The sequence below is a fragment of the Microseira wollei NIES-4236 genome, assembly GCF_020521235.1.
In the GTDB taxonomy this organism is placed as follows: Bacteria; Cyanobacteriota; Cyanobacteriia; order Cyanobacteriales; family Aerosakkonemataceae; genus Microseira; species Microseira wollei.
Map to the genome: position 1 here is coordinate 1 of NZ_BLAY01000091.1, position 41395 is coordinate 41395.

Consider the following 41395-nt stretch of genomic DNA (forward strand, 5'->3'; position numbering starts at 1 on the left):
GCTCAAATCTGACCAACTTGATGATGACACCCGTAGGCAAGTGGCAGGAAGCTTAGGAGAAATTGGTCAAGGCAATCAAAATGCGATCGATGCTTTGGTGCAACTGCTCAAATCTGACCAACTTGATCATCGCGCCCGTAGTCTAGTGGCAGTAAGCTTAGGAGAAATTGGTCAAGGCAATCAAAATGCGATCGATGCTTTGGTGCAACTGCTCAGTTCTCCCCAACTTGATGATTACGACCGTGGACAAGTGGTAGCAAGCTTGAAGGAAATCGAGACAGATAAGCAGTTTGCCGTCATTAAAGCCTTAAAAGCCAACTTCAACGACTCTCAGCAAATTAATAATGCATACTACGTAATCTGGCACTACGCCCAAAATATGCCCTACCCCGATTTCTATCAAGCTTGGCACCAAGACACTCCTACCAACACCGCAACAGCAAGCCGCAACTTAGCAAACTTACCCCAATACCTCGCCGAAGCTATTCACAATCAACGCAATTTATGCAGCAAAGTAAAGCTAATTTGCATCGACAATCACCAATTCATCGACCCCGAAAACCCCGCCGCAGAAATTTACGATGAGATGCTAAATCAAAATTGTCCAGAGTGGCAGAATGGGTATCCAGATACAATGCAAAAACTCAAACTTTATTGGAATTACCTGCGCCGCATTAGCGAAATTCCCCTGTTTTTCATCTGCTATGATTCCACAGCACTCTCTACACCCACAGGATTTAGCGATCCATTTCTGAAAGCTTTAAGCAAATTTGATGGCGCGATTTGTGTGGTGTGCGAACCAGGGGATATTCCCTTGCGATATTTCTCACCCAGTCAACCGAATTTAATTGCAGAGATTGTCGAGTGGATTAAAGAGAAAATGAGCGAAAAATAGAGAATATGTTAAGATTAAACTAAACTCCCAATCTGGAGGCTTTATGGCTGAAATTACCATAGACGAAAGTAAACTGAAAGAACTGCTAAAAACTGCGATTGTTGAACTTCTCCAAGAGCGAAAAGAAGTTGTTTATGATTTATTAGCAGAAATTATCGAAGATATTGCTTTAGAAAAAGCAATCGAAGAAGGTGAAAATACCGATACAGTTAGCCGCGAAGCAATTTTCAATATTCTAGGGCGAAAAGAATGAATGTTGAATTTAGAAAGAGTTTTGAAAAAGATTTAAACAATCTCCGCGATCAATCCCTACTGCAAAGAATTCAGGTGGTTATTGAAGAAGTAGAGGCGGCTGAAAATCTCGGAGACGTAAGCAATTTGAAAAAGCTTAAGGCTGACGGGAGCTACTATCGAATCAGGGTGGGAGACTACAGAATAGGTATGGCAGTCAATGAAAATATCGTCATTTTTGTGAGAGTGTTGCACCGGAAAGAAGTTTACAGATATTTTCCTTAACTTAGATGAATCTTCCAGAGTGGCAGGATGGGTATCCAGATACAATGAAAAAACTCAAACTTTATTGGAATTACCTGCGCCGCCAAAGCGAGATTAACCTGTTTTTCATCTGCTACGATTCCACAGCACTCTCTACACCCACAGGATTTAGCGATCCATTTCTGAAAGCTTTAAGCAAATTTGATGGCGCGATTTGTGTAGTGTGCGAACAAGGGGAAATTCTCTTGCCAACTTTTTCACCCGCACAAAAAGACTTAGTAGCAGCTATTGTACAATGGATTGAAAAGGTGATAACCAAAAATTGATGTGAAACAAATAGAAGAAATTCGCCATCAACTCCAAGCTGGTCAATTTGAATTTAGCCGCCATGGGTTTAGGCGTGCTGTAGAACGAAATATCAGCGAACAGGAAATTAGAGAAGTTGGTGAAAATGTTATAATCATTGAAGATTACCCAGAGGATAAATATTCGCCAAGTTGCTTACTCTTAGGATTCACTCGTTCCGGCAAAGTCCTGCACATCCAAGTTTCACGTCAAGAATCAGAAATTGCTAAAATTATTACTATTTATGAACCCGATCCCAATCAATGGATTGACTATTCACAACGGAGGTAACAATGTTTCAATGTCATGTTTGCGGGGCAACAGAATCTCACACAGAACAAGTCAATGAGGTTTTCCAAATCAATGGAAAATTCTATGTTGTCGAACAAATTCCCGCGCAGGTATGTTCAAGGTGCGGTGAAGTTACATTTAGCCGCGAAACAACGGAGCGAATCAGAAAAATGTTACATGGAGAATCACAACCTCTCAAATCTATTAATGTTGATGTATTTGCCTACCAATAGGATTGCATTATCGGGTATTCCCTCGCTCCACGCCTATTACTGACGGTTTATGTAGAACGAGGTCAGCGAACCCGAATCATTTCTGCCCGTCTCGCCACTAAAGCTGAAAGGAGATTATATGAAAACCCCTGAAGAAGAACTGGAATTTAAACCCCGCCCCCGTGCGAAAGAAACAGTTTCTCTAGATCTGCCAAAAGACGTATTAGAATCACTCAAATAGCTGCCAGTCGAGATATGTCTTTGGAAGCTTTGCTGAGATTTTATATAGGGCAAGGTTTAAGGCAGGATTTAACTAACATATTTGCCAATCGCGTGCTAGAAGTAACCGCTAAAGTTCTGGCGGAACACATTGAATCAGAAGAAGAAAATTAAACTATTATTCAAACTATTCCTTCAGAAGCAAATTGGTAGAGTTGGCTGGAATGAATGGAGAAAATATTCAATGAAAGTTGGCAGCATATTAGACGCATCTAGTTGGAAATGAGAAGGATGGGAAAGCGATCGCATCCCAAACCACCGCTCAAAAATCACCTGTAGTTGCGAGCGTTCGCCAGCCAAAACCTGTAAAATAAAAGTGGTAACCAACAGGTAAAAAATATGACACTTACAGCCACAGAATATAAATACATAGAACTCGACGATCGCAATGTTCCAATTATTGCAGGAACTACAATGAAAGTGATTGAATTAATTGAAGCTCATCTCGCTTACGGTTGGAACGCTGAAGAAATCCACCGCCAACATCCCTATCTGACCATGAGCCAAATTTATTCGACTTTAGCTTATTACTGGGATCATAAACAAGAACTTGATGCAGATATGGAACGACGTTATCAATATGCTGAAAAAATGCGTCTAGAAGCTGGGGAATCTCCCCTAGTTAAAAAACTCCGCGCCAAAGGGCTAATTAAATGACAATAGCTCTTTACATGGATGAACACGTACATAAAGGAATTACAGATGGATTGCGCGAGGGGGAGGTAGATGTTTTAACCGTTCAAGAAGATAATCGAACTAGCACGCCAGACCCGATTATACTTGACCGCGCTACCGAACTTCAGCGCGTGATGTTTACCCAAGATCAAGATTTTTTAATTGAAGCAAACCGCCGTCAAGTTGAGGAGGTGAACTTTGCTGGTGTCATTTACGCTCATCGGAAAAATGTCACAATTGGCGATTGCGTGCGCGATTTAGAAATTATTGCTAAAGCTAGCGAACCTGAAGATTTAGCGAACCAGGTTTTATATCTACCTTTGTAGTTTTACCAGAAATGCGCTCGCTCACCAAACCCAGTAAAATAAAAGTGGTAACCAATAGGTAAAAACTATGACACTTACAGCCACAGAATATAAATACATAGAACTCGACGAACGCAATATCGCCATCATCGCTGGAACTACGATGAAAGTGCTGGAATTAGTAACCTCTCAATTTACCCACGGTTGGAGTCCAGAAGAATTGCACTTTCAGTATCCCCATTTGAGCATGAGTCAAATTCATTCCGCACTCGCTTATTACTGGGATAACCAAGCAGAGGTAGATGCAGAAATAGAGCGACGTTTCGAGTATGCTGAAAGGATGCGTCTAGAAGCCGGGGAATCTCCTTTAGTTGCCAAACTGAGAGCGCAAGGACTCCTCAAACGCAGAGGCTATAAATAATGAGTGTAGCCTTCTACATGGATGAAAATGTCCCTCGCGCTGTTACAAATGGCTTGCGGTTGAAAGGTGTGGATGTTTTAACAGCCCAAGAAGATAACCGCGAGGGTACACCCGATCCAATTTTACTTGACCGAGCCACGGAACTTCAGCGGGTCATGTTTACCCAAGATGAAGATTTTTTAGTAATAGCTCAACTGCGGCAGGAAGAAGGGATAAACTTTGGGGGTGTTATTTACATTCACAACCAACGTCTCTTTATTGGTAGTTGTGTAGAAGACTTGGAAATTATTGCTAAAGTTTACGAACCTGAAGATTTAGCGAACCAGGTTTTATATCTACCTTTGTAGTAGTATCGCTTCCCAAACACCCAGAAACCCGGTAACTTCTGCGAAACCGGGTTTCTCAGTTTTTAACGACAATAAGTCAGATAACGGGAAGATACATAACCCCGCATAGGACGGGAAATCGGCACCCAGCCATTTGCACCGCGATTTACAATCGTAACGCGGGTTCCGTTGCGTAACTTGCCGATAATTCGACCGCCTGGTCTTGAACGCACATTCAAAGGAGTACCGTTAGTTACAACTCGCCGACACATGGAATTATTGGCGACTGTAACCAATTCCTCTTCAGCGGCATTTTGCTCAAATGAACGCCCCGTCGTAGTAGCATTGGCAGGAGAAATCAATGTTAAACTAGGCACGGCGAGGGATAAAAATGCAATTGCTGCTAAAAAGTTTTTCCCGTAATTGATAGTTTTCATAAGGTTAAATCCTTAGTTGGTTTACTCTTTCATTCTCAGCAAGCTAACTAGGGTTTGACAGTACCATTATGGGGTACTTTTAATAGAGATAGGTAACGCAGAGAGGAAAGCGGGATGGGTAACGCCGAATATGGAGCGCATTCAAGGGAAAATAGTATTACAACTGTTCGCCTGCTCAAGCCATGAACAATTCATCGATTAAACAGTTACTCGAAGACCTGAAAAACCCTGATGACACCGTGCGCCAGGAGGCGTCATCGGAACTTTGGCGTCTCTGGTTTCGCCAAAAGGGTGTACTGGGACTGGAACTGCTACAGCAATCTCAAGCTTTCCTGGAAGTGGGAGAGTTGAACAAGGCGGAAACCGTCCTGAATCAACTGATTGCAGATATGCCAGACTTTGCGGAAGCTTGGAATCGACGCGCCATCCTCTACTATATTCTCAGCCAGTACCGGAAAGCGATCGCTGACTGTCAAAGGACTATCCAAATCGTCCCCTATCACTTCGGCGCACTCCACGGGATGGGGTTGTGTCACGTCGCACTGGGTGAGTATCGTCAAGCAATTCAAGCTTTCCACAAAGCACTGCAAGTTCAACCTTATGCGATCGAAAATCAGCGGTGGATTTTAGAATGTACTGCTAAGTTAAGTTAGGTAATTGCTAATGGCTAACGGCTAATGGCTAATGAGTAATAACCAAGACTGTTGTGGTTAACTAACAATTAGCAATTAGCAATTAGCAATTAGCAATTAGCAATTACCCAACTGCAACTGCTTCCTGCACTTGTTCGCGTTTTGCTTGCTTGATGTTTTCTAGCTGTTGCAGCAGTTGCGCTTTCACTTCATAGCGATAATTAAAGAAGTGTTCGCCTACGCCTAAAGTCGTCATATAGTCATAGAATAGACGAGGTTTGAGCAGAGCGATCGCAAACATTTGCCACCAGAAGCGCCACCGGGTTGAACGCACTACACCCTGACGCCAACAAACTGCCAAAAATAAGCGCAACTCCTTCGAGGTAATTTTGGGCATCCATCGACCGCGCCAACCATTCATCATCATAAAATGACGGAAAGTGCGCTTCAAATATGGCATCGGTTCGTAAATATTCCAGAAGGCATCTATGTATTCTGCCACAATTTCTTCCACTGGGCGCGTCGGGGTAAAATTCATAATTGCACCTTGATGAAACGTTCCCAAACCATCCACCAAACGCCCTTCTTGCTTCAAGCGCGTCCACATTTGCGTATTCTGTAATGCCTGAAGCAAGCTAAACTGACCTTGGGGAATTCCCGTCGCTTCAATAAATTCTTGAATCCGCTTACCCGCACCCGGACGTTCGCCATCGAAGCCTATGATAAAACCAGACATAATTTGCAGTCCGGCTTTGGTAATTTTCTGACAAGATTCAACCAAAGGATGGCGCGTATTTTGATTTTTGTGGATCCCCAGCAGGCTAGTTGTATCTGGCGTTTCGATCCCCATAAATACGATGTTAAAACCTGCTTTCACCATTAGCTCGATCATTTCGTCATCTTCGGCTAAATTCAACGATGCTTCGGTGAGCAAAATAAATGGATAATTCCGTTCCTGCATCCAAGGAATTAGCTCCCTCAAAAACACCTTGGCGTTGCGTTTATTGCCAATAAAATTATCATCCACAACAAACACATACCTATGCCAACCCATCTTGTAGAGGACTTCTAATTCCCCTAACATCTGTTCAGGCGTCTTCGTGCGCGGTTTGCGTCCGTATAGGTTAATAATGTCGCAAAATTCGCACTGGAACGGACATCCCCGCGAAAACTGTACCGTAATTGCCAAATAAGCATCTAAATCGAGTAAATCAAACCGGGGAATCGGCGTTTGAGTCACATCGGGTTTTTCCGGCGAACGGAAAATGCCCCGTTCCTCCCCGCGTTCCAATGCTTCTAGGAACATCGGGATTGTGCATTCACCTTCATCTAGTATCAAATAATCTGCGCCAGATTCTAATGCAAACTCCGGTACGGAAGTGGGGAATGGCCCACCCACGGCTACTTTTTTACCCAAGGCGACGCCTTTTTGAATTAATGCTCGAAAATCGGCTTTTTGGACGATCATGGCGGATATAATTACAATCTCGCACCATTCCCAGTCGGCTGCGGTTTCCTGCCGCACATTGCGGTCTGCAAATCGGATTTCCCAGTCTTTGGGCAGCATAGCGGCGACGGTAATCAATCCTAGCGGCGGATTGGTCGAGCGTAAACGGGCTAAATTCAGCGTTTCTTGGTATGACCAGAAAGAATTGCGAAAATGAGGCCAGATTAGTAAAGCTTTCATTACAAAAAAACCCGCTAGTTAGGATTTTGGATTTTGGATTGGGAATAGTTGCCCTGTTGACAAGGCTTTCCCTGCACATTGGCTCTCAAATCGGCAGGAAAGCGGGGCGGGGATTACCGCTTTCCCAGGAACCGATTGGGCGAAAAAGAAGCAGAAAAACCGCGAATCGCACCCGTCAAAACATAAAATATAAAGAAATAATTTAGTTCCCCGCTGCCTTGACTCATATCATCCAAAAGGAAGATTTTTAGGTAAATTTTTGTGAAAAACTAGATGAGAACGGTATAATTTATAGCATGCCATTGAGAAAGGCTGCGGTTGTGGCGCCAAACAATGTCAAACTAGATAGGGAATGGGTAATGGGTAATGGGTAATGGGTAATGGGTAATAGACCTCTGCAAAAAACAAACTCCAAGACAGGCGAGACGCCTATCCCACAAGAGTTATGGGAGAAGTCTAATGCGATCGCACACCCAATCACCAATGACCAATTACCCATTAGCAATTAGCAATTAGCAATTAGCAAAAATGACAAAACAGCGAGTTCTCTCTGGAGTTCAACCAACCGGGAATCTTCATTTGGGAAACTACCTGGGAGCGATTCGCAACTGGGTAGAAGGGCAGAGTCAGTACGATAATTACTTCTGCGTGGTCGATTTGCACGCAATTACCGTCCCCCACAACGTGGAAACCTTGGCATCCGATACTTACACTATCGCAGCCCTGTACCTGGCATGCGGCATCGATTTGCAATATTCCACCATTTTCGTGCAATCCCACGTCTGCGCTCACAGCGAATTAGCTTGGTTGCTCAACTGCGTTACGCCGCTCAACTGGCTGCAAGATATGATTCAGTTCAAGGAAAAAGCGGTCAAGCAAGGGGAAAATGTCAATACCGGCTTGCTGGATTACCCGGTTTTGATGGCGGCGGATATCTTGCTGTATCAAGCGGATAAAGTCCCCGTGGGGGAAGATCAAAAGCAGCATTTGGAACTCACCCGCGATATTGCCAACCGATTTAACCACCAATTCTGTAAAGGGGAAAAAGTGTTAAAGTCGCCAGAACCCCTAATTCGGTCTGATGGCGCGCGGGTGATGAGTCTGACGGATGGGACGAAAAAAATGTCTAAATCCGATCCTTCCGAGTTGAGTCGGATTAGTCTGCTAGACTCTCCAGATGAGATTACCAAAAAGATTAAGCGCTGCAAAACCGACCCGATTAAGGGTTTAGAGTTTGGCAATCCAGAACGTCCAGAGTGCAATAACTTGCTGACGCTTTACATGATACTTTCTGGGAAAACTAAGGAAGCCGTAGCCGCCGAATGTGCGGATATGGGTTGGGGTCAGTTTAAGCCGCTCTTGACAGAAACGATAATTTCTGCATTAAACCCGATTCAAGAAAAATATCGTGCGGTGATGGACGAGAAAGGTTATTTGGAGTCGGTGTTGCGGCAAGGTAGGGAAAAGGCAGAAGCAATCGCTAACGTTACTCTATCCCAAGTTAAAGACGCCCTGGGTTATACAAAGCCCTTGTAAACATTCTCTCCTTCTCTCGTTCCCAGGCTCCGGCCTGGGAACGCCATTTGGGAGGCTCTGCCTGCCAAATGGAGGCAGCAGCCCAGTGTAAAGTTTCTATAAAGCGATTAGGCATTGGCTGGACAGAGCAATCAAGCATAACGCATAACAGATCAAAGCTTAATTTTAGAATTTCTTCAAACCTGACACCCGATGCACGCTACCCTATACCCAACACCCTTAAATTCTTTCCGCGCTGCCGTCAATGCGGGAGAATTTTTAATTACCGCCGAAGTTATGCCACCCAAGGGAGGTAACCCCGCCCACATGGTAAAAATGGCGCAACTGCTAAAAAATAGAGTTCATGCAGTTAATATTACCGATGGCAGTCGGGCGGTGCTGCGGATGTGTCCGTTGGCGGCATCGATGATTTTATTACAGCAGGGAGTAGAGCCAATTTGTCAAGTTGCGTGTCGCGATCGCAACCGCATCGGACTGCAAGCCGACCTCATGGGCGCTCATGCACTCGGTATCCGGAATATTTTAGCTCTCACAGGCGACCCGGTGAAAGCGGGCGACCATCCAGATTGTAAAGGCGTTTTCGATTTGGAAGCGGTACGCTTGCTCAAAGTAATAGATAAAATGAATCGCGGTTTTGACTGTAACGACCAACCCCTCACCGATGGCGCGACCGATTTATTTGTCGGTGCTGCTGTTGACCCGCAGTGTGCCAGTTGGTCGGGATTGCAGCAACGATTTGAGCGTAAATTAGAAGCAGGGGCGCAATTTTTCCAAAGTCAGTTGGTTACCGACTTCGACCGACTAGAAAAATTTATGGATCAAATTGCTGCTGGTACGAATAAGCCAATTTTAGTCGGAATTTTTCTGCTAAAATCCGCAAAAAATGCCCAATTTATCAATCGTTGCGTGCCTGGAGTTAACATTCCCCAACATATTATCGACCGACTAGCAGCCGCAAAAGATCCTTTAGAAGAAGGGATGAAAATAGCCGCCGAACAAGTTCAACATGCGCGTCAACTTTGTCACGGCGTCCACATGATGGCGGTGAAGCGAGAAGATTTAATTCCCCAAATTTTGGATATTGCTGGAATTGCTCCCCTATCTGCTTCCCATGCGGTGACAGTAGGGGTGTAAGCTGTAGGGGCACGGCATTTACAACCTTTTAGTACAAATCAAAAGTTATCTACGCCGTGCCCCTACAAAACCTGTTAAAACAAAAGCACGGCGTTCTACAATCTTTGGGTAGAAATCAAAACAGGACTTACGTAACGCCGACCGATTTAGGGGCAACCACGGGGGGATTGCCCCTACAAAACGCTATATATGGATGTTCTGCGTAACTCTTGAAAAGTTATCTACCTGCGCTACAAAACCTCATCTTAACGTCGCCATCTCTCAAATTGATCTTCAGAACAGCCGTCAATATAAGTATTTTGTACCCAACCTCTAAGGGGTCGAACAACTTCCGGGGAAGTTCCAGGGGGTGATGTGACTCTTCCAGAGATTTGAACCCAGTTACCCGATCTTCGCACCGCCCTAACAATGTCTCCCCTGTTTAGTTTGGTGACCACTTGAGACTGGGTATTGGGGGCGCTGCGGACATTAACACCATTTGCGTTAATAAACGAACAGATGCCATTATTTTGTACAATAATTTGAGGTTGATTGTGTGAATTTGGCGTTTGAGGATTTGCCAGCGCACCAGACGCAAGCGACAGACCAGTAATAGAGGCAGATCAAATAGCGATCGCACCTAAAAATTTTCTTGATTATCTCATGTAAAATTGGTGGGAAACAACGATCTAGTTTAACTTACTTCCACAGCTTTACCATTGATATTGAGAGATTTTTTAATACTAACGCAAGTGGCAAGCTTGCTAATTGCTAATTGCGCTCAAAGCGTAATATACCATTTTTCCCTATCGAGCCATTAGCCATTAGCGATTAGCCGCTCTTCGAGAGATAACTAGCAACTTGAGTTACTAAGTTAATTGTCGCAATTTATAACACACAGCTTTACCAAATTGTACTGGCTCGAAGGCATCGTCAAGATTAATAGTTGTTTCCCCCCCGCCTAGAAATAGGTAACCGTCGGGTTTTAAAACCCGCCGCACCCTCGATAAAATACATCGTTTAGTTTCAATATCAAAATAAATTAGAACGTTACGCATAAAAATAATATCCATTGGCGACAAAGGTGGAAAAGTCGAAGTCAAATTAATTTGACGAAACTCTACTATCCGGCGAATCTCTTCTTTTAGCTGCCACTCATTGCCAAAAGGCTGAAAGTATTTTTGCAGCAATGTTGCAGGTAGTCCCCGATTAATTTCATGCTGTCCGTAGCGTCCAGCGCGTGCTTTTTCTAACATGGCGGTAGAAATATCGCTGGCAATTATTTGCACGTTCCAAGAAGAAAGATTTGAAAAATGCTCGCGCATCAACATAGCAATGCTGTAAGGTTCTTGTCCCCTGGAACAGGCGGCGCACCAGATATTTAGATTTCCTTCTATTTGTCGCTGCTTTAGTAATTCTGGCAGGATATGTATTTTTAGTGCTTGAAAGGGGTGTTCGTCGCGGAATAAAAATGTTTCGTTGGTCATCATTGCTTCCACAATTAGATTGTAGAGCGGGTTAAAAGGCGCCTACCGCAGTTGCGTTACTAAAGCGCCAATCGAATTAACTCCAGCATTCTTGGCTAATATTGACAAACGCGACTCGATGAGGTAATGCTTATCTTCGGATAGGACTACACCCGTGCGATCGCGTACCAGTTTGCGTATATAATCAAAGTCAGCAGCGTTGATTGGCATGGTAATTGGTAGTTGGTAATTGGTAATTGGGAATGGCTAATTGTTAATTGCTAATTGCTGATTGCTAGTTAACCTCAACAACCTTTGTTATTACCGATTAGCCATTAGCCATTAGCCATTAAAACAATTGAGCGATCTTAGTTGTTTTCCTAAAGGTTTAACAACAATTTCTTGGGTGTCGTTAATCGGATCTACCACCAATCCAAACGGTTTGTCAGTTGCTTGGACAACAACTATATTGAGAACCTCGTCATTTGCGATTTTAGATTGATTTGAATTCTCCGCGTCCGGTGTGTCTCCCCGTCCCCGCGTCCTGTTCTGAGTCCAGCTTTAATTCCCGATTTAAATAAACTAACGGTAGCAGTCGTCCCCGCAGGCGATAAACGGGGGTGTCGTGAAACATTTCGATGCTTTTGAGTGCTTGTTCGCCTTCGAGGCGGACGAGTTCGACTAAATTAACTTGGGGAATAGCAAAGCGATCGCCTCCACTGGTAATAATCAAAGTGGGAATAATCGCCAGCGTCAGGGGAATCTTGAGCTTAAACGTCGTTCCTTGTCCGATGCGACTGTGGACATCGATGCTACCGTTGATTTTTTCCACATTCGCCTGCACCACGTCCATCCCCACGCCTCGTCCGGAAATATTGGTAATTTGTTCTGCAGTGGAAAAACCGGGTAGAAAAATCAAATTGAGCGCTTCTTGATCGCTCATTTGCATAGCTCGATCTAAGGTAATTATCCCCCGTTGGATCGCTTTCTGTTTAATGCGTTCTGAATTGATTCCCTTACCATCATCGGACACTTCAATTGTCACTTGACCGCTTTCGCGATCCGCTCGCAAACAAACTCGTCCGACGGGGGGTTTACCCGCACCTCTGGGGTTTCGAGTCCGCGATCTAAACAGTTGCGGATCAGGTGGGTGAGGGGATTTGCGATCGCTTCAATTATCTTGTCTAATTCAGTTTCTTCCCCTTCCATTTCCAAGCGCACCTGCTTACCCAAACTGAGCGCAATATCCCGCACCACGCGGGGGAATTTGTTCCACAGCGTGCGAATAGGTTGCATCCGAGTTTTCATCACCCCTTCTTGCAATTCTGAGGTGACTAAGTTTAACCGTCCGGATACGGATTTAAAAGCATCGTCTTTAATTTCGCTATGAGAAAACTCCAGAATTTGGTTGCGACATATAACCAGTTCCCCCACCAAATTCATTAATTTATCTAAAACCGCAACATCAACTCGGATCGCCGTATCCGCAACGCTAAATTTATCAGTATCAGTTTCAGAAACAACTGCCAATTTTGGACGTTCCACCCCCCCTTGTGCAAGGGGGGGCAGGGGGGGATCCGATGGTGAATTTGGCACCCCCCCTTGGTGAAGGGGGAGCAGGGGGGGATCGGAAGCTGGTTGTTTCTAACGCTTGGAAATGGTGTTTTATTGCATCTACCACTTGTAGTAAAGCGTCGGTGATAGAGGGAGTGAGAGTGATAGTGCGATCGCGCAAGCGACTGAGCAGATTTTCTGCCGCATGAGTCACCCCTTCCAGCTTGTCTAAACCCAAAAATCCGCTATTTCCTTTAATCGTGTGCAGACTGCGGTAAATGCGGTTCATCACCTCTGGAGCGGAATTACTTTGCTCCAGCACCAGCAGATCCCCTTCGATCTGGTTCAGGTGTTCGTAACCTTCGATGAGGAATTCCTTGACATCTTCATCGATTTGCATTGACTAAGTTCCTTCTTTTCTAACTGCCAGATTCATCAACAAGAGTCAGAAAAATCCCCGACTCCAACCGACCCAATCTTTGTTTTCTGCAGAAATATCTAAGTATCCGGAAAGTTAACGATAAAAATTTTAGATTTTAGACTTTGGATTGAGCGATCGCCTAGGGCGATTACCTAAAACTGTGCCAAAATCCCTAACCCAAAACTTTCCTCGACCGCTGTATGCCTTGCGAGCGCGCGCGCTGCTGACTAACTATGCACCCACATCTAGCGACGAATACTTGGAAACAGTAGTGCTACCCCAGCAAAATTACACCCTAGCTCTAATACTTAGAAATTAAGGGTTGATTGCTTGACACTGTAATTATACCTTACTCATTATTTTGATCAGAACTTATTATAATCGCCAAAGAGATTCGCTTGACTTACTTTGACCAGCCAACCATAAAGTTCAGGGATTACCGAAACTAATTCAGTTTTTAGGGTGAAGATAAATCAAGACCCGCGCCATCACACTTACGTGGGAATACCGATGAATTTTTCATAGGGTGCAGATAAATTAAGGATCGAGGGAGCGCATCTACGTAAGAATACTGATTTGTTGTTTTTCCAGCTAAAGCCATGACCCAGGCAATTGAAAAAGCCCCCCAAAATTTCACCATTTTAGACCGCGTCCCAGTGGGTTTATGCGTCATCCAGCAAGATATGGTGGTTCTTTATTGGAACCGCATCCTAGAAGACTGGACGAAAATCCCTCAAACCGAAATCATCGGCAAGAAACTAGATACCTATTTTCCCCATAACGACTAGATAGCCCAAAAACGGAATAATATGTAATGATTCTTAATTTATCCGAAATTATGTTTCTCACTCCAAAACAAGTCCAAAAACAATATGGTTATCATCCCAAAACTCTAGCAAACTGGGCAGATGAAGGGAAGATCGTTTGTACTAAATCCCCCGGTGGTCATCGTCGTTATCTGGCATCTAGTTTAGAGGCGATGAAATCACAGGAAGGTGAAACAATCCTCTACGCAAGGATCTCAACGCCTGCCCAGAAGCCAGAACTAGAGAACCAAGTCACCTATTTAGGGCAGAATTATCCGGGTTGTCAGTGCATTCGTGAAATTGGATCTGGCTTGAACTTTAAGCGGAAAAAGTTTCTCGCGTTGATGGAACGAGTTTCCAAGCGAGAAGTAAAGCGGATTGTCGTGGCACACAAAGATCGGCTCTGCCGCTTTGGATTTGACTGAAGTTCAGAAGCGACACGTTAGGGGCAAGGCAAGAAACAAGCTGTCAAGGATTGCAACAAGCAAGAACAAACCGCATATTCATCGTTGTAATCTTGGCAAGAAACGTTGGAACAAGCGAGAAGCCAAGAAGAAAGCGCAACTACTCAACCGAGTGAGAGAAGGCGTTAATCAGTTTTTTGATCGGCACAGAGAAGCCGTCACAGAAGAGTTAAGCACTCCAATCAAGTCAAAACGGCGTTCCCGTGCCATGAAACGAAATCTTTCTGAATGGTGCAAAGGACAGATTCAGAAAGCGTTAGAAGAGATTGCCAGTCGTCGCAAATCGTCTGTGACGTTGGTGAATGCTGCCTATTCATCACAGGTGGATTCTCGCAATGGAACCTTGCTAGGCAACAGATCTGGGGATTCATTCTTCACGTTTGACGGGATGAAGTTACAGGCAGATTGCAATGCGGCTGTGAATTTACATCAGCGCAAGGACGATGCCGAGATTACTCGGTGCATGAGCGCTGATGCCGTTCAGAGAATTCTGATCCGCAGAACCGCATCTTTTTTGGCTGATATGGATCTGTCGCTAGAGGAAGCGGTTAACCGTGGCTGGTTAGATCGTAAACACCTGTACTCGGCGGAAGTCAAAGAAGCCCCGGCTAAGGACTCATGCCCAGTGGTCTAGAACGTGAGGGAGGATGTCTCCTGTGTCCGCTTACCTCACGCCCCTCAGACCGACAACAATGGTCAACGAAATATTACGGTTCTTTCCGTCTTATTCCGATATGCCTAGAGTCCACATCAATCAACCGAAGTACCAAAGTCGCTTGCGACAAGTGTTTAAACACGGCTTACCCGCCGTATTTTCCCCTCAGCTGCACCAGCCATTAATTACTGCTAACCAACCTAACGGCAAACCGCGCATTCAACAAACCAACGTCACCCCAGTACCAGCAGTTTCGGGAGAAGGATTCGATGCCTTACAGCCGATTGCTTTTCGTGTGAGGTACAGCCTTTTGGCGCAAGTTTGTATAGCGGCAGCATTAATGCTGCCGCTATACAAACGAAGGTGTACCTCATCCGCCTGCAATCCGCTATAATTGCCATTCAAGACGTGACCGAACTCACCCAGCGCATCCAAAGCTATCAAGAAGAACTAAAACAACGCCAGCTCGTAGAAGCACGATTAAAACGCGCCAAAGTCGCGGCAGAATCAGCAAACCGCGCCAAAAGCGAATTTTTAGCCATGATGATCCCTGAAATTCGCACCCCCATGAATGGCGTCATCGGCATGACCGAATTACTGTTAGATACTCAACTAACACCCAACCAGCGCAATTTCATCAATACAATTCGCACCAGCGGCGATTCCTTGCTTGCCATTATTAACGATATCCTCGACTTTTCTAAGATTGAAGCCAGTAAACTAGATTTAGAATCAGAACCTTTTAACCTGCGAATTTGTGTCGAAGAAGCTTTAGATTTAGTTGCTACCAAAGCGATTGAAAAAAATCTGGAATTAGCCTACCAATTTTTTGCCCCAAATACCCCCAATTTTATTTTTGGATATATCACGCGAATGCGGCAAATTTTGGTAAATCTGATTGGCAATGCCGTCAAATTTACCTCATCTGGGGAAGTAGTTGTCTCCGTTTCTGCTAAAAAATTGTCGACTGGGTCAGAAGACCCAGCAACGCGGGTTCAAAGCGAACAAGAGAATTCTCAATCCCCAATTACCAATTCCCCATTACCCATCACCAATTCCCAATACGAAATCCAATTTACAGTTAAAGATACCGGCATTGGCATTCCCCCCGAACGAATAAATTTACTATTTAAACCCTTTACTCAGGTTGATAGTTCCACCACGGGCAAATTCGGCGGCACAGGGTTAGGCTTAGCCATCAGCAAGCGGTTGTGCGAATTGATGGGGGGTACGATGTGGGTAGAAAGCGAAGTAGGAAAGGGTTCCAAGTTTTCTTTCACAATAATTGCTCCTTTAGCTCCAAAAAGCGAAGATACGTTAGATCTAAACCTGCCTCAGCCAGAATTAGCAGGGTTGCAGGTATTGGTGGTGGATGACAATGCCACAAACCGCAAAATACTCACCCTGATGGCTAAATCTTGGGGCATGGTTGTCCGCGCTGCCAAGTCGGGTGCCCAAGCTTTAAAATTACTCAATCAAGGCTATGAATTTGACTTGGCGATTTTAGACTACCACATGCCAGAAATGGATGGAATTGCTCTGGCTCAGGAGATTCATGCTTTACCGAAGACAAAAAATTTGCCTTTATTAATTCTGAGTTCTGGAGGGAAACCAAGTCGCAAAGAAATCCCCCATCAAGCTGACTTTGTGGCTTTTATTTATAAACCCATTAAGCAAGCTCAACTTCACGAAGTTTTGGTTCGCATCGCCGGTAAGGAATGTACCAATACCAAACCCTGTATTGAGAAACCGTCCCAATTCGATCCCGGTTTAGGGGAAAAACTGCCTTTAAAGATTTTGCTGGTAGACGATGTGGAAGTAAACCAAACTGTTGCCGTAGAAATGTTAAAGCGATTAGGCTATAGCGCTGATGTTGCCAGTAGCGGAGTTGAGGCGCTGGATGCGCTTTTGCAGCGCGAGTATTATGTCATATTTATGGATATGCAAATGCCACAGATGGATGGATTAGAAACCACCCGTCGCATCCGGCAGCAGTTTTCTCCCGATCGCAAACTTCCCCCTTGGCAAGGGGGACCAGAGGGGGATCAAAAGGAGGGAATCCCAAATCCCAAATCCCACCGTCCTTGGATTATCGCGATGACGGCGAATGCGATGCAAGGCGATCGCGAAGCTTGTTTAGATGCAGGCATGAACGACTATATCAGCAAGCCAGTCCGAGTCCAAGTACTCACCCAAGCCCTTAGCCGCTACGAACAATTTCTCTCTAAATTACCACCTGTGGAACTGGAAACTAGGACGAGCCAGATGGAACAATTAGAGGAAGAGAAAACTTCATTTGTTGCTCCACCCCAAACAACTGCTTTGCAAGCAGTTTCATTAGCAAGTCACCCACTGCCGCAAACAACAAAGTCGAATCTATTATTGTTGCGATCTGCACCTGAGTTATTGCCTCCCTCCCTGGATCCTCCACAATCAAAAACAGAGCAAAACAATGCTGACCTCAAGCGAGTAAATAGCACAAAAGAAGCATCAGCATCGCCTGAGGGCAACGCACCCATTCCCCAGTCACACCCAGCCGTTGCTCGTCAAGCATTTGAACAGTTAAAAAACTTAATCTCCCGTGCAGGGGAACTGGTGGCAACGATTGAAGCCGAGTATAACCGGATAACGGGGACAGAAGAAGTGGAAGCTCTGGAGCAGGGGAGCAAGCGAGCAGGGGAGAATATAAATTCAAATTCCCCTCTGTCCTGAAGAACAGATCGAGCATTTGCTACCAACCCCCAAGTCTGAAAAAGATAGTGCTGTCCTTTTGGATCCAGCGCGTTTCACCATTGAGGAATTGCACGTTCAAGGAGATATTGTCATCTTTTTCGATGTGGGTTCCTTCGAGGTTTTGCTGGAAGCGATCGCAGCCGTAGCGTCATAGGTAATTGGTTATTGCAGATGGCGTATTTCAAATTAAATCTGCCATCTAAAATCTGAAATCTCAAATCCGAACACATGGATATGCCAAACGAATTAACGAGAAATGTTGCCATATAAATTGAGGAAAATTTCCAAAATTTTCAATCTCCCATCACCTATTCCGAGTCACTTCAACAACTGCTCCACGCCTTAGCAGCGGTGCGGGATGGAGATTTTACCGTGCGCTTAGACGAAAATAACGGCTTGGGAGAAATTGCCACCGTTTTTAATCAAATGGTGAGCGTTAATCAAAAATTTGTCAACGAGTTGATTCCCATTCACCAGGGAGTGGTTGAAGAAGGAAAGGTCAACAAACAGGTAGCGCACAAAGAATTTAAAGGAACCTGGACTGCCAGTATTGATGCTGTCAACGAGATGGTCAATAGTTTGGTGAACCCGACTATAGAAATTGCACGGGTTTTGCACGCTGTCTCAAAAGGCGATCTCTCCCAAAAATTTGAGTTAGAAGTTGAAGGCAAGCAAATAAAGGGATTGTTCCGCCGCATCGGTACTACGCTCAACAAAATGGTAGACCAACTCAATGCCTTTGCCTTAGAATTAAACCGCGTTGCGGTTGAAGTTGGCAGCGAAGGAATATTAGGAAGTCAAGCTTGCGTAGAAGGCGTATCCGGTATTTGGAAAGACCTGACCGCAAGCGTCAACTTGATGGCAAATAATTTAACCAATCAAGTCCGCAATATTACGAAAGTAGCAACGGCAATCGGCGTTGGCGATCTGAGCGAAAAAATAACGGTTGATGCTAAAGGCGAAATATTGCAATTAAAAGATACCCTCAACCAAATGGTTGATAGTCTCAACGACTTTGCTTCGGAAGTGACGCGGGTAGCGAGGGAAGTCGGCACGGAAGGCATTCTCGGCGGTCAAGCACAAGTGCGCGGCGTAGCTGGAATCTGGAAAGAATTAACCGATAGCGTTAATTTAATGGCGCATAATTTGACCGATCAGGTACGCAATATTTCTGAAGTAACCACCGCAGTTGCTAATGGAGATTTGTCCAAGAAAATTACCGTAGAAGCGAAGGGAGAAATTTTAGAACTGAAGAATACCGTCAATCAAATGACCGCTCGCTTGGATGGGTTTGCTTCAGAAGTAACGCGACTGACAAAAGAGGTGGTAAACGGAAAATTAGGCGGTCAGGCAGTTGTATCGGGTGTGAGCGGAATTTGGCAAGATTTAACAGATGATGTTAATTTAATGGCGGCGAATTTGACTGACCAGGTGCAGCGAATTGGTGGAGTTGCGATCGCTCTCAACAATGCCTCGGAACAGTTGCTTGCAGATAGCCAAAATATGGGTGCTGCGGCAGAAGAAACTTCCGCACCAGCTGGAACAGTCGCCTCCGCCGCCGAACAAGTTAGCGTCAATGTGCAGTCCGTCGCCACGGGTATCGACCAAATGAACGCTAGCATCAAAGAAATTGCCAAAAGTGCTGCCGAAGCTGCCACCGTTGCAAATTCAGCGGTGAAAACGGCAGAAACTAAGTAGGTAGGTATAAATAAACTGAACACCCGACGGGCGAGACGCCCATCCCACAAGAGAGTTGAAAGCTTTGTGGGGTGGGCATCCTGCCTGCCCTATCTTTATATAACTATTTTCACTTTATTTACCTGCACCTACTTACTAACGAAACGATCGCTAAGCTGGGTGTCAGCAGCAGGGAAATTGGCAATATCGTTAAAGTCATTACTTCTATCGCCCAACAAACGAATTTGTTGGCACTCAACGCCACAATTGAAGCTGCAAGAGCAGGGGAAGCGGGTAAAGGTTTTGCGGTGGTGGCAAATGAGGTGAAAGAACTAGCAAAACAAACCGCAACTGCCACGGAAGATATTAGCAAGAAAGTCGAGGCGATTCAAGCGGATACCAAGAGTTCGGTGAGTGCGCTCGCCCAAATTACCACCATCATTAATCAGATTAGCGATTTGCAAACCACCATCGCCAGCGCTGTAGAAGAACAAACCGCAACGACAAACGAAATTGCTCGTAACGTCAACCAAGTTGCCCTCGGTTCGTCGGAAATTGCCCGCAATATTACCAGCGTCGCCGATGCTGCTACCAGTACCACCACCAGCGCCAGCAACACGCAAACAGCAGCAATTCAGCTATCCAAAACCGCTAGCGAATTGCAAGAACTTGTCAGTCAATTTAAGATTTAAGATTTTAGATTGCAGATTTTAGATTTAACTTAAATCTGCAATTACCAATTTCCAATTACCAATGATGAAAAATTACCTCAAACCAATTTCATTAATTCTTTTGGCAGCTGGTTCGCTTTCAGAAAATCAAAGATTGCGCGCCGCTTTAGATGCCGAAGAATATGTATTTGCCTCAGCAACCAGCTTGTATCATTGCCTCGAGGCTGAGTGCCACCATCCCAAAGTTGTTCTGCTCGATTTTTCTATTAACGCAAGTTGCTAGTTATAAACAAGGGCTTTGCTAATGGCTAATTGCTTGCTAATATAGGATTTTTACTGACATTAGCCATTAGCTATTAGCCATTAGCCATTAGCCATTAGCCATTAGCTCCTATCCATGAGATAACTAGCAACTTGAGTTATTATTGAAAATAGCTTGTCGCCCGTGATTCAGTTGTTTCTGTTTTTGAATATTCCCCTAATTTTGCTGGGCGAAAATCTTTCAGACAATATGATGCGGTATTTGCAGCAAACTGGAGTTTTTGCCGTTATAGATAAAAATACCGATGCTCGGGAATTGCGTCGCGCAATTGAAATGGCAGTTTCTGCCAAACATAAAGAGTTGAATTCCAGTTTAGATTTAGGTAATTTTAGAACAATTCAAAAGACTAAATTACAGGATATCGTCAAAACGGCTATCGGCACAGCCGTGGCGCGGACGAGCGAGATGATCAACTGCGAAATGCAATTTGAACCGCCTTCTTTTCATGCGCTATCGCCCTTGATTTTACAAGAAAAACTGATGCAGGATTTGGGAGAAAAATTAGTGGCGGTAGCACAACTTGATTTTTCCGGTAACATGACCGGAACGGCGCATATGTTGTTTTCCCAAGAAGCGGCGGATGCGATTGTTTTGAGTCTCTGTGGCGCTGAAGTTGAAGGGGATGAACTCAATCAAATGAAGACCGATATTATGGGAGAAATTGGTAATGTCGCCATCAACGGGATTGTCGGCACATTTAGCAATACTTTAAAATATAAATTAAGTTATGTAACTCAAGTTGCTAGTTATAAACTTGGGCGTTGCTAATTGCTAATTGCTAATTGCTAATACAGCATTTTTCCTCACACTAGCCATTAGCCATTAGCCATTAGCTCCAGGTTCGAGATAACTAGCAACTTGCGTTATGTAGTTCCATCTTATATAGAAGGGTCTACAGAAGAAATTTTCAAGTTGATGAATTTAAGTTTAAAATCTACAGTTATACTATTTATGTCGCATTTTAAAATGCTATATTTACACGTAGAAGGAGATTTCGTCCTCTTTTTCCAGGCTCGTATATTGCTTGATTTGCTGTTTCGTGGTTGCTCGGGAATGGCTAAAATTCGCGTTCTAGTTGTGGATGATTCTTCGGTGGTGCGTCCCATGGTGAGTAACGCACTCGCAATCGATCCGGCATTGGAAGTTGTGGGGACGGCGGCGAATGGTCAGATTGCGATCGCTAAAATCCCTCTACTCAATCTTGATCTAATTATTCTAGATGTGGCAATGCCAGAAATGGACGGGTTAGAGACATTGGCAGCTATCCGAGAACGGGATAAAAACCTACCCATAATTATGTATAGCGCACTGACAGAATTAGGTGCGATCGCTACCCTAGAAGCGCTTTCCCTTGGTGCCACAGATTACGTCACCAAACCTCATAACATGAAAACCAAGGAAGCGGCGCTAGAGCATATTCAACAACAACTTATTCCCAAAATCAAAGTATTTTCTCATGGTGCTGCTAGGAAACAAGAGGACGCTCTGACGCGGGAAAATGGGGATGCAAAGAAAAATTTTTACTCTTCTTTCCCATCTAAAATCCTATCCCCCCCTAACCCCCCAAGAAGAAAAGCCCAGCATCCGCTGGTTTCCCCCTTTTCAAGGGGGACGGGAGGGGGATCGCTTGGGGGGAGTGCCAAGTCCAAAATCGACATCGTAGCGATTGGAGTTTCTACCGGAGGGCCAAACGCATTAGAAACTATTTTACGCGAGTTACCCGCTAATTTTCCCGTGCCGCTCGTCATCGTGCAACATATGCCGCCAGTGTTTACAAAACGCTTGGCAGAACGATTGGCACAAAAGAGCAAAATTCGAGTTTCTGAGGGCGTTCAAGGAGGTATTTTAGAAGCGGGACACGCTTGGATCGCACCGGGAGACTACCACATGGTAGTGGAAAAATACGGCGAGCGCATCCAAATTTACATCAATCAAGACCCACCAGAAAATTCCTGTCGTCCCGCCGTTGACGTGCTTTTTCGTTCTGTAGCTAAAACTTACGGCGCTAACACTTTGGCTGTAGTCCTGACTGGAATGGGACAAGATGGATTAATCGGATGCCAGTACATTAAAGAAGCAGGCGCACAGGTTATAGTTCAAGATGAAAAAACCAGCGTTGTTTGGGGAATGCCGGGAATTGTAGCTAACTCTGGTTTAGCAGAAAAAGTGCTGCCTCTAGATGAAATTGCCGGTGAAATTATTAGCCGAGTCTGCGAAGGGAGAGTGTATTGCTAGGTTGCCTGGAAACGAGGCAGAGCCTCGTTTCCTCTCGTTCCCAGGCAAGAGCCTGGGAACGAGAGGAACGAGAGCGCAGAGGCTCTGCCTCGCCAGGAAGCGAAACGAACGAGGCAGAGCCTCGTTTCCTCTCGTTCCCAGGCAAGAGCCTGGGAACGAGAGGAACGAGAGCGCAGAGGCTCAGCCTCGCCAGGAAGCGAAACGAACGAGGCAGAGCCTCGTTTCCTCTCGTTCCCAGGCAAGAGCCTGGAAACGAGAGTGCAGAGGATCTGCCTCGCTACGGACTGATATCAAACTGTTGTGGCAGCTGCCTTGTAATTTTTGACTCTGGCGCCATCTGCTACCCCTAAAACCTTTGCTAACCAAGGGGGAGGAGAGGTGGCGATCGCTTTTTGTAATTCGCTCAAAACTTCTCTTGCCGCGCCGCCTTCAGTCACTTTCATCGGATAAAGCCCGCCTTTTATTACTTTAGCAGCAGCCGGTCCCCCGATCGAGACTATATATAGCACGTGGCAATCTTTAATTAAACTGACTCGGAAGGCATTTTTATCATGTGATAAATCCGCTTCCAGCGCCGATCTGATATCGATCAGCCTCATTTCTGTTGCTGATAGCTGATAAATCAGATAGCGCTGACAAGAACCAAAATGTCCATCCAATTGCTCTTTATTGTTAGAAGCCACCGCAATGCGAATCGAGTCAGCTATATCGCCATCTTGATAAGGTTCTATTGGCGGCAGCGTTTTCTGGGCTGCATCGATTTCACCCCATAAGATTCTCACCGCTTCTTTCAATGCTGCTAGCGGGACTGTCGTATCTTCACCATCCTCTTCGCCGTCCAGATCGTATGTCTGTCCGATCGCTGTTTTCAAGGCAGTGACGGTAATTTTACTTAAGCCTGCTTCATCTATGCGATCGCCCAGTTCTGATTTTAAACCTTCTATTACCTCCCCCACCGATATTCCAGGTAATGCCCTAGCAGCTAATGCAATTCTTAAAGCCACTTCATTTGAAATGGGTTGTTGGTGCATGGTTCTCTCTCTAAATCGCTAACCGATTGGATACTACTAACTCAAGTTGCTAATTGCTAATTGCTAATTGCTAATTGCTAATTGCCAGTTTACTAATATCGTATTTTTCCTGACATTAGCCATTAGCCATTAGCCATTAGCCGCACGTTTGAGATAACTCGCAACTTGTGTTAACTAGCAGTATAGATTTTTTATATTATTAAAAATCCCTGCTGGATTTCCGTATGATTTAATACCAATCTTCGCCTCTCAATTTATTTTTGATTATCAAGAAATATTTTGTTTTATTAAAAATCGCAAATTTAAACTAACATTCCACCTTAAATCTGCAATCTGAAATCCTAAATCTGCAATTAAATTAATTCCAATTACCAACTAAGGTATATGCTGACCAAAAATACGGATGCGAGAGGATCTGATCTCCCCTAGCGGCAATTTCTGGTGGTAAAGAAATCAGACGACCATCGGATAATCTTAATTGTCCGCCTTCTACCCGGACTTGTTCTTTTAGCAATGCTAACTGTGCTTGTTTAAGCGCCTCGGTTTTAATCGGTGCTGTCCGCAATTGCAGATAAAATTCTGTCATCAATGCGAGGGAACCTTCATCAGAGGCATACCAAAGACTTCCAATTGCCGTTTTTACTCCTGCTTGAATTGCTAAACCGGCAAATCCTAATTCTGCCTGTGCGCTTCCCAGTGCGGTTCTACAGGCACTTAAAACGAGCATTTCTACTTTAGGAGGAAGTTCCCAACCGACGTTTTGCGATAAGTCTCTCAATTGATTTAATCTCAGTTTATCATCCCAAAACTGGATGTAAGATTCCCTGGCATCTCCGGGTCTAAATTCGGCGTGAGTGGCGACGTGGATCATCTCAAATCGTTGTTTACTGCTAGTAGATTTGAGGTTCTCTAATGTGGCGGTTTCGTTGAGAAATTCTACCCCTCGCCAAAGCTGATTTGTTAAGGTGGGAATTTCTACTGCTACTGCTGGTAAAGGAGTTTGTTCTTGGGTGCTTTTGGAAATACCCATTGCCAAGATTTGCGAATTGGTTATGGGAACGTAGCGGGTATCGGTGAGGCTAAAACTAGGAATTAAAGCCACGCTGTATTGTTCGATTAAAAACTGTTGACCATCGGAAAAAGCCCCGATTGGAATTGAACGCAACCCCCCATCCATTGAAAATAATAAGGTATCTATTTTATTGGCTAAAAGGTCGGATATCAAAGGCGTAACAATCCACTGATAAAGTTGTTGCGCTGGAACTTTATAATCTTCGGGACTGCTTAAATCGGTGACACCAATGCGAAATTCTCTTGCGACTTGTTGGACAAGGCTGCCCTTGGCTTCGGGAACGAACTTACGAATGATTATTCGATTATTATTTTGTTGAGATTGTGGGGTGTTACAAGCTTGAGCTTTGGGTAAAACCAGTAATAATTCCAGTCTATCTGCCAGGGAAATTACGTAAATCAGCGCGGCTTTTTTTCCTGTAGTTTCACCGAGTTGGCAAAGCGTATCGGAGATTTGGTCAACTGAGACAGTTTTACCAAATAAATTAAAGCCGAAATAGTTAGAAATTTCTAAGGCTTGCAGTTCTTCAAAAAGTTGAACTGCCTGGGCATTTGATGCGCTTGTAACAAGTTTTTCAAAGGCACTGCGGTCAATGGTCTGGTTGCTTTGAGATGTAGGCAGATCGTTTCTAGGTTGGGGATTAATTTCTATTGGGTTGGGAACCGTGACATCGGATTGCGTTCCCGATTGGTTTAATCCAGGAGACGCTGAAAATATAATTAGAATGCAACAAATCAATGAAACGAGCAAAAATTTAATCAGTTTCATAAAGTTAAACTAAAAAGAAATTAGATAACCAACTCCTAAGATAAATCGACTGCCGTCGCCTGCTTTGCCAGTAATATCGGTGACGGCGGGTGTAATAACTAAAGGAATATTGCCAAAGGGGACGACTGATAATCCAAGGGTTAAATCTTGACCCGTCCATTCTGCGATCGCACTCACAGGTTCCACTACCCGCACCGCAACGCTACCAAATACATCAATCGAATCTCGATCGTTTTGAATATCCAATTCCGAACGAAATTGTCCGCTACCAACCCCAACGGAAAGATACAGTTGACTAAAAGGTGTTTCTGTGCTTTCTTGCAAGCGAAACAGTTTCGTTACTACGCCGTAAGGACTCGTACCGCCATCGGTATTGCCCCAAGCGATCGCATTTTGCACCCCCACCGCAATGGTAAAATCCCCTGGCAACTGTCGGTGCAACTTAAAGCTAACCGTGCCATCAGCGGCGGGAGTTTCCCACAAGTCAGTCAGGGTAACGCCCACATCTAAACCCACCCATCGTCGCGCATCGCCCAATCCGATCCCAATCCCAAACACCCCGTCGGCAGAGTTGGTAAAGCGAGTGCGAGTTTGCAAACCCACACCCACGCTAGCGCTACCCCAAGATTTACCATAAGCTGAAGGATTAATCATGGTAATGCCGGGATTAGCCCGATATTCAGGTTGCCTCTGGTTTCCTAACGGTAGCAAAGGCAAGTTTTGCGGTTGAAAAGGCACTTCCCCAGGTGTAGAAGGTTGAGGCTGTAAACTGGGAGCAACACCCGGTGCATCGGGATTTTCTACAACTTCGGTTGGTAATTGGGAATTGGGAATTGGGAATTGGGAATTGGTAATTGGTAATTCTCCTCTGCTGCTGGAGTCAAAAAAAGGGGCCCGAAGAGTGAAATTGTCGGTTTTAGTGGTAAGGTTAGAGGTATTACCCGCCCCTAAATTGCTCTCCTGCTCCCCTGCTCCCCGGCTCGCCTGCTCACCTGCCCAAGATGCCCTATTCTCCTCTTCTTGTGCAAGGCAAGTTGCGGGAGTCGCTACGACTAAAATTTTGATTACAATTAAGGCGACTAAGTTTGATACACTCTTCTTCGTTGCACGAACCACTGATAACCCCCAAAAATTGGCACGCATGTTGCCGCCACCCTAGAATAATAGAAAAAACCCGATCGAAGAGCGATGGTAAACCGTTGGGCTGACAAACAACTGAAAAACTGGGAAGCGGCGCTGATTTCCCTGGAAGCAGGTTGGCATCAGTTTAACCAGGCTACCAGAGGATTACCAGACGCTCTGGATGCGGGAATGCCTATTTCATCGGTGGAGAAGACTTACCCGCTCAATTGGGATAAAGTGTGGGAAGCGATCGCATCTGACCAAATTCGCGGGCCTCAATCTTACCAGCTGTGGGAATGGTGGTTTCAAGGACAGACTCTCAAGCACCGCTTGCAACAACTGCGAATCTTAACCCAAGACTACATCGAAGAAATTCACCACTCAGCCCGCCAAGCAACCGAATTTTGGCTAGGTTTCGACCAAGGCAAAACAGGCTGCCGTACCTCTTATATTGAAAATACCCATAAACCATTAGTCGTCACTCCGCCAACTCCCTACCAAAAAGGCGAAATCTTAGGTTGGCATTACGCAACGGTTAAACAGCAAGTTCAAGAACGACTTGAGTGTTGTAGTCTGGATACTTGTCAATTGTTTACTTGGGGTTAATAACAGTAGTAAAACCTGCTCCTACAGCCGGTGTCTATCCATTGAGCTATGATCAAGATAAATAGCTGTTGCTATTTGTCAGTCGTCAGGAGGAGAAGAATTATGTCTAAATTACAAGCTGTCCGGGTCGCTTTTGCCATCGCACCACGACGGACACAAGGCACAGAGATTCTAGTTCGATCCTCCATCTTCCAGGAATGAAACTAAAAATTCCTCTGTGCTACTTGTGCAAAACAATTAGCACCCATTGAGGAAATACAAGTGAATTTAGATTCTTTAGGCTGGAACGACTTTTTTGCTTCCAGTTTTGCCTCCTATCGTCTGCAAGGATTTACGGTAGGCAGGGTAGCAATTGAACGCAGAAATACTTACGTTCTCTATACCGAAGCCGGAGAACTAGCAGCAGAAATTACAGGCAAAATGCGGCATCGTGCCGCGCAACCGCAAGATTTTCCAGCCGTGGGAGATTGGGTAGTAATTCGCACTCTCAAGTCGGAAGCACGAGCCACAATTCACGAAATTTTACCCAGAAAGAGCAAGTTTTCCCGCAAAACCATTGGTGCTAAAACAGAAGAGCAAATCGTTGCTGCCAATGTTGATACTGTCTTCTTAGTCTCAGGATTGGATGGTGATTTTAACCTCAGAAGAATTGAACGCTATCTGATTCTGGCTTGGGAAAGCGGTGCAAGTCCAGCGATCGTTTTAAACAAAGCAGACTTGTGCAACAACATTGAACAGCGCATCGCGGAAGTCTCTTCTGTTGCCCTTGGTGTGCCAATTATTGTTTTAAGTGCTGCTAACAATCAAGGATTGGATGCCCTTAAACCTTATCTTCAAGCGGGTAAAACGGTTGCTTTAATGGGGTCTTCTGGTGTTGGCAAGTCTACTATCACCAATCAATTACTACCAGAAGCAACTCAAACAGTTCAACCCGTGCGCCAAAGCGACGATCGAGGCAAGCATACAACATCCCATCGCGAGTTAATTTTACTGCCAACAGGCGGTTTAATTATAGATACCCCAGGAATGCGGGAACTTCAAATTTGGGCAGGTGATGAAGGTTTGCAAGAAACCTTTGCAGACATTGAAATGCTAGTCCACCAATGCCGCTTCCGCAATTGTCAGCACGATAGCGAACCTGGTTGTGCAGTGCAGCAAGCTTTGGCAGAAGGGAAACTCGATTATTCCAGGTTTTTGAGTTACCAAAAACTGCAAAAAGAACTCAACTATCTGGCACGGAAACAAGATCAACGGGAATATTTAGCGGAGAAAGAGCGATGGAAGAAGATTCATAAAGCGATGCGAAATCATCACAAGCGTTGATTGAATATTGGGCAAAAGTCAATCACCCTGGAAAACCTAACCCCCCAACCCCCTTAAGAGCGAGGGAAGGGGGAGTCAGAAAGCCCCTCCCCGAAGCGGGGAGGGGTCATATGATGTCCGGCAAATCACCCATAATATAAATCAGGTTGCATCACCAGTGATATCATGTCGGTTGAATTGCCCATAATAAAAAAACCTCACAGAGTTGTTGTGTAGGGACACGGCATCATAGATTTCTCGTTCAAACAGATAACTTTGATCGTGCCGTGTCCCGGCTTCTGATTATGGGTAATCAACCGGACATCATATCAGATCGCAAAGTCAATTTACCAACAAAATCATAAATTCCGGATCTTCCGTAGTTAGAGCGCTCTTGTATCAATTGCAATTATCAAATTGCTCCTCTACACCCTGACGAATGGCGTCTTCTAACTCATCAAGGCTTTTAGGGGTGCCTCGATATTTCAGGCATCCTGCCACATTTTCTAAGGTAGTTTCCCCAAAAGGTTTTTTAGGTTTTAAGAGAATACCATCACCCATGTCAATTGCGATTACAGCGGCTTGCAGCCGCGTGAGGGAAAGCGTTATCGCTTCGTTTGTGTAGCGGCACCCTTAAGGGTGCCGCTACACAAACGAAGGTGTACCTCACTCAGCAAGCAATCCGCTATAGTTCTTGCCGGGGTTCCCAGGGATGAGCATCTCGCAAAGCTTTGGGAATAATGACTTGACCAGTATTTGACAATTGAGTTACTTCCATTGAAAAAGCGTTTCAATCGGTAATAATTTTGTCATAATTTTAGCATGGTAATATATAACGCAGCCTCAATCCTCCAAATCTATCTGCTTAACTACCTCCAAAGGAAGCTCTAACACTTCGGCAATTTGCTCGTCACTTAAGCCAAACTGCCTTAATTTATCAACTTTTTCAATCTGAGTTTGATTCTTGCTTTGCTGCTGTAAATCAGACTTTACAGGCTGAGTTTTATCTGGAGTAGGATTGGGGATATCTGGATTATTAATGATGCAGCAAATTATCTTACTACTGCTACTTTTATCAAAAGAAATATTCAGATTTATTTGACGTTCTAAAATAGATTGAAGATGCTTTTTATCAACCGTTTCGCCAAAAATATCAGATAACATTCGCCAAAGCTCGTAACCGACTTCCTTAGTATGACCCGTCGTACAATTATAATTTTTGGCAATCTCGGAATACTTTTGGCGCTTCAGCGTTCCCTCGATAATTCCCCGTTGCAAGTCATTTAAACGTTTGCCTTTCTTGGCGTAGACAACTTCGTCTACAAATTGCAATACCTCGCGAATGTCCATCGGCAGGGGTTTGAGAAAAATGGGGTTATTACACCCAACTTAATCCATCCTTATCCGCCTTTTTCCGCCTTGAATTTTTAAATTTACAAAAATTATCGAAATTTCCGCCTTTTTCCGCCTTTTTCCGTCTTTTCAGGTTTGGTGCGATCGCTCTAGTATGTGTATCATCTACCGCACAGATCGCTAAGCACTAAATCAGAACCAAAGCGCGATCGCCTCAAAATTCTCTTATTTGAATCTCTTTCTCGCGATTTACCCAGCCAGGGGGGTAAAAAAACGCCTCAAATACCCTCTCTGCAAGGGTTTCGTCATTTTGTTTTTGCGGAACTTTCGTTGAAACGCAAAGGATCAATAAATATGCTCAGAAAAAATCCAATCAACAGTCGATTATTTCTCGTAGCCACTGTCTCATCAATTGTAGCGTTAGGAGTAGTTGGGGAAGCACAAGCGGCTTCATTTACTGTTTACAACACAGGTGCCGGTGTATCCCCTGGTGCAGTAGATCCTCACTGGCAGATTATCAGCGCACCTCCGGGAGTTTCTACTGGAGCTGGTTCAGCAATTGAATTAACCTCAATTCCCAGCCCTCCTTGGTTTGCTAATGATTCTACATCCCAGTGGATTGGATCGGCTCAAAGTGGTTTTTTTGCTACTGGACCTGGAGGTTTTTATACGTATGAGACAAAATTTGATCTGACAGGACTTGATCCATCAACAGCAGTACTTAAATTTTTTCTAGCATCAGACGATCAGACTACAAATGTAGCTCTTAATGGGAAGAGTATCATTAGTGGTTCCCCATCATATCTAGATAATATTGGCTTTCAGGGATTTCCAGCAGCACCACTCACTATTAATAGGGAGTTTGTACCTGGCATTAATACCTTAAGAATTAGCCTATTTACTGGGGCTGGAACACCTACTGGTTTACGTGTAAACTTTACTGAAGCAACAGCAGCAGCTACACCAGTTCCTGAACCTAGCGCTGTAGCTGGATTGCCCTTGTTAGCTATGAGTGCAGGCTGGCTTCTGAAGAAAAAGATGAAATAAGATCGCAGCGCTTCCAACATTGAGGCAATTACAGCGGATTGCAAATGAGTGAGGTACACCTTCCTTCGCAGTGTGCGGGCAGCATTAATGCTGCGCGCTTGACAAACAAAGCGATTTCGCTTTCCCTCACGCGGCTGCAAGCCGCTGTAAGATAAAAGAGTCTTGCGGGGTGGGTTTATAGATCCTTTGGGTTTCCTTCAAAGGACATATCTCATAGACTTCTGCAAAAAACAAACTTTTTGGCAGGCAAGATGCTTACCCCACAAGAGTTTTTGGACATATCTCATAGACTTCTGCAAAAAACAAACTTTTTGACAGGCAGGATGCCTACCCCACAAGAGTTTTTGGACATATCTCATAGAGATGCTACCGGACATATGATACCGAATCCGTCTGCATCGGAATTATAGAAATTTTCAATGGTATCAACGATCCTTGTAGGGGCACGGCATTAATAGGTTTTGCGCTTAACGAGAAGATTTTCTCTTGCCGTGCCCCTACAACCAATTTTAATCATTCAGATGCAACCGGACAGGATATGATTCCTTGGAAAGCGATCGCTCTAAACCAACCTGCCAGCGACAAGATGCGATCGCACATCATTAACTGACTACCAACCACTAGAATTGAAACAGCCATTACCCCATTGCAACCTATGCTAAGAACCGTTGAAGGCATTTATCAGAATGGGCAAATCGAGCTAACTGAGCTACCGCAGAACATCAACTCGCGCGTCCAGGTTCTCGTCACCTTTCTTGAACCGGGCAAAGTCGATCCTACCAAACTGCGCCAATTGATTGACCAACTAGAAACCATCGCAGGCATCCAGCAAGGCTTCGAGGAACTAGAGCGCGGACAAACTCGCCCGATTGGAGATTTTGTCCAAGAAATGCAGCGTAAAATAGAAATATTTACTAATTAATACTTCATTCAAATACCTAATCGTTTTTGGGCTGACTCAAGCGATAACCGTTTAGTTGAGCGCGAGCGCTGTGCTAGAAATTCCATAAATTCTTCGTTCTGGCTTAGTGCCTTTACTTCAGCGGCAAAATCATCTATAACGGACAAAACAAACTCTGTTCCATCAGGCTTTTTTAGGATGAGGGTGTCCTGTTCTGCCAGTTCAATTAACTCGATTAGTGCAATTACTTGATCTTTGGTTACAGTTGGAAATCCTTCTAAAAAATCATCGATTGATTCTCCCGCCTCTAGATAGTCAAAAAGTGTTTGCACGGGAACTCTAGTGCCTATAAAAACTGGCGTCCCGCCCATAATTTCACTAGAGGTGCTAATCATCGGAAAATTCTTAGACATAAGCTTTTAGCTAGGTTGTAGTATTGATTTTTTGTTTTTGCCATCTTTCTACGCTTTGTTTCACTGCTTCTATTTCCTCAAAATCTACCCGAATCAGAGCCGTTTCAAATTCTATGCCCAAAACTGTGCTGACTTCGAGGATTTCGACAAAGCTGGCACATTGATAATCTGTGTCTTCATACTGCTTAACTCGCTGTTCGTCAATTCCTAGTCTCTGGGCTAGTTCTTGCTGGCTGATTTTTGCTGCTAGGCGACCTTTAATTAAAGCATCTGGCAACTTATTTAAACTTTCAACTTTAATTTGTATCGGCTGGCTATTGTCGCAATTAATCAGTCTTTCATATTCAGCAATTTCTGCCTTTAATTCGTCAACTTGACTCTCATATGAGTCTCTATGAAGCTTCCAGCGCTCATATGAGGCTTTCAAGCTCTCATTACTATCCAATTCAGTTATTGATCGCTCAAATCTCCGCAACCAATCCAAGGAGTGCTGATATTGTTGTTCGTTTTTTATCATCATGGCTCCCAACGTTGTAAATCTATCGCAACAATTCCTTTGAGCGTATTTGTTCTTGTATCAAATTGAAAGAAGTCTATGTAGGCTGTCCCCGTATCATTAGCTGGGTAATTGGATGGGAAAATCTCACCCCTGTACTTGTTTTTTTGCTCTGCACGTCGCAACGCAAAATTATATAAAGTAGGAGCAATAGATTTCAGGTAATTTATATCAACCCCATTGTCTTCCCAGCAGACATCGAAATCACCAGGATTTTGTTTGTTGGTCACAAAACTACCATCTATAAAAATAGTTGGACAACCTGCTGATTTGAGTTGTTCCATTGCCATTTTGAGTCCATCTATCAACCTCAGCCGACGCGGTGTTGTACCAAATCTATCTACAAATTCTTCCCATTCTGCCCAATGAACTCCTGGTGGTAGATTGCCGTTTTCATCGAAGTCTGGAATCACTTCCTCACACCCAATTCACAGATTAATTGTCTGGATCTTGAGCGTATCATATAGATACATAGTAAGGGGAGAAGGCAGACAGTTTTTCTGCAAGTACTATGGGAACGATGCTTGCAGAGGTAGCAATTCGCACCCCTGCATATCTAAATCTAATTTATTTCAAGTAGGCAATCGTTACGCCTGCACCGCCTTCTTTTTCTGCGGCTAACTCGAAACGCTCGACTTGCGGGTGCTGCTTTAAGAATTCGTGGACGCCTTCGCGCAATTTTCCCGTACCTTTACCGTGTACGATCCACAAAACTCCTGCTTCTGTTGCTTGGGCGATTGCTCGCTCAATTTCGCTTTCTGAATCTGCAACTCTTCGCCCTCGAATATCGATTGTATTGCGAGAGGTGCGAATCGTGGGAACAGGTTGGGATTGGGATCCCCCCTTGCCCCCCTTATTAAGGGGGGTTTCTGTTGGAGCAGGTTTCGGTTTAACTGGCAAGTCGGGTTTTTGACCGTCTAATGATTCGATATCTTCTAAACCAACGGTCATTTTCATCATGCCAAAACGCACGCTCAACTGATTATTTTCATTCGGTTCGCTCAGCACTTCGGCAGTTTGTCCCAGGCGGGGAATGCGGATGCGATCGCCTATTTGCGGTTTAAACCCTGGTTTGGGTTTCGGCGGCGGTGGTGTATGTTTTTGGGCAATTTGATTGATCTCTTGGGTTGCTGCTTGAGCATCTTGCGCTGTCATGGAACCTTGTTGCAAGCGACGAATCACCGATCCGATTTCTGCTTTGGCGCTGGCGATCGCTTTTTGCACTTCTTGTTCTTGTTGCAGTCGCAATTGGTTTTCCCTTTCCTTTAATGCGGCTGCTTTTTGCGACACGTCTCGATGCAGGCGTTCTGCTTCTTTCAACAATTGCGCCGCTTCGTCTGCTTTGGTTTCCTGGCGGCGACGTTGCGCTTCTAACCCGGCGATGACTTGGTTTACGTCTTCCGACGCACCACCCACGTAGGTTTGAGCGAGTTCGACTACTTCGGGTTTTAGTCCCAAACGTCGCGCAATGGTAAGCGCGTTGGAACGTCCGGGAATTCCCCACAGTAACCGATAAGTCGGCGACAGACTAACATCGTCAAATTCTACCGAGGCGTTTTCAAACCGCTCGTCTTCATATTTCAGCGCTTTGAGTTCGCCAAAGTGGGTTGTGGCAATCGTCAGCAAAGCATTGTCGGCGAGGTATTGTAGGAGAGCGATCGCTAACGCACTACCTTCTGCCGGATCTGTTCCCGCTCCCACTTCATCGAGCAATACCAGAGCAGATGAGGGAGATGAGGAAGTAATTTCTTCCCCATCTTCCCCATCTTGCTTATCTTCTTCTCCTCTGCTCCCCTGCTCCTCTGCTCCCCTGCTTTCCTCTCTCCCGATAGCATTCAAAATCCTACTAATCCGGCGGATGTGACCGGAAAATGTAGAAAGACTTTGCTCTAACGATTGTTCGTCTCCAATATCTGCCAAAATTTGCTCAAACCAAGGCAATTCTACCGGCTCGCGCGCTGGTACAAACAATCCCACCTTCGCCATCAGCGCTGCCAAACCTAGCGTTTTCAGGGTAACGGTTTTACCGCCCGTGTTGGGGCCTGTAATCGTTACTACCCGTATCTGCGGCTGTATCAGTAAATCTACTGGTATGACTGCATGACCTTGCTCGTGCTGTTGTTGCCATACCAGGAGGGGGTGGCGCAACTGACGCAGGGTGATACTATTTTCGATTTGGTTTCTACCTCTGCTCACCTGCTCCCCTGCTCCCCTGCTCTCTACCTCGCTACCAAAATCGATAAATCGAGGGGGATTTGCGCCTAGCCAGAAACTGTAACGGGCTTTGGCGGTGGCAAGATCTAAAGTAGTAGCGATCGCGAGCAATCTTTCCAAGTCAGATTGAACTGCGGCGACTTGTTCGCTTAAAGCTTGGCGGATCGCTTCTTCTTCAGTTTGCTGTTGGCGCATCAGCTGGCGCATCTGGTTTCCTAAAGAAACGATCGGATTCGGTTCGATGTATAGGGTAGCGCCGCTGCTGGAGGTATCGTGAACAATGCCGGGAATCGCGTCTTTTTGGGGTGCTTTAACGGGGATAACAAAGCGATCGCCGCGTTGAGTAATCACCTGTTCCTGCACTGCATTCGAGTGGCGCTGCATAATACTTTGCAGTCGCTGATAAATCTGCTCGCGACAAGAGCGGATTTGATTGCGAATTCCGGCGAGTTTGGGACTTGCTCGATCTGCGACTTCACCCCTATCGTCGATGCAGCGGTGAATTTCTTGTTCTATTTCCGGATACGTCCGCAATTCTGCCACAAGCGAGTTCAGAACCGGCAAATCTTCCTGAGCATCGATGACGCGCCGCAATTGCCTAGTTCCGGCTAAAGTTGTGGCGATCGCCAACAGTTCGTTTCCGGATAATATACCCCCAATTCCTGCCCGCAACAGCGACTCGCCGATATCTTGGATGCCTTCAAACGACAACCCGGTGGCGAGGCGACTTTCTAGCAGGTATACTTCTTTAGTTTGATTTAACAGATGTATACTTTCAGACTGAGTAGCTGGGATTTGCAGATTGCGAGATGCGAGCGCTCCTAATTTTGTGGCAGCAAAGGTAGCTAGATGCTGACACAGGCGCGACCATTCTAGAAGTTCTAAAGTTTCGGATTGAATCAAAGCTGGTGGGTAATTGCTAATTGCTAATTGTTAATAGCTAATAGCTAATGGCTAATTGCTTGACTGTTAGCCATTAGCCATTAGCTATTAGCTGGTTCGTAAAGATACTCGAAACCGTTCCCGTCGAGGTCGCGACCGTAGAAGGAGGCGGTACCGTCGCGATGTTCGTGGATATGGGTAACTTTAATGCCAGAGGTTTTCAGCTGTTCGTAGGCGGCTTCCATTTCCGCGCGATCGCTGAACACAAAGCCAAAATGCGGCCCCGCTTGGTCGTATCCCGGACTTAACAGCGCCAATCCGTCATCCCCTGCTTTGAGGTAAGCCCAGTCCGCATCTTTCCAGACTAGCTCCATTCCCAAGTTTTGGTAAAACTCAGCCGATAAGTCAATATCTTGGACGCAGATGGCAACGTGACCCAGTCGTTTCAGCTTCATTGTCAAAAATCTATTGTTTCTCCCTATTTTCACTCTAGCAATTGTCGCTGCAAAATTCCTTAGCAAATTCGCGAAACAGCAGCCGCGCTGCCAGAGATGCGATCCGCGATCGCACGAGCTTGATCGGTCGCCCTGCTGCCTTCTCTGCGTCTAGTTGTTCGCCCAAACGTTCGCCAATTTCGTTCTTCAATCGCTGATTGCGAGGTTCTATTCTTGTAAAGACCCATTGCCAAAAGGCCATTCGGCAAAGGCTTGAACCGTCTACTACCCTAGACCGCTTGCTATCGCCGCTACTTTCTTCTGTAGGAGCGACCCCTAAAGCTTTTTCAAACCTGCGACGCGATAAGTGGCGCTTGGTTGGTTTGCCAGACTTTCGCCCCTTGCGAATTTTGATATCAGGTTTACCATCAACCAGGTAGTTCTCAAACGGGTAAATTTGGCTCAAAAGCAGAGACTGCATCCGCAGCCCAAAACCAAACCGGGCAAACACCCTACAGTAACGGTTGAACTGGGGAAGCCGAATTAAGCTTTTTAACTCCAACTCGATGCTCAATTCTTCCCGCTGGAGATCGCAAAGGCTCGCCCCATGGTGAGTGACCGCAGGCGTTAAGCCTAAACCAACGGTTTGAGCATAAAGTTTTTCGTATCTAGTTGACGTTCTTTCCCCCGCTAACCATCCCCACAATAGGGGTATTTCACCCGTTTTGGAGCGAACCGATTTAACCAGCGCTACCTCTGGAAACTGCCATGCTAGGTCTTGCCGGAGGCGGTTGATGATCGGGGACTGTACCCTGGTAAGGTGAGCTAATCGCAATACGAGCTGGCGAATTCGCGCAATGCTAGCGTCTCTAATTTGAACGAACCGGCGCGGCTCAAGCAGGTAATCGAAGCAATAACAAGCAAGTGCTAATGCGTCTGCATCATCATCTTTATCGGGCAAGCCCAAATGACCGGCGCGGTAACTGCGTAATTGCTTGTGTCCGACCAACCTCACTTCTATACCGGCGCGCGCTAGGTAAGTTCCCCATAGCCTAGAATAGTTGACCCCAGTAGGATCCATTACTGCGACATCGGGGTTAAGTTCAAGCAACTTTTTAATTCCGGCTGCGGTGGCTTCAAGTTTGAAAAAATCGCACTCGTAGTAATATTGCTTGGGGTCGGTTGGTCGTGTTAATAATAAGCAGCAGGAAACAGAAGACTTGCTAACATCAAGTCCTAAAACTTTTGTCATTCTGTTATTTCTTGGGTGAAATTGAATCCCTAAGTGCAAGCCTATGAATCACCCGAAGACCAGATAGTCTAGTTCACTCTCAAAGCCAAGGCACAAGGGAAACGGTGACACCAATAACTGAGCCTACGAAAATAGAAAAGCCGTTTGATCCTGTTTTATTGTCAAAGCCCTAAGTTATTAACTTGCCACCGTGCGAAATGATTTGGACTCATCCCGCGACTCTCCCCTTGCAAAAGAGGAGAGTTTCGCTAACCGAGTCCTTAAGTTAACTCTTCAGGCGGATTGGCAATTTTGGTTTCTTCGTTGTCAATTACTTCACTAGCAACGTTATTTATCGCTGATAGTGATTCTACAACTGCAATTATTTTTCTGGCTGCTTCACCAACAAAGGTGTCTACCTCACATTCACCCTCAGTGTAAGTAACCATAACCGATAGATCATTTTCGCTTTCGCTTTCATCTTCTGGAATGATAGAAACATCGTGAATGCTGGCGAAATTAATAAAGCGATTGTTGTTGATTTTGACAAAGTGCATCATGTTACCTTTATAATTGTGATGGAGAAAGTCTGAAGTGTCCTGGTGAGCGAGCGCTCGATTTATTGGGTTGGTCTGGCGATCGCTTGCTGCTTTTAAACGAGCGCGGTTGATTATGTTGAGCGCTTCGTTATAGTCAGGGTCTTGGAATCGCGTAGGTGAAGATAGCACCCAGTCGCCGTTGTAAGGCATTAGGAAATATTGCTTAGGTAGGTGAATGTTGGGCTTAACTAACCAAAGGTAGGGTTCGTCGCTGGAAAGCACAGCCCAACCCGCAGCGCGAAACTCATCTGCTATTTTTGCGATCATCGTTGTTTTTTATTCTCCCTCTCAATTACCAAGAATAATGCTCTGTCTGTCTGAGCATAAATTTCTCTCGCCAGGCTAAGGTTAGTTAAGATTTCATCGATTTTTTCAAGTGAATAATCGTTAACCCTATCCTGCGCTTTTTGCGCAATATAGCTGTAAAAGGAGTTAATTTCCTTTTGGTTTGGGTCCTCGCTAAGGCTAAGTGTTTGAATCATTTGGTTCATTGCTAATGAGACTAAAATACCAATCATTTCTGTCGTTACCAATATTTCGTTTACCGTTGTCGGGTATTTCTGTCTCAATATTTCCTGCCGCTCTTTGTCCTGCGTCATATTCTTGTACTAATGTGTTAACGTCTTCTAACCAATCTGCTTCTTCTTGTTGCTGTTGCTCGGCGGATTCCTCATTATTAGCATCTGCCTCTAGCTTGTTGTCTAGCTTGTTGTCTAGTAACGCTTCTAAATAATCGTCGGGAGTCATTCCCGCTTCGCGTGCCAGCTTTTCCCACTTTTCACGGGTAGTAGTGCGGATCTGTACTTTCTTCTTTGCCGGTGGTTCAAAAGTCTCTTCCACAATTTCACTAATTTTGTTGGCGGTAATGAGGTGAGCGGGAAGATTATCTACAACTTTCTGCCACTTCTGCTTTATAACTTCAATGGGGTGAGGAGGTACTTCTTGCTTAGAACACCGCTCACTTAAGTATCTATCAAAAGCTTTCTGGGCTTGCTTGTAAATCTTCACTAGGGGACGCGCTTGAGCTTCGCAATTTGGAAGCCTATGTAAGTGAAATCCGCTCAAAATTAGCTTGTAACAAACTAATGCAGCATCAATTATTTTGTTAACGTACCATTCGGATTTACCAATAAATCTGCGACATAATTCACTGAAAATTTGGCATTTATCGTTTGATTATGTAGGGTTTTCGTAGATTCTATAGCGCCGTACCGCATTAGCTAGCAGACCGATTCGCACGTAGCTAAACGAGAAATTATTAATTTCTGTTACCGCCCATTCAAAAGTAATGCAGTGTCCCTCTCTGTCAATTTCAGTAGCATATTCCACCAAATCATCGACCGTTGGAGCCATCGGGTAATAATAGGGTTCTGGTAATAAGTCGTGGGTTACATCTACCATCACTTCCACCTATTTTTTTCGCTATTTATTCCAAGTAGAGGGGTTTTTAATGTTAAGTACTTTGAGGTAGCTTTTGCTTTGTTTGAGAAAGATATTTAATTCTCTTAAATAATGCACAGCGTCATCTTCGTCGGTGAACCGATCTATGATAAACCAACAGTTTTTTTTACAGAACAATAGCAACGCCTTGTTGGTGTTGAAATAATTTGAGTTGTTCATTATCGTTTCTCAAGTTTGGGAAGAAATGCTCGCGCGTAAAAAGGTTATCCAACGACGCGAGCGTAAAGTGCGTTAAAAGATGTTTTCGCCGATGTTTGATTGGTGTCTAAGCATCACCTCCTTTAAAATTGAATGTCGTCTGTATCAATCTCAATAAGGCTAGTATTTTCCTCCTCAATTACTGGAGATAGTAACTTGGAGAATTGAGGCATGTTAGTAGCGTCTGGTTTAATTCCTTGAGTTCTCAGGAATTCTGCCATCGCGTTCCAATCGGCAGTTTTAGCTTCTAGTTTGCGTTCCAATGTTTCTATTTCACTTTTCAAGTTGGAATACTTCTCGAGCAGCTCGTCAAATTTGGGCAAGCCGCAAGATTTAACTAAAGCCCTCAATTCTTCAATGACGAGTTTTATGTCGTCGTCAGGGTTAATGTCCTTAGCGAACCCAAGGCATTCGCTGCTAGAATTTCCCAGGAAAATTCGTGCGCTGTAATGAACTTTGGGGATGGTCATAATTTTGGTTAGGTAAGGGGCATCAATGCGGCGATGCCCCAAAAGAAAGGAGTGTTACCAAGACATTGTGATAGAGAATAACGTATCAGATTAACATCCTTAATCTCAATTCATAGGCAGTTCCTCAACTCAATTTAATTGGGATTTACCCTCATTCCCTGCGCTTACCAGGAGGTGTAGGTATGGATAACCAACGACGAACAAGCGCATCTTTAACTGAACTAAACGTCGCCACTCGCTCCAACGGTTACCCGTAAGGGTGGCGAATGACACACCACACGAGCTACCTCCATTGGCTATCAAAGCATTCCAAATTAGTGATTCAGTTGTGGAAGTGTCCTCTTCCAAATAGAGGACGCGGCGCGTGCTGCCTTGGAGTTGCTCCTCATTTACCGCCGATGCTGGTTTCTGGGCGTCCCACCGGGTTGGGTGGGGGGAGGCTGCTTTTGTTCATCTAATGATTGTACGGAATAAGCAAAATATTGTTGACTTATTACGTACAATGTCCGGAAAATATTTTCCGTACAATAGGGGAATCTTTATGATCAGCATGAATGAAGCCTATGGGCAGCAGATTGAAAACGAGCCACGGCAAGTATGGGGAGAGGACAGCCAGAGCGGATGTTCGGATCTCTCCACAGGCGAAACAGGGACTACTCCAGATAGCAGCAAGGTTTCAGGTGAGCCTGAACGAATTTATAGAAAAGTTGGGACGAGGGGAATACTTGATCCAGCCGTTCTCGGGGGAATACTAAGCCTGGAGAGAAAGAAAGCAGAGGAAGCGCTCAGAAATGCAGAAGAATGCATTCAGTGGTACACCAGAGAGAAGGACCGCGCTTTGGAATGGATTTCAGAAATTGATGCCCTCCAGGCTCAATTAAACATCAATGATGAAACTAAGGCAGAAGCCGACGCTGAGGTGCAAGCGGAAGTCGAGTAATTTAGAAACCAGCGATCGCCCAACCCGATCGCTGGTTTTATTTTGGCGGCTGTTGGGTGCGATCGCCTTTAACCCCCAGTGCCAGCGACCCTAGCTCGAAGCCGTTCCAGCAGCTCCTGGCTCTCCTTGATGTCTTGGCTGG

57 protein-coding genes and 3 pseudogenes are annotated in these 41395 nt (G+C 44.9%); 33 read left to right on the forward strand and 27 right to left on the reverse strand.

Annotated elements, in window-relative coordinates; all coding sequences use genetic code 11:
- The 8 genes and pseudogenes from MiSe_RS26805 to MiSe_RS26835 form a co-directional block, all read left to right on the forward strand.
- The coding region (locus MiSe_RS26805) for a HEAT repeat domain-containing protein (protein WP_226586259.1) at window positions 1-895 on the forward strand (895 nt) is incomplete at its 5' end.
- 43 nt (window positions 896-938) lie between these two features.
- Window positions 939-1148 (forward strand): hypothetical protein, encoded by a 210-nt coding sequence (locus MiSe_RS26810; protein ID WP_226586260.1) that lies wholly within the window; start codon window positions 939-941, stop codon window positions 1146-1148.
- Complete coding sequence (locus MiSe_RS26815; protein ID WP_226586261.1) at window positions 1145-1411, forward strand: type II toxin-antitoxin system RelE family toxin; 267 nt, start codon at window positions 1145-1147, stop codon at window positions 1409-1411. The genes MiSe_RS26810 and MiSe_RS26815 overlap by 4 nt, the downstream gene beginning before the upstream one ends.
- A 5-nt stretch (window positions 1412-1416) precedes the next feature.
- Window positions 1417-1716 carry an NACHT C-terminal alpha/beta 1 domain-containing protein gene (locus tag MiSe_RS26820; protein ID WP_226586262.1) on the forward strand — a complete coding sequence of 100 codons (300 nt, stop codon included), beginning with the start codon at window positions 1417-1419 and terminating at the stop codon, window positions 1714-1716.
- Between the two features lies 1 nt (window position 1717).
- A complete protein-coding gene (locus tag MiSe_RS26825) occupies window positions 1718-2026 on the forward strand; it encodes a DUF4258 domain-containing protein (RefSeq protein WP_226586263.1) in 309 nt (102 codons plus the stop codon).
- Between the two features lie 2 nt (window positions 2027-2028).
- Window positions 2029-2259 carry a YgiT-type zinc finger protein gene (locus tag MiSe_RS26830; protein ID WP_226586264.1) on the forward strand — a complete coding sequence of 77 codons (231 nt, stop codon included), beginning with the start codon at window positions 2029-2031 and terminating at the stop codon, window positions 2257-2259.
- Window positions 2260-2265: 6 nt separating this feature from the next.
- Window positions 2266-2391: pseudogene (locus MiSe_RS54005) on the forward strand (BrnT family toxin); the annotation flags it as partial.
- Window positions 2392-2493: 102 nt separating this feature from the next.
- Window positions 2494-2631, forward strand: a complete 138-nt coding sequence (locus MiSe_RS26835; RefSeq protein WP_226586265.1) for a hypothetical protein — start codon at window positions 2494-2496, stop codon at window positions 2629-2631.
- Window positions 2632-2652: 21 nt separating this feature from the next.
- Here the strand turns inward: MiSe_RS26835 and MiSe_RS26840 are convergent, their stop codons facing one another.
- Window positions 2653-2844: a hypothetical protein gene (locus MiSe_RS26840; RefSeq protein ID WP_226586266.1), complete on the reverse strand. Its 192-nt coding sequence runs from the start codon at window positions 2842-2844 to the stop codon at window positions 2653-2655.
- A gap of 12 nt (window positions 2845-2856) precedes the next feature.
- Between MiSe_RS26840 and MiSe_RS26845 the strand changes: the two genes are divergently transcribed.
- The 4 genes from MiSe_RS26845 (at window position 2857) to MiSe_RS26860 (ending at window position 4265) form a co-directional block, all read left to right on the forward strand.
- Window positions 2857-3174, forward strand: a complete 318-nt coding sequence (locus tag MiSe_RS26845) for a DUF433 domain-containing protein (protein ID WP_226586267.1) — start codon at window positions 2857-2859, stop codon at window positions 3172-3174.
- A complete protein-coding gene (locus tag MiSe_RS26850) occupies window positions 3171-3518 on the forward strand; it encodes a DUF5615 family PIN-like protein (RefSeq protein WP_226586268.1) in 348 nt (115 codons plus the stop codon). Before MiSe_RS26845 ends, MiSe_RS26850 begins: the two co-directional genes overlap by 4 nt.
- A 67-nt stretch (window positions 3519-3585) precedes the next feature.
- The gene (locus tag MiSe_RS26855; protein ID WP_226586269.1) at window positions 3586-3918 is read left to right on the forward strand and encodes a DUF433 domain-containing protein; all 333 of its coding nucleotides are present in this window, start codon (window positions 3586-3588) and stop codon (window positions 3916-3918) included.
- Window positions 3918-4265 carry a DUF5615 family PIN-like protein gene (locus tag MiSe_RS26860; protein ID WP_226586270.1) on the forward strand — a complete coding sequence of 116 codons (348 nt, stop codon included), beginning with the start codon at window positions 3918-3920 and terminating at the stop codon, window positions 4263-4265. The genes MiSe_RS26855 and MiSe_RS26860 overlap by 1 nt, the downstream gene beginning before the upstream one ends.
- Window positions 4266-4327: 62 nt before the next feature.
- On the opposite strand, the gene MiSe_RS26865 is transcribed toward MiSe_RS26860, so the two are convergent.
- Entirely contained in the window at window positions 4328-4681 is a 354-nt protein-coding gene (locus MiSe_RS26865; protein WP_226586271.1) for an SH3 domain-containing protein, read from the reverse strand.
- Window positions 4682-4863: 182 nt separating this feature from the next.
- Here MiSe_RS26865 and MiSe_RS26870 point away from each other — a divergent pair, with 182 nt between their 5' ends.
- Window positions 4864-5334 (forward strand): tetratricopeptide repeat protein, encoded by a 471-nt coding sequence (locus tag MiSe_RS26870; RefSeq protein ID WP_226586272.1) that lies wholly within the window; start codon window positions 4864-4866, stop codon window positions 5332-5334.
- A gap of 103 nt (window positions 5335-5437) precedes the next feature.
- Here MiSe_RS26870 and MiSe_RS26875 read toward each other — a convergent pair whose 3' ends face one another.
- Window positions 5438-7000 (reverse strand): B12-binding domain-containing radical SAM protein, encoded by a 1563-nt coding sequence (locus MiSe_RS26875; RefSeq protein ID WP_226586273.1) that lies wholly within the window; start codon window positions 6998-7000, stop codon window positions 5438-5440.
- A gap of 380 nt (window positions 7001-7380) precedes the next feature.
- Here MiSe_RS26875 and MiSe_RS51205 point away from each other — a divergent pair, with 380 nt between their 5' ends.
- From MiSe_RS51205 to MiSe_RS26890, 4 genes are all read left to right on the forward strand, one after another.
- A complete protein-coding gene (locus MiSe_RS51205; RefSeq protein ID WP_264196704.1) occupies window positions 7381-7509 on the forward strand; it encodes a hypothetical protein in 129 nt (42 codons plus the stop codon).
- Window positions 7510-7528: 19 nt separating this feature from the next.
- Entirely contained in the window at window positions 7529-8536 is a 1008-nt protein-coding gene (gene trpS / locus MiSe_RS26880) for a tryptophan--tRNA ligase (protein WP_226586274.1), read from the forward strand.
- A gap of 192 nt (window positions 8537-8728) precedes the next feature.
- On the forward strand, window positions 8729-9670 hold the full coding sequence (locus MiSe_RS26885; RefSeq protein WP_226586275.1) for a methylenetetrahydrofolate reductase: 942 nt from the start codon (window positions 8729-8731) through the stop codon (window positions 9668-9670).
- Between the two features lie 56 nt (window positions 9671-9726).
- Complete coding sequence (locus MiSe_RS26890) at window positions 9727-9876, forward strand: hypothetical protein (protein WP_226586276.1); 150 nt, start codon at window positions 9727-9729, stop codon at window positions 9874-9876.
- 39 nt (window positions 9877-9915) lie between these two features.
- On the opposite strand, the gene MiSe_RS52935 is transcribed toward MiSe_RS26890, so the two are convergent.
- From MiSe_RS52935 to MiSe_RS26920, 7 genes are all read right to left on the reverse strand, one after another.
- On the reverse strand, window positions 9916-10263 hold the full coding sequence (locus MiSe_RS52935) for an SH3 domain-containing protein (protein ID WP_373872878.1): 348 nt from the start codon (window positions 10261-10263) through the stop codon (window positions 9916-9918).
- Window positions 10264-10518: 255 nt separating this feature from the next.
- A complete protein-coding gene (locus tag MiSe_RS26900; RefSeq protein ID WP_226586277.1) occupies window positions 10519-11139 on the reverse strand; it encodes a CheR family methyltransferase in 621 nt (206 codons plus the stop codon).
- A gap of 39 nt (window positions 11140-11178) precedes the next feature.
- On the reverse strand, window positions 11179-11346 hold the full coding sequence (locus MiSe_RS26905) for a hypothetical protein (protein ID WP_226586278.1): 168 nt from the start codon (window positions 11344-11346) through the stop codon (window positions 11179-11181).
- A gap of 111 nt (window positions 11347-11457) precedes the next feature.
- Complete coding sequence (locus MiSe_RS52940; protein ID WP_373872879.1) at window positions 11458-11607, reverse strand: chemotaxis protein CheW; 150 nt, start codon at window positions 11605-11607, stop codon at window positions 11458-11460.
- Between the two features lies 1 nt (window position 11608).
- Window positions 11609-12187 carry an ATP-binding protein gene (locus MiSe_RS26910; RefSeq protein ID WP_264196705.1) on the reverse strand — a complete coding sequence of 193 codons (579 nt, stop codon included), beginning with the start codon at window positions 12185-12187 and terminating at the stop codon, window positions 11609-11611.
- Window positions 12157-12660, reverse strand: a complete 504-nt coding sequence (locus MiSe_RS26915; RefSeq protein ID WP_226586279.1) for a hypothetical protein — start codon at window positions 12658-12660, stop codon at window positions 12157-12159. Before MiSe_RS26915 ends, MiSe_RS26910 begins: the two co-directional genes overlap by 31 nt.
- Window positions 12629-13069: an Hpt domain-containing protein gene (locus tag MiSe_RS26920; RefSeq protein ID WP_226586280.1), complete on the reverse strand. Its 441-nt coding sequence runs from the start codon at window positions 13067-13069 to the stop codon at window positions 12629-12631. The genes MiSe_RS26915 and MiSe_RS26920 overlap by 32 nt, the downstream gene beginning before the upstream one ends.
- A 620-nt stretch (window positions 13070-13689) precedes the next feature.
- Here MiSe_RS26920 and MiSe_RS26925 point away from each other — a divergent pair.
- The 11 genes from MiSe_RS26925 to cheB all read left to right on the forward strand — a co-directional run bounded on the left by MiSe_RS26925 (window position 13690) and on the right by cheB (window position 22653).
- On the forward strand, window positions 13690-13878 hold the full coding sequence (locus MiSe_RS26925; RefSeq protein WP_226586281.1) for a PAS domain-containing protein: 189 nt from the start codon (window positions 13690-13692) through the stop codon (window positions 13876-13878).
- 26 nt (window positions 13879-13904) lie between these two features.
- Window positions 13905-14321: an IS607 family transposase gene (locus MiSe_RS26930; RefSeq protein ID WP_226586282.1), complete on the forward strand. Its 417-nt coding sequence runs from the start codon at window positions 13905-13907 to the stop codon at window positions 14319-14321.
- Window positions 14275-14994, forward strand: coding sequence for a zinc ribbon domain-containing protein (locus MiSe_RS26935; RefSeq protein WP_226586283.1), 720 nt, complete (start codon window positions 14275-14277; stop codon window positions 14992-14994). The genes MiSe_RS26930 and MiSe_RS26935 overlap by 47 nt, the downstream gene beginning before the upstream one ends.
- 22 nt (window positions 14995-15016) lie before the next feature.
- The gene (locus MiSe_RS26940) at window positions 15017-15409 is read left to right on the forward strand and encodes a hypothetical protein (protein WP_226586284.1); all 393 of its coding nucleotides are present in this window, start codon (window positions 15017-15019) and stop codon (window positions 15407-15409) included.
- Window positions 15379-17727, forward strand: coding sequence for a response regulator (locus MiSe_RS26945; protein ID WP_226586285.1), 2349 nt, complete (start codon window positions 15379-15381; stop codon window positions 17725-17727). Before MiSe_RS26940 ends, MiSe_RS26945 begins: the two co-directional genes overlap by 31 nt.
- A gap of 16 nt (window positions 17728-17743) precedes the next feature.
- Window positions 17744-17902 (forward strand): hypothetical protein, encoded by a 159-nt coding sequence (locus MiSe_RS26950; RefSeq protein ID WP_226586286.1) that lies wholly within the window; start codon window positions 17744-17746, stop codon window positions 17900-17902.
- A gap of 176 nt (window positions 17903-18078) precedes the next feature.
- Window positions 18079-19446, forward strand: coding sequence for a HAMP domain-containing protein (locus tag MiSe_RS26955; RefSeq protein WP_226586320.1), 1368 nt, complete (start codon window positions 18079-18081; stop codon window positions 19444-19446).
- Window positions 19447-19517: 71 nt separating this feature from the next.
- Window positions 19518-20117: a methyl-accepting chemotaxis protein gene (locus MiSe_RS26960; RefSeq protein ID WP_226586287.1), complete on the forward strand. Its 600-nt coding sequence runs from the start codon at window positions 19518-19520 to the stop codon at window positions 20115-20117.
- Between the two features lie 61 nt (window positions 20118-20178).
- On the forward strand, window positions 20179-20379 hold the full coding sequence (locus MiSe_RS26965; RefSeq protein ID WP_226586288.1) for a hypothetical protein: 201 nt from the start codon (window positions 20179-20181) through the stop codon (window positions 20377-20379).
- 162 nt (window positions 20380-20541) lie between these two features.
- On the forward strand, window positions 20542-21186 hold the full coding sequence (locus tag MiSe_RS26970; protein WP_226586289.1) for a hypothetical protein: 645 nt from the start codon (window positions 20542-20544) through the stop codon (window positions 21184-21186).
- Between the two features lie 285 nt (window positions 21187-21471).
- On the forward strand, window positions 21472-22653 hold the full coding sequence (gene cheB, locus MiSe_RS26975; RefSeq protein WP_226586290.1) for a chemotaxis-specific protein-glutamate methyltransferase CheB: 1182 nt from the start codon (window positions 21472-21474) through the stop codon (window positions 22651-22653).
- Between the two features lie 290 nt (window positions 22654-22943).
- Here the strand turns inward: cheB and MiSe_RS26980 are convergent, their stop codons facing one another.
- The 3 genes from MiSe_RS26980 to MiSe_RS26990 form a co-directional block, all read right to left on the reverse strand.
- Window positions 22944-23684, reverse strand: coding sequence for a dinitrogenase iron-molybdenum cofactor biosynthesis protein (locus MiSe_RS26980; RefSeq protein WP_226586291.1), 741 nt, complete (start codon window positions 23682-23684; stop codon window positions 22944-22946).
- Between the two features lie 358 nt (window positions 23685-24042).
- On the reverse strand, window positions 24043-25524 hold the full coding sequence (locus MiSe_RS26985; protein ID WP_226586292.1) for a CHAT domain-containing protein: 1482 nt from the start codon (window positions 25522-25524) through the stop codon (window positions 24043-24045).
- Between the two features lie 9 nt (window positions 25525-25533).
- A complete protein-coding gene (locus MiSe_RS26990) occupies window positions 25534-26640 on the reverse strand; it encodes a hypothetical protein (RefSeq protein ID WP_226586293.1) in 1107 nt (368 codons plus the stop codon).
- 72 nt (window positions 26641-26712) lie between these two features.
- Between MiSe_RS26990 and MiSe_RS26995 the strand changes: the two genes are divergently transcribed.
- Window positions 26713-27252, forward strand: coding sequence for a hypothetical protein (locus MiSe_RS26995; protein ID WP_226586294.1), 540 nt, complete (start codon window positions 26713-26715; stop codon window positions 27250-27252).
- Between the two features lie 261 nt (window positions 27253-27513).
- Window positions 27514-28575, forward strand: coding sequence for a ribosome small subunit-dependent GTPase A (rsgA, locus tag MiSe_RS27000; RefSeq protein WP_226586295.1), 1062 nt, complete (start codon window positions 27514-27516; stop codon window positions 28573-28575).
- Window positions 28576-28953: 378 nt separating this feature from the next.
- Here the strand turns inward: rsgA and MiSe_RS27005 are convergent.
- A pseudogene (locus MiSe_RS27005) lies at window positions 28954-29130 on the reverse strand (AbrB/MazE/SpoVT family DNA-binding domain-containing protein); the annotation flags it as partial.
- A gap of 267 nt (window positions 29131-29397) precedes the next feature.
- A complete protein-coding gene (locus tag MiSe_RS27010; RefSeq protein ID WP_226586297.1) occupies window positions 29398-29904 on the reverse strand; it encodes a helix-turn-helix domain-containing protein in 507 nt (168 codons plus the stop codon).
- A 357-nt stretch (window positions 29905-30261) separates the two neighbouring features.
- On the opposite strand from MiSe_RS27010, the gene MiSe_RS27015 reads away from it, so the two are divergent.
- Window positions 30262-30954, forward strand: coding sequence for a PEP-CTERM sorting domain-containing protein (locus tag MiSe_RS27015; protein WP_226586299.1), 693 nt, complete (start codon window positions 30262-30264; stop codon window positions 30952-30954).
- Between the two features lie 513 nt (window positions 30955-31467).
- Here MiSe_RS27015 and MiSe_RS51210 read toward each other — a convergent pair.
- Entirely contained in the window at window positions 31468-31593 is a 126-nt protein-coding gene (locus MiSe_RS51210; protein WP_264196706.1) for a hypothetical protein, read from the reverse strand.
- Window positions 31594-31609: 16 nt separating this feature from the next.
- On the opposite strand from MiSe_RS51210, the gene MiSe_RS27020 reads away from it, so the two are divergent.
- Complete coding sequence (locus MiSe_RS27020; RefSeq protein ID WP_226586300.1) at window positions 31610-31876, forward strand: hypothetical protein; 267 nt, start codon at window positions 31610-31612, stop codon at window positions 31874-31876.
- Window positions 31877-32085: 209 nt separating this feature from the next.
- Here the strand turns inward: MiSe_RS27020 and MiSe_RS54010 are convergent.
- The 11 genes and pseudogenes from MiSe_RS54010 to MiSe_RS27075 form a co-directional block, all read right to left on the reverse strand.
- A pseudogene (locus MiSe_RS54010) lies at window positions 32086-32268 on the reverse strand (DUF433 domain-containing protein); the annotation flags it as partial.
- A gap of 10 nt (window positions 32269-32278) precedes the next feature.
- Entirely contained in the window at window positions 32279-32785 is a 507-nt protein-coding gene (locus MiSe_RS27030; protein ID WP_444980556.1) for a helix-turn-helix domain-containing protein, read from the reverse strand.
- On the reverse strand, window positions 32785-33237 hold the full coding sequence (locus MiSe_RS27035) for a DUF6932 family protein (RefSeq protein WP_226586303.1): 453 nt from the start codon (window positions 33235-33237) through the stop codon (window positions 32785-32787). Before MiSe_RS27035 ends, MiSe_RS27030 begins: the two co-directional genes overlap by 1 nt.
- Before the next feature lie 154 nt (window positions 33238-33391).
- Window positions 33392-35941: an endonuclease MutS2 gene (locus tag MiSe_RS27040; protein WP_226586304.1), complete on the reverse strand. Its 2550-nt coding sequence runs from the start codon at window positions 35939-35941 to the stop codon at window positions 33392-33394.
- Window positions 35942-36021: 80 nt separating this feature from the next.
- Window positions 36022-36375 carry a VOC family protein gene (locus MiSe_RS27045; RefSeq protein ID WP_226586305.1) on the reverse strand — a complete coding sequence of 118 codons (354 nt, stop codon included), beginning with the start codon at window positions 36373-36375 and terminating at the stop codon, window positions 36022-36024.
- 34 nt (window positions 36376-36409) lie between these two features.
- Entirely contained in the window at window positions 36410-37606 is a 1197-nt protein-coding gene (locus MiSe_RS27050; RefSeq protein WP_226586306.1) for an IS110 family transposase, read from the reverse strand.
- A gap of 260 nt (window positions 37607-37866) precedes the next feature.
- Window positions 37867-38451, reverse strand: a complete 585-nt coding sequence (locus tag MiSe_RS27055) for a hypothetical protein (protein ID WP_226586308.1) — start codon at window positions 38449-38451, stop codon at window positions 37867-37869.
- The gene (locus tag MiSe_RS27060) at window positions 38448-38666 is read right to left on the reverse strand and encodes a hypothetical protein (RefSeq protein ID WP_226586309.1); all 219 of its coding nucleotides are present in this window, start codon (window positions 38664-38666) and stop codon (window positions 38448-38450) included. The genes MiSe_RS27055 and MiSe_RS27060 overlap by 4 nt, the downstream gene beginning before the upstream one ends.
- Complete coding sequence (locus MiSe_RS27065) at window positions 38650-39192, reverse strand: hypothetical protein (protein ID WP_226586311.1); 543 nt, start codon at window positions 39190-39192, stop codon at window positions 38650-38652. Before MiSe_RS27065 ends, MiSe_RS27060 begins: the two co-directional genes overlap by 17 nt.
- Window positions 39193-39360: 168 nt before the next feature.
- Complete coding sequence (locus MiSe_RS27070) at window positions 39361-39585, reverse strand: hypothetical protein (RefSeq protein ID WP_226586312.1); 225 nt, start codon at window positions 39583-39585, stop codon at window positions 39361-39363.
- Window positions 39586-39926: 341 nt separating this feature from the next.
- A complete protein-coding gene (locus MiSe_RS27075; protein ID WP_226586314.1) occupies window positions 39927-40313 on the reverse strand; it encodes a hypothetical protein in 387 nt (128 codons plus the stop codon).
- A gap of 550 nt (window positions 40314-40863) precedes the next feature.
- Between MiSe_RS27075 and MiSe_RS27080 the strand changes: the two genes are divergently transcribed.
- A complete protein-coding gene (locus MiSe_RS27080) occupies window positions 40864-41253 on the forward strand; it encodes a hypothetical protein (protein WP_226586316.1) in 390 nt (129 codons plus the stop codon).
- Window positions 41254-41395 lie beyond the last annotated feature (142 nt).

Bases quoted from the DNA above. Each gene is read 5' to 3' on its own strand.
- MiSe_RS26810 (WP_226586260.1), top strand. From the start codon at position 939: ATGGCTGAAATTACCATAGACGAAAGTAAACTGAAAGAACTGCTAAAA.
- MiSe_RS26815 (WP_226586261.1), top strand. From the start codon at position 1,145: ATGAATGTTGAATTTAGAAAGAGTTTTGAAAAAGATTTAAACAATCTC.
- MiSe_RS26820 (WP_226586262.1), top strand. From the start codon at position 1,417: ATGAATCTTCCAGAGTGGCAGGATGGGTATCCAGATACAATGAAAAAA.
- MiSe_RS26830 (WP_226586264.1), top strand. From the start codon at position 2,029: ATGTTTCAATGTCATGTTTGCGGGGCAACAGAATCTCACACAGAACAA.
- MiSe_RS26835 (WP_226586265.1), top strand. From the start codon at position 2,494: ATGTCTTTGGAAGCTTTGCTGAGATTTTATATAGGGCAAGGTTTAAGG.
- MiSe_RS26845 (WP_226586267.1), top strand. From the start codon at position 2,857: ATGACACTTACAGCCACAGAATATAAATACATAGAACTCGACGATCGC.
- MiSe_RS26850 (WP_226586268.1), top strand. From the start codon at position 3,171: ATGACAATAGCTCTTTACATGGATGAACACGTACATAAAGGAATTACA.
- MiSe_RS26855 (WP_226586269.1), top strand. From the start codon at position 3,586: ATGACACTTACAGCCACAGAATATAAATACATAGAACTCGACGAACGC.
- MiSe_RS26860 (WP_226586270.1), top strand. From the start codon at position 3,918: ATGAGTGTAGCCTTCTACATGGATGAAAATGTCCCTCGCGCTGTTACA.
- MiSe_RS26865 (WP_226586271.1), bottom strand. From the start codon at position 4,681: ATGAAAACTATCAATTACGGGAAAAACTTTTTAGCAGCAATTGCATTT.
- MiSe_RS26870 (WP_226586272.1), top strand. From the start codon at position 4,864: ATGAACAATTCATCGATTAAACAGTTACTCGAAGACCTGAAAAACCCT.
- MiSe_RS26875 (WP_226586273.1), bottom strand. From the start codon at position 7,000: ATGAAAGCTTTACTAATCTGGCCTCATTTTCGCAATTCTTTCTGGTCA.
- MiSe_RS51205 (WP_264196704.1), top strand. From the start codon at position 7,381: ATGGGTAATAGACCTCTGCAAAAAACAAACTCCAAGACAGGCGAGACG.
- trpS (WP_226586274.1), top strand. From the start codon at position 7,529: ATGACAAAACAGCGAGTTCTCTCTGGAGTTCAACCAACCGGGAATCTT.
- MiSe_RS26885 (WP_226586275.1), top strand. From the start codon at position 8,729: ATGCACGCTACCCTATACCCAACACCCTTAAATTCTTTCCGCGCTGCC.
- MiSe_RS26900 (WP_226586277.1), bottom strand. From the start codon at position 11,139: ATGATGACCAACGAAACATTTTTATTCCGCGACGAACACCCCTTTCAA.
- MiSe_RS26905 (WP_226586278.1), bottom strand. From the start codon at position 11,346: ATGCCAATCAACGCTGCTGACTTTGATTATATACGCAAACTGGTACGC.
- MiSe_RS26920 (WP_226586280.1), bottom strand. From the start codon at position 13,069: ATGCAAATCGATGAAGATGTCAAGGAATTCCTCATCGAAGGTTACGAA.
- MiSe_RS26925 (WP_226586281.1), top strand. From the start codon at position 13,690: ATGACCCAGGCAATTGAAAAAGCCCCCCAAAATTTCACCATTTTAGAC.
- MiSe_RS26930 (WP_226586282.1), top strand. From the start codon at position 13,905: ATGATTCTTAATTTATCCGAAATTATGTTTCTCACTCCAAAACAAGTC.
- MiSe_RS26965 (WP_226586288.1), top strand. From the start codon at position 20,179: ATGATGAAAAATTACCTCAAACCAATTTCATTAATTCTTTTGGCAGCT.
- cheB (WP_226586290.1), top strand. From the start codon at position 21,472: ATGGCTAAAATTCGCGTTCTAGTTGTGGATGATTCTTCGGTGGTGCGT.
- MiSe_RS26980 (WP_226586291.1), bottom strand. From the start codon at position 23,684: ATGCACCAACAACCCATTTCAAATGAAGTGGCTTTAAGAATTGCATTA.
- MiSe_RS26985 (WP_226586292.1), bottom strand. From the start codon at position 25,524: ATGAAACTGATTAAATTTTTGCTCGTTTCATTGATTTGTTGCATTCTA.
- MiSe_RS26995 (WP_226586294.1), top strand. From the start codon at position 26,713: ATGGTAAACCGTTGGGCTGACAAACAACTGAAAAACTGGGAAGCGGCG.
- MiSe_RS27010 (WP_226586297.1), bottom strand. From the start codon at position 29,904: ATGGACATTCGCGAGGTATTGCAATTTGTAGACGAAGTTGTCTACGCC.
- MiSe_RS27015 (WP_226586299.1), top strand. From the start codon at position 30,262: ATGCTCAGAAAAAATCCAATCAACAGTCGATTATTTCTCGTAGCCACT.
- MiSe_RS51210 (WP_264196706.1), bottom strand. From the start codon at position 31,593: ATGGCTGTTTCAATTCTAGTGGTTGGTAGTCAGTTAATGATGTGCGAT.
- MiSe_RS27020 (WP_226586300.1), top strand. From the start codon at position 31,610: ATGCTAAGAACCGTTGAAGGCATTTATCAGAATGGGCAAATCGAGCTA.
- MiSe_RS27030 (WP_444980556.1), bottom strand. From the start codon at position 32,785: ATGATAAAAAACGAACAACAATATCAGCACTCCTTGGATTGGTTGCGG.
- MiSe_RS27045 (WP_226586305.1), bottom strand. From the start codon at position 36,375: ATGAAGCTGAAACGACTGGGTCACGTTGCCATCTGCGTCCAAGATATT.
- MiSe_RS27050 (WP_226586306.1), bottom strand. From the start codon at position 37,606: ATGACAAAAGTTTTAGGACTTGATGTTAGCAAGTCTTCTGTTTCCTGC.
- MiSe_RS27055 (WP_226586308.1), bottom strand. From the start codon at position 38,451: ATGATCGCAAAAATAGCAGATGAGTTTCGCGCTGCGGGTTGGGCTGTG.
- MiSe_RS27060 (WP_226586309.1), bottom strand. From the start codon at position 38,666: ATGATTCAAACACTTAGCCTTAGCGAGGACCCAAACCAAAAGGAAATT.
- MiSe_RS27070 (WP_226586312.1), bottom strand. From the start codon at position 39,585: ATGGTAGATGTAACCCACGACTTATTACCAGAACCCTATTATTACCCG.
- MiSe_RS27075 (WP_226586314.1), bottom strand. From the start codon at position 40,313: ATGACCATCCCCAAAGTTCATTACAGCGCACGAATTTTCCTGGGAAAT.
- MiSe_RS27080 (WP_226586316.1), top strand. From the start codon at position 40,864: ATGAATGAAGCCTATGGGCAGCAGATTGAAAACGAGCCACGGCAAGTA.